The organism is Paenarthrobacter sp. NPDC089675 (assembly GCF_044749185.1).
Classification (GTDB): Bacteria; Actinomycetota; Actinomycetes; order Actinomycetales; family Micrococcaceae; genus Arthrobacter.
Genome location: NZ_JBIVHM010000003.1, coordinates 455899 through 513569, shown reverse-complemented (window position 1 = coordinate 513569; position 57671 = coordinate 455899). Strand labels below are relative to the sequence as shown.

46 protein-coding genes and 1 tRNA gene are annotated in these 57671 nt (G+C 65.1%); 24 read left to right on the top strand and 23 right to left on the bottom strand.

What is annotated here, in order from left to right; all coding sequences use genetic code 11:
* Positions 1-253 precede the first annotated feature (253 nt).
* From nirB to ACIPY2_RS09960, 3 genes are read left to right on the top strand one after another with little or no spacing between them, the layout of a single operon-like run.
* Complete coding sequence (nirB, locus tag ACIPY2_RS09970) at positions 254-2881, top strand: nitrite reductase large subunit NirB (protein WP_400266203.1); 2628 nt, start codon at positions 254-256, stop codon at positions 2879-2881.
* An 8-nt stretch (positions 2882-2889) separates the two neighbouring features.
* Positions 2890-3924: a uroporphyrinogen-III C-methyltransferase gene (gene cobA / locus ACIPY2_RS09965; protein WP_400266202.1), complete on the top strand. Its 1035-nt coding sequence runs from the start codon at positions 2890-2892 to the stop codon at positions 3922-3924.
* Positions 3925-3934: 10 nt separating this feature from the next.
* Positions 3935-5086 carry a uroporphyrinogen-III synthase gene (locus ACIPY2_RS09960; RefSeq protein WP_400266201.1) on the top strand — a complete coding sequence of 384 codons (1152 nt, stop codon included), beginning with the start codon at positions 3935-3937 and terminating at the stop codon, positions 5084-5086.
* A gap of 9 nt (positions 5087-5095) precedes the next feature.
* On the opposite strand, the gene ACIPY2_RS09955 is transcribed toward ACIPY2_RS09960, so the two are convergent.
* Complete coding sequence (locus ACIPY2_RS09955; protein ID WP_400266200.1) at positions 5096-6394, bottom strand: Y-family DNA polymerase; 1299 nt, start codon at positions 6392-6394, stop codon at positions 5096-5098.
* Between the two features lie 178 nt (positions 6395-6572).
* On the opposite strand from ACIPY2_RS09955, the gene ACIPY2_RS09950 reads away from it, so the two are divergent.
* From ACIPY2_RS09950 to ACIPY2_RS09930, 5 genes are read left to right on the top strand one after another with little or no spacing between them, the layout of a single operon-like run.
* Positions 6573-6923, top strand: a complete 351-nt coding sequence (locus tag ACIPY2_RS09950) for a metalloregulator ArsR/SmtB family transcription factor (RefSeq protein WP_400266232.1) — start codon at positions 6573-6575, stop codon at positions 6921-6923.
* On the top strand, positions 6920-7624 hold the full coding sequence (locus ACIPY2_RS09945) for an aquaporin (RefSeq protein ID WP_400266199.1): 705 nt from the start codon (positions 6920-6922) through the stop codon (positions 7622-7624). Before ACIPY2_RS09950 ends, ACIPY2_RS09945 begins: the two co-directional genes overlap by 4 nt.
* Complete coding sequence (locus ACIPY2_RS09940) at positions 7621-8037, top strand: arsenate reductase ArsC (RefSeq protein WP_400266198.1); 417 nt, start codon at positions 7621-7623, stop codon at positions 8035-8037. The genes ACIPY2_RS09945 and ACIPY2_RS09940 overlap by 4 nt, the downstream gene beginning before the upstream one ends.
* Positions 8034-9398 (top strand): FAD-dependent oxidoreductase, encoded by a 1365-nt coding sequence (locus ACIPY2_RS09935; RefSeq protein WP_400266197.1) that lies wholly within the window; start codon positions 8034-8036, stop codon positions 9396-9398. Before ACIPY2_RS09940 ends, ACIPY2_RS09935 begins: the two co-directional genes overlap by 4 nt.
* Positions 9395-9916, top strand: coding sequence for a GNAT family N-acetyltransferase (locus tag ACIPY2_RS09930; RefSeq protein WP_400266196.1), 522 nt, complete (start codon positions 9395-9397; stop codon positions 9914-9916). The genes ACIPY2_RS09935 and ACIPY2_RS09930 overlap by 4 nt, the downstream gene beginning before the upstream one ends.
* Positions 9917-9993: 77 nt before the next feature.
* Here the strand turns inward: ACIPY2_RS09930 and ACIPY2_RS09925 are convergent, their stop codons facing one another.
* From ACIPY2_RS09925 to ACIPY2_RS09895, 7 genes are all read right to left on the bottom strand, one after another.
* Positions 9994-10671 carry a response regulator gene (locus ACIPY2_RS09925; protein WP_400266195.1) on the bottom strand — a complete coding sequence of 226 codons (678 nt, stop codon included), beginning with the start codon at positions 10669-10671 and terminating at the stop codon, positions 9994-9996.
* Complete coding sequence (locus ACIPY2_RS09920; RefSeq protein WP_400266194.1) at positions 10668-13319, bottom strand: DUF4118 domain-containing protein; 2652 nt, start codon at positions 13317-13319, stop codon at positions 10668-10670. The genes ACIPY2_RS09925 and ACIPY2_RS09920 overlap by 4 nt, the downstream gene beginning before the upstream one ends.
* A 31-nt stretch (positions 13320-13350) precedes the next feature.
* Positions 13351-13962, bottom strand: a complete 612-nt coding sequence (locus tag ACIPY2_RS09915; RefSeq protein WP_400266193.1) for a potassium-transporting ATPase subunit C — start codon at positions 13960-13962, stop codon at positions 13351-13353.
* 9 nt (positions 13963-13971) lie between these two features.
* The gene (gene kdpB, locus ACIPY2_RS09910) at positions 13972-16098 is read right to left on the bottom strand and encodes a potassium-transporting ATPase subunit KdpB (protein WP_400266192.1); all 2127 of its coding nucleotides are present in this window, start codon (positions 16096-16098) and stop codon (positions 13972-13974) included.
* Positions 16095-17762, bottom strand: a complete 1668-nt coding sequence (gene kdpA / locus ACIPY2_RS09905; protein ID WP_400266191.1) for a potassium-transporting ATPase subunit KdpA — start codon at positions 17760-17762, stop codon at positions 16095-16097. Before kdpA ends, kdpB begins: the two co-directional genes overlap by 4 nt.
* 6 nt (positions 17763-17768) lie before the next feature.
* Positions 17769-17867, bottom strand: a complete 99-nt coding sequence (locus ACIPY2_RS09900) for a potassium-transporting ATPase subunit F (RefSeq protein WP_400266190.1) — start codon at positions 17865-17867, stop codon at positions 17769-17771.
* 312 nt (positions 17868-18179) lie between these two features.
* Complete coding sequence (locus ACIPY2_RS09895) at positions 18180-19628, bottom strand: sugar porter family MFS transporter (RefSeq protein WP_400266189.1); 1449 nt, start codon at positions 19626-19628, stop codon at positions 18180-18182.
* Positions 19629-19766: 138 nt separating this feature from the next.
* Between ACIPY2_RS09895 and ACIPY2_RS09890 the strand changes: the two genes are divergently transcribed.
* On the top strand, positions 19767-20783 hold the full coding sequence (locus ACIPY2_RS09890; protein WP_400266188.1) for a LacI family DNA-binding transcriptional regulator: 1017 nt from the start codon (positions 19767-19769) through the stop codon (positions 20781-20783).
* A gap of 6 nt (positions 20784-20789) precedes the next feature.
* On the opposite strand, the gene ACIPY2_RS09885 is transcribed toward ACIPY2_RS09890, so the two are convergent.
* From ACIPY2_RS09885 to ACIPY2_RS09875, 3 genes are all read right to left on the bottom strand, one after another.
* Positions 20790-21221 (bottom strand): LexA family protein, encoded by a 432-nt coding sequence (locus ACIPY2_RS09885; RefSeq protein WP_400266187.1) that lies wholly within the window; start codon positions 21219-21221, stop codon positions 20790-20792.
* A gap of 186 nt (positions 21222-21407) precedes the next feature.
* Complete coding sequence (locus ACIPY2_RS09880) at positions 21408-22001, bottom strand: dihydrofolate reductase family protein (RefSeq protein WP_400266186.1); 594 nt, start codon at positions 21999-22001, stop codon at positions 21408-21410.
* Positions 22002-22049: 48 nt separating this feature from the next.
* Complete coding sequence (locus ACIPY2_RS09875) at positions 22050-22820, bottom strand: SDR family oxidoreductase (protein WP_400266185.1); 771 nt, start codon at positions 22818-22820, stop codon at positions 22050-22052.
* A 25-nt stretch (positions 22821-22845) separates the two neighbouring features.
* Here ACIPY2_RS09875 and ACIPY2_RS09870 point away from each other — a divergent pair, with 25 nt between their 5' ends.
* From ACIPY2_RS09870 to ACIPY2_RS09820, 11 genes are all read left to right on the top strand, one after another.
* Complete coding sequence (locus ACIPY2_RS09870) at positions 22846-23358, top strand: hypothetical protein (RefSeq protein WP_400266184.1); 513 nt, start codon at positions 22846-22848, stop codon at positions 23356-23358.
* 127 nt (positions 23359-23485) lie between these two features.
* Positions 23486-26149: a GMC oxidoreductase gene (locus ACIPY2_RS09865; protein WP_400266183.1), complete on the top strand. Its 2664-nt coding sequence runs from the start codon at positions 23486-23488 to the stop codon at positions 26147-26149.
* Between the two features lie 6 nt (positions 26150-26155).
* Positions 26156-28171 (top strand): hypothetical protein, encoded by a 2016-nt coding sequence (locus tag ACIPY2_RS09860; RefSeq protein WP_400266182.1) that lies wholly within the window; start codon positions 26156-26158, stop codon positions 28169-28171.
* Positions 28168-29205 (top strand): alpha/beta fold hydrolase, encoded by a 1038-nt coding sequence (locus ACIPY2_RS09855; protein ID WP_400266181.1) that lies wholly within the window; start codon positions 28168-28170, stop codon positions 29203-29205. Before ACIPY2_RS09860 ends, ACIPY2_RS09855 begins: the two co-directional genes overlap by 4 nt.
* Positions 29202-30167: an acetoacetate decarboxylase family protein gene (locus tag ACIPY2_RS09850; protein WP_400266180.1), complete on the top strand. Its 966-nt coding sequence runs from the start codon at positions 29202-29204 to the stop codon at positions 30165-30167. The genes ACIPY2_RS09855 and ACIPY2_RS09850 overlap by 4 nt, the downstream gene beginning before the upstream one ends.
* Complete coding sequence (locus tag ACIPY2_RS09845; protein ID WP_400266179.1) at positions 30164-30646, top strand: hypothetical protein; 483 nt, start codon at positions 30164-30166, stop codon at positions 30644-30646. Before ACIPY2_RS09850 ends, ACIPY2_RS09845 begins: the two co-directional genes overlap by 4 nt.
* Entirely contained in the window at positions 30643-31092 is a 450-nt protein-coding gene (locus ACIPY2_RS09840) for a hypothetical protein (protein WP_400266178.1), read from the top strand. Before ACIPY2_RS09845 ends, ACIPY2_RS09840 begins: the two co-directional genes overlap by 4 nt.
* Positions 31089-32435 carry a patatin-like phospholipase family protein gene (locus tag ACIPY2_RS09835; protein ID WP_400266177.1) on the top strand — a complete coding sequence of 449 codons (1347 nt, stop codon included), beginning with the start codon at positions 31089-31091 and terminating at the stop codon, positions 32433-32435. The genes ACIPY2_RS09840 and ACIPY2_RS09835 overlap by 4 nt, the downstream gene beginning before the upstream one ends.
* A 149-nt stretch (positions 32436-32584) precedes the next feature.
* Positions 32585-33463, top strand: coding sequence for an FAD-dependent oxidoreductase (locus ACIPY2_RS09830; RefSeq protein WP_400266176.1), 879 nt, complete (start codon positions 32585-32587; stop codon positions 33461-33463).
* Positions 33464-33567: 104 nt separating this feature from the next.
* Positions 33568-34248: a deoxyribose-phosphate aldolase gene (gene deoC / locus ACIPY2_RS09825; protein WP_400266175.1), complete on the top strand. Its 681-nt coding sequence runs from the start codon at positions 33568-33570 to the stop codon at positions 34246-34248.
* A gap of 51 nt (positions 34249-34299) precedes the next feature.
* Positions 34300-34521 carry a hypothetical protein gene (locus tag ACIPY2_RS09820; protein ID WP_400266174.1) on the top strand — a complete coding sequence of 74 codons (222 nt, stop codon included), beginning with the start codon at positions 34300-34302 and terminating at the stop codon, positions 34519-34521.
* 58 nt (positions 34522-34579) lie between these two features.
* Here ACIPY2_RS09820 and ACIPY2_RS09815 read toward each other — a convergent pair whose 3' ends face one another.
* Positions 34580-35374, bottom strand: coding sequence for a metal-dependent hydrolase (locus ACIPY2_RS09815; protein WP_400266173.1), 795 nt, complete (start codon positions 35372-35374; stop codon positions 34580-34582).
* Between the two features lie 4 nt (positions 35375-35378).
* Positions 35379-39002 (bottom strand): transcription-repair coupling factor, encoded by a 3624-nt coding sequence (gene mfd / locus ACIPY2_RS09810; protein ID WP_400266172.1) that lies wholly within the window; start codon positions 39000-39002, stop codon positions 35379-35381.
* 111 nt (positions 39003-39113) lie between these two features.
* Here mfd and ACIPY2_RS09805 point away from each other — a divergent pair, with 111 nt between their 5' ends.
* The 4 genes from ACIPY2_RS09805 (at position 39114) to nhaA (ending at position 42866) form a co-directional block, all read left to right on the top strand.
* The gene (locus ACIPY2_RS09805) at positions 39114-40649 is read left to right on the top strand and encodes an SDR family oxidoreductase (protein ID WP_400266231.1); all 1536 of its coding nucleotides are present in this window, start codon (positions 39114-39116) and stop codon (positions 40647-40649) included.
* A gap of 50 nt (positions 40650-40699) precedes the next feature.
* A complete protein-coding gene (locus ACIPY2_RS09800) occupies positions 40700-41197 on the top strand; it encodes a DUF2505 domain-containing protein (RefSeq protein WP_400266171.1) in 498 nt (165 codons plus the stop codon).
* Between the two features lies 1 nt (position 41198).
* Positions 41199-41420, top strand: a complete 222-nt coding sequence (locus ACIPY2_RS09795) for an SCO4848 family membrane protein (protein ID WP_400266170.1) — start codon at positions 41199-41201, stop codon at positions 41418-41420.
* A gap of 147 nt (positions 41421-41567) precedes the next feature.
* On the top strand, positions 41568-42866 hold the full coding sequence (gene nhaA, locus ACIPY2_RS09790) for a Na+/H+ antiporter NhaA (RefSeq protein WP_400266169.1): 1299 nt from the start codon (positions 41568-41570) through the stop codon (positions 42864-42866).
* A 19-nt stretch (positions 42867-42885) separates the two neighbouring features.
* Here nhaA and sufU read toward each other — a convergent pair whose 3' ends face one another.
* From sufU to ACIPY2_RS09740, 10 genes are all read right to left on the bottom strand, one after another.
* Positions 42886-43338: a Fe-S cluster assembly sulfur transfer protein SufU gene (gene sufU, locus ACIPY2_RS09785; protein WP_400266168.1), complete on the bottom strand. Its 453-nt coding sequence runs from the start codon at positions 43336-43338 to the stop codon at positions 42886-42888.
* Between the two features lie 44 nt (positions 43339-43382).
* Positions 43383-44708 carry a cysteine desulfurase gene (locus tag ACIPY2_RS09780; RefSeq protein ID WP_400266167.1) on the bottom strand — a complete coding sequence of 442 codons (1326 nt, stop codon included), beginning with the start codon at positions 44706-44708 and terminating at the stop codon, positions 43383-43385.
* A gap of 79 nt (positions 44709-44787) precedes the next feature.
* Complete coding sequence (locus ACIPY2_RS09775) at positions 44788-47271, bottom strand: ATP-binding protein (RefSeq protein WP_400266166.1); 2484 nt, start codon at positions 47269-47271, stop codon at positions 44788-44790.
* A 485-nt stretch (positions 47272-47756) separates the two neighbouring features.
* Positions 47757-50417, bottom strand: a complete 2661-nt coding sequence (locus tag ACIPY2_RS09770) for an AAA family ATPase (RefSeq protein WP_400266165.1) — start codon at positions 50415-50417, stop codon at positions 47757-47759.
* A 41-nt stretch (positions 50418-50458) separates the two neighbouring features.
* Positions 50459-53203: a LuxR C-terminal-related transcriptional regulator gene (locus ACIPY2_RS09765; protein WP_400266164.1), complete on the bottom strand. Its 2745-nt coding sequence runs from the start codon at positions 53201-53203 to the stop codon at positions 50459-50461.
* A gap of 125 nt (positions 53204-53328) precedes the next feature.
* On the bottom strand, positions 53329-53913 hold the full coding sequence (pth, locus tag ACIPY2_RS09760) for an aminoacyl-tRNA hydrolase (protein ID WP_400266163.1): 585 nt from the start codon (positions 53911-53913) through the stop codon (positions 53329-53331).
* A 157-nt stretch (positions 53914-54070) separates the two neighbouring features.
* Positions 54071-54661 carry a 50S ribosomal protein L25/general stress protein Ctc gene (locus ACIPY2_RS09755; protein WP_400266162.1) on the bottom strand — a complete coding sequence of 197 codons (591 nt, stop codon included), beginning with the start codon at positions 54659-54661 and terminating at the stop codon, positions 54071-54073.
* A 306-nt stretch (positions 54662-54967) separates the two neighbouring features.
* Entirely contained in the window at positions 54968-55948 is a 981-nt protein-coding gene (locus ACIPY2_RS09750; RefSeq protein ID WP_400266161.1) for a ribose-phosphate diphosphokinase, read from the bottom strand.
* Positions 55945-57450, bottom strand: a complete 1506-nt coding sequence (gene glmU, locus ACIPY2_RS09745; protein WP_400266160.1) for a bifunctional UDP-N-acetylglucosamine diphosphorylase/glucosamine-1-phosphate N-acetyltransferase GlmU — start codon at positions 57448-57450, stop codon at positions 55945-55947. The genes ACIPY2_RS09750 and glmU overlap by 4 nt, the downstream gene beginning before the upstream one ends.
* A 122-nt stretch (positions 57451-57572) precedes the next feature.
* Positions 57573-57644 (bottom strand) — tRNA-Gln (locus ACIPY2_RS09740).
* Positions 57645-57671 lie beyond the last annotated feature (27 nt).

The window sequence follows — 57671 nt, the reverse complement described above, 5'->3', positions numbered from 1 at the left end:
GGCAATTTCCACCGTCACTCCCCCGGACCAGGCCACTCCCGCGGCCACCACTCCAAGCTAGGGCGCGGGTGTTTCATCAGCGATCCGACTTTGTGTCCGGCTGGTAAAAGAGACCTCACACACCGCGAAATGCTTTCGTGATGCAGAAGTTAAGGCCACGAAACAAACGGGAAACTGAAGCGAAACTGCGCCTTCCTAGGCTGATTCCACAAGTTGCGGAGATCCGTCTGCGACATTTGCGAAAGGCCCACCAGTGACCGGACATACTTCAAGCACCCAGAGCCCGCGCCGCATTGTTGTGGTCGGAGGCGGCCCGGCCGCCCACCGTTTCACCGATGCCATGTACAACCGCGGGCTCGAAGGCTGGCAGGTAACCGTCCTCACCGAGGAAGCCCACCTCCCCTACGACCGTGTGGCCCTGAGCAAGGCCCTAACGGAAACGGGCGTTGACCTCACCTTGGGTGAGGCGTCCATGTGGGAGCACGAGGCACTGGAGCTGAAGACCGGTGAGCGTGCAGTCGCGATCGACGCCGCAGCAAGGACTGTCCTCACCGCCGCAGGCAATAAATACGAATACGACGAACTGGTGGTCGCTTCCGGTTCGGACGCCGCGCGCCTTCCTATTCCCGGTGCCGAACACACGCACGTGTACCGCACCCTTGAGGATGTATGGGCCATCAATAGGGCAATCGCCGAGCTCACCCTGAAGCTGGGCCGCAAGGTCAACGCCGTCACCATTGGCGGGGGCCTGCTGGGGCTCGAGTCCGCAGCCGGCACCGAACAACTCGGTGCCAAGCCCGTGGTCATCAACGGCTCGCCCTGGCTCATGAACACGCAGTTGGACGAGGGCGCAGGACAGGCCTTGGGCCGCTTGATCGAGGCGAAGGGCTTCGAAGTCCACGGCGGCGTGTTCCCGTCCGAGGTTGTAACGGACGACGACGGCCAGGTCACCGGAGTCTTGATGGCGGACGGCCGGACCATCCCCGCAGACCTGGTGATCGTGGCGATCGGAGTGCGGCCCCGGGACGAGCTTTTCCGGGCAGCCGAAGGAGAAGAGCCGCTCTTCAGCCTGGGCCAGCGCGGCGGTGTGGTGATCAACGACTACTGTGCCACCGAGGTGGAGAACATCTGGGCCATTGGCGAGGTGGCGAACTTCGGCGGCATGTGCCTGGGCCTCGTGGCCCCGGCAAACACCATGGCGGAGATCGTGGCCGACCGACTGCACGGCGGCGAGGCAACGTTCCCCGGTTTCGATACCGCCACCAAGCTCAAGCTCTCCGGCGTCGACGTTGCCAGCTTCGGTGACGCCTTTGCCAGGACCGAGCACTCCCTGGAAATCGTCTACGCGGATCCTGCACGGGGCGTCTACCAGAAGATCGTTACCACCGATGATGCCAAGACCCTCTTGGGTGGCATCTTCGTAGGAGACGCCTCCCCTTATATGAGCCTTCGCCCGCTCCTGGGCCGTGAACTTCCGGCCGAACCGGGTGCCTATTTGACCGCTGCCGGTGGTGGGGAGGCGCCCGAAACCGAACTTCCGGACGACGCCATCCTGTGCTCCTGCAACAACGTGGCTGCCGGTTCCATCCGCGACGCCATCAATGGTTGCGGCACGTGTGAAGGCAACGCTCCCGTGCAGGAACTGGGCGGGCTCAAGGGCTGCACGCGCGCAGGAACCCAGTGCGGCTCCTGTGTTCCCATGCTGAAGAAGCTCCTGGAAGGCGAGCTCAAGAAGTCCGGTATCGAGGTATCAAAGGCACTGTGCGAGCACATCAGCCTGTCCCGGCAAGAACTGTTCGACGCCATCCGTGTCCTGGAACTGACCTCCTTCGAAGACATCATGGCCAAGTACGGCACGGGTGCCGGTTGCGATATCTGCAAGCCGACCATCGCCTCGATCCTGGCCAGCCAGCACTCCGCCTACGTGCTCGATGCCGGCCGTGGCACCCTGCAGGACACCAACGACCGCGCCTTGGCGAACATGCAGAAGGACGGCACCTACTCGGTGGTTCCCCGCATCGCCGGTGGAGAGATCACGCCCAAGGGCCTTGGCGTCATCGCCGCCGTCGCCGAGAAGTACGGCCTCTACACGAAGATCACCGGCGGGCAGCGCATCGACATGTTCGGGGCACGCCTTGAGCAGTTGCCGGATATCTGGAAGGAACTCGTGGACGCCGGATTCGAATCCGGCCAGGCGTACGGCAAGAGCCTGCGCACCGTGAAGTCCTGCGTTGGTTCCACGTGGTGCCGTTTCGGTGTTCAGGACTCCGTGCAGATGGCGATCGCCCTGGAGCTGCGCTACCGCGGCCTCCGCAGCCCGCACAAGCTGAAGATGGGCGTTTCCGGTTGCGCCCGTGAATGCGCGGAGGCCCGCGGCAAGGATGTTGGCGTGATCGCCACGGCCGATGGCTGGAACCTTTACGTCGGCGGCAATGGTGGTGCCACTCCGGCCCACGCCCAGCTGCTGGCCAAGGACCTGGATGACGAGACGCTCATCAAGTACATCGACCGCTACCTCATGTACTACATCCGCACAGCCGACCGCCTGCAGCGTACTGCACGCTGGCAGGAAGAGCTCGACGGCGGGCTGAAGCACGTGGAGGAAGTGGTGGTCAACGACTCCCTGGGCATCGCCGAGGAGCTCGAAGCCGCCATGGCCAAGCACATCGACACGTACGAGGACGAGTGGGCTGAGACCCTGAAGGACCCGGAGCGCCTGCGCCGTTTCCGTTCCTTCGTCAACGCTCCCGACCAGAAAGACGACTCCATCTCCTTCGTACCTGAGCGCGGGCAGATCCGCCCCGCCACGAACGAGGAAAAGGGCGGCGTGCTGATCGCGTCCACCATTCCGGTCCGCAGCGCCGTCACCGCAGATAACTAGGGGGAACCATGCAGCTCACCATCGACCTCACCGGCCGGGACGTCCTGGTCACCGGATCCGAGCGGCTGGCCCGCCAGGCGGTCCGCCGCTACCAGGCTGCCGGCGCCGTGGTGCACAGGCTCAGCACGCCATCGGACATCGCCGTCGACGGTCCACTCACCGTGCGCCCTTTCCTGGTGGCAGTAGTGGACGACGGCGGTACCGGCTGGCTGCCGCTGCTGGAACGCTGCCGCGAAGCCAGGATCCCCGTGGCCCACGAACCCGCTCCGGGCCTGGAAGGGCACGTGACGTTGGTGGGCGGTGGTCCGGGTGCACTGGACCTGCTGACGGTTGGAGCGGTGGATGCCTTGCGGGATGCCGACGTGGTGTTCTACGACAGGCTGGCCCCTTACCAGGAGCTGGCAGCGCTGACCTCCGCCGACCTGGTGGACGTGGGCAAGCAGCCCGGCCACCACAAGGTGACGCAGCGTGACATCGAAAAGCTCATGGTGGAAGCCGCGCTTCGCGGAAAAAACGTTGTCCGGCTCAAGGGCGGCGATCCGTACGTCTTCGGCCGCGGCGGCGAGGAAGTGGCAGCTTGTGTTGCCGCCGGCCTACCCGTCCGTGTGATCTCCGGTGTCACGAGTGCCATCTCCGTCCCGGCCGCTGCCGGAATTCCGGTCACGCACAGGGAAGTAAGCCACATGTTCACCGTGGTTTCGGGCCACGCGCCGCTCACCGAGAAGGAGCACACCCACCTGGCTGGCCTCGGCGGAACCATCGTGGTCCTGATGGGCATTGGGACGCTCCCCCAGCTTGCCGCCGGCCTGCGCCGCGCAGGCATGAAACAGGACATGCCCATGGCTGTGGTGGAGCGCGGGTACCGCCCCGGCCAACGCACCACGATCGCGGACTTGGGTACCATCGAAACCGCAGCCACCGGGTGCAGCAACCCGGCCGTGCTGGTCATCGGCGAGGTGGTCCGGGTGGCTGAAGCCAACCGTAACCATGCCGAAGCATCCGCCGAACTGAGCCGCCTCGCGGCTTCGCTCCTTGAAGCCTGAGGGTAAATCCATGACTGTTGCACACGACCTTGACGCCGCTACCCCCCTGCCCGACGCCGCTGACGCCGCAGAATTGCCACTGGACGGCTTTCGCATCGGTGTTACCTCACACCGCCGCTCCCGCGACCTCATCGAGGCGTTGGAACGCCGCGGCGCGAGCGTGCTCCACGCCCCCGCCCTGAAGATCGCTCCCGTCCAGGAAGACCTGATCCTCATCGAGGACACCAAGAGCATCATCGAGGCCAAGCCGGATATCTGCATCGCCACCACGGCCTACGGCATGCGCCGCTGGTGCGAAGCCGCGGACTCCTTCGGGATCGGCGAGCAGCTCCTGGACGCCCTGTCTGCGTGCCGCATGTTCGTTCGGGGACCCAAGGCCCGCGGTGCCGTGCGCGCGGCGGGGCTTGCCGACGTCGGAATCAGCAGTGACGAAACCACCGCCACGCTGGTGGACATGCTCCTGGCAGAGGGTGTTCGCGGGAAGACCGTGGCGGTGCAGCTTCACGGCTACACGGATGTGCGCCAGCTTGAGCGGCTCCGGATGTCCGGGGCAACGGTACTGACCGTCACTCCTTACCGGTGGGTGAAACCCGACGGCGAGGACAAGCTGCCGCGCCTGATCGAAGCCGTGGTCAGCGGGAACCTGGACGTCCTGACGTTCACCAGTGCCCCGGCCGTGGATGCCATGTGGAGCACTGCGCACGAGATGGGCCTGTACCGCCAGCTCATCGAGGCCCTCAAGGGCCCCGTCACGGTCGCCGCCGTTGGGCCTGTCACCGCCCAGCCATTGGTCGACGCCGGGCTGACGCCACTCATCCCGGACAGGTACCGCATGGGTGCCCTGATCCGTCTGGTCACCGAGCATCTGTCGCTAAACCATGTGCGCCGCCTGGAGACCAAGAGCGCCACCATCGAGCTGCGCGGGCGTTGCCTGCGGATCAACGGCGAAGTGGTGGAACTGGCACCGGCTCCGTTGCTGTTGCTCCGCGCGCTGCTTGGAGCAGGGGGCGCAGTGCTGTCCCGCGAAGCGCTGTCCGACCTGCTGGACCTCCGGGGTTCCGTCCACGCCCTGGACATGACGGTCAGCCGGCTGCGGTCCTCGCTGCCCGACGGCAAGCTCGTGGAGACCGTGGTTAAGCGCGGGTACCGGCTGCGGGCGTAGTTGACTCCGCTAGGCCGCCTTCACCAAGGGCAACTCATCCCAGTGGGTGGTGTAGCGAGGACTCAGCATGCCGCGTTTCATGGACCAGTCCGGACCGCCCCGGATGCCGGCGTGGCCCAGGCCGATGGACCCCCGGCCGTAGCGTTTGCTGACCTGTTCAAGCAGTGAGCCGATGCCGCGTTCCTCGTGCCGGTTCTCGAAGATTTCCAACGGCTTCTGGTTGCCGGTGGGCCGCAGGTCCGTGACCATGATCCCCGCCTTGGCGTACTTGATCCCTTCCTGGAACTTGGCCAGCAAAGCGTGCGCGGCTTTCGTCAGCAGCACCGGGTCCGACGTCGGCATCGGCAGCCTGACGTTGACGGTGGGAAATGACTTGTCGTTGGGGTTGTAGACAGACGTGGCTGCGAACGCCGTCAGCAGTTTGGCCTGGAGATCGTGCTTGGCCAGCCGGGCACTGGCCATCTGACCGTAGACGCTGAGCACCTGCCGCAACTGCGCCGCCGTCGTAATCGGCGTCGAGAACGAGCGCGAAAAGATCAACTGGTCCCGGCCGATCCGTTCCTCCTCCATGGGAATACAGGGCGTACCCTGCAGTTCCAGCACGGTGCGCATCATCACTATGGAGAACTTGTCGCGGAGCTTCACCGGATCAGCCCTGACCAGATCGAGGATCGAAAAGATACCCATGGCGTTCAGGCGCCTGGTGAGCCGGGTGGCCACTCCCCAGATCTCAATGACCGACAGCCGTGCCATGAGCGCCTCACGTTGATCCGCCGGCACGGAATCCCAGCGGCAGACGCCATTGAACGCGGGATTGTGCTTGGCCCACTTATTGGCGAGCTTGGCGAGGGTCTTGGTGGGCGCAATCCCCACACAGACCGGCACGCCTACGTTTTTTCGGCACGCGTCCTTGATGGTCCTGCCGAGTCGCTCAAGCTCCTCCGGGCCACCCTTGACCCCCAGGAACGCTTCATCGATCGAGTAGACCTCCAGCCACGCGGAGTAGCGCCGGAGCAACTCCATGACCCGCGAACTGATATCGCCATAGAGTTCGTAGTTGCTGGACAGCGCGATGAGTCCCCACTCCTTGGCCCGCGGAGCAAGTTTGAACCACGGATCTCCCACGCCGATTCCAAGCTTCTTGGCCTCCGGCGACCTGGTCACGGCGCAGCCATCGTTGTTGGAGAGCACGATCAGGGGCTTGCCTTCGAGGGCCGGGTTGAAGGCACGCTCCGCCGATGCGTAGAAGCAGTTGATGTCCACGTGGGCGATCTCCTGCATGCGGCGCATCAAGGCTGGTTTGGACATCCCACCCTCCTCGGCTGATAGCAGCTGAACACCGTGATGGATGTTTTCGACACGGCATTATTCGAACATATATTCGAATACTTTCACTGTACTGCGGGGGCCTGACAAAGAAGCCTGCATCGGCCAAATCCCACCGCTTGCCTAGGACATCGATGAGTGTGAATATTTACATGTGTCTATATCCTTGGAGCTAACCCCGGTCCAGGCCGTTGCCTGCTGCTCGCCGTTGGCGCGCGAGCCGTTGTCGGAGAAAGAAGCCGACGGTGTTGCACCGTTATTGAAGGCGTTGGCAGACCCGGTAAGGCTGCGATTGATGTCCCTCGTTGCCTCCCACGAGGGCGGCGAGGCTTGCGTTTGCGACCTCAACGATGCCTTCGAGTTGTCGCAGCCGACCATCAGTCACCATCTGAAGGTGCTGCACGAAGCCGGTTTGCTGGACCGGGAAAAGCGCGGGGTCTGGGTCTACTACAAGGCCCGCACCGAAGCCCTGCAGAACCTGGCAGCACTGATCGGCGGGCAGCCCGCGTGAAGAATGACCTGGCCAAGCGCGCCGCTGCTGAGTCCATCGGCACCTGCCTGCTGGTGATGGCCGTGGTTGGGTCGGGCGTCATGGCTTCCCGGCTGTCACCGAACGACGTCGGACTGCAGCTTTTGCAGAACAGCCTCGCCACCGGCGCCGCCCTCGTCGCACTGATCCTGGCGCTCCAGCCGGTTTCGGCATCGTTCAATCCCGTGGTGACGTTCGCCGAACGTGCCCTGGGGATGATCGACACCCGGACTGCGGCCGTGCTGGCCTCGGCACAGGTCCTTGGTGGTTTGGCTGGGACGGTCGCGGCGAACCTGATGTTCGGCCTCGACGCGGCCTCCGTCTCGACGCACGAACGTTCCGGACCGGGGCTCTGGCTGGGCGAGGTCATCGCCACCGCCGGGTTGCTGGTCATTGTCTTCGGAACCGTTCGTTCAGGCAGGGCAGACCGGGTGGCCTTCGCCGTCGGCGGATACATCACAGCCGCATACTGGTTCACCTCATCCACCAACTTCGCCAACCCTGCCGTCACGATCGCCCGGACCATCACTGATACTTTCGCCGGAATCGCACCCGCCTCTGCCCCGGGATTCATCCTGTCCCAGCTCGCTGGCGGCATTCTTGGGTTTGCCCTGATCCGATTCCTCTACCCCGTTCCCAGTGCGTCCGCGGATGCCGCGGCTGACCGAAAGGTGCTCACATGAGCAACAAGCCCTCCGTCCTGTTCGTCTGCGTCCACAATGCCGGCCGCTCCCAGATGGCCGCCGCCTACCTCACCGCCCTGACCCAAGGTGCCATCGAGGTCCGCTCCGCCGGATCCCAACCCGCAGAGAAGGTCAACCCCGCCGCGGTCGAGGCCATGGCCGAGGTGGGCATTGACATGTCCGCCGAGATCCCGAAGGTCCTCACTACCGAGACCGTGAAGGAATCCGACGTCGTCATCACCATGGGCTGCGGCGATGAGTGTCCCTACTTCCCCGGCAAACGCTACGAGGACTGGGTCTTGGAAGACCCCGCCGGGAAGGGCGTTGAATCCGTCCGGCCTATCAGGGATGAGATCAAGGGCCGGGTTGAGGCACTCATTGCCTCCCTCACGCCGGCAGGAACCCAACAATGACCGATCACGATTCCCTGCCCATCGCAGTGATCGGCGCCGGACCGGTTGGATTGGCTGCGGCCGCACACTTGCTCGAACGCGGACTCGAACCCCTCGTGATCGAGGCTGGCCACACCGTCGGTTCCGCCATGAAAAGCTGGGGCCACGTCCGGTTGTTCTCCACCTGGAAATACAACCTCGACACTGCAGCCGTGCGCCTGCTTGAACCCACCGGATGGGAAGCACCCCGCCCGACCGCGCTGCCCTACGGCCACGAGATCGTCACCCGATATCTGGAACCGTTGGCCGCAACCCAGGAACTCAGGAAGAAGATTCGAACCGGATCCCAAGTCGTTGCCGTCACCCGGCAAGGGATGGACAAAGGCCGCAGCCAAGGCCGCGACGAGGCTCCGTTCCTCCTCCGCATCCAACATGACAACGGAGAAATGAACGAGCTTCTGGCGCGGGCCGTCATCGACGCCTCCGGAACCTGGAACACCCCCGCACCCCTGGGCTCCGATGGGCTCCCAGTCCCCGGAGAAGCCGAAGCCCGCGCTGCCGGGACTGTCACCGGGGCCTTGCCCGACGTCACCCAGGGTGGTTTCGCCGGCCACAAGACCCTCGTCATCGGTTCCGGGCACTCAGCCGCGAACATGGTCCTGGACCTCGCCCGCCTCGCACGAACCAGCCCTGGCACCGACGTCGTCTGGGCCATCCGCGCAGGCACCCCCACAAAGGCTTACGGCGGCGGCAACGCCGACGAACTCCCCGCACGGGGCCAGCTCGGCACCCGCTTGCGCACCGCCGTCGACTCCGGGGCCGTCCAGCTCCTGACAAGTTTCCACACCCACCACCTCGAGACCCGCGACACCGGTGTGACCGTCCACGCAACCGACGGCCGGACGGTCGAGGTCGACCGGATCATCCCGGCCACCGGCTTCCGCCCGGACCTGCGAGTCCTTTCCGAACTGCGGCTGGACCTGGACCCGGCAGTTGACGCCCCCAAAGCACTGGGACCGTTGATCGATCCGGACTTCCACAGCTGCGGAACCGTCCCGCCCCACGGCGCGCGGATCCTCGCCCACCCCGAGAAAGACTTCTACCTTGCAGGCATGAAGTCCTACGGCCGGGCACCGACCTTTCTCATGGCCACCGGCTACGAACAAGTCCGCTCCATCGCAGCCGCGCTCGACGGAGACACCGCTGCCGCGGACGCGCTGGAACTGGAACTGCCCGAAACCGGGGTCTGCTCAACCAGTCTCCCTGCAGATGGGGAAAATACGGCCGATTCGTGCTGCGGACCTGCCGCCCCGGTTCCCGTGACGATCGGCTTTGCCACTGGCCTCCGGCATGGCCGCACCGAGGAGCCAGTCACGCCATGACCTCTGACTCTGGACTGCTCATCCGGCCCATGACCGCCAGTGACTGGCCAGAGGTCGAGGCGATCTGGGCCGCTGGCATAGCCACCGGCCATGCAACGTTCGAGCCGGCCCCGCCAAGCTGGGACGAGTTCAACGCCGGCCGTCGGGCGGACCTGCGCCTCGTCGCCAAACAACACGGCCGGCTCGTGGGATGGGCGGCCGCCTCGCCGGTATCGACCCGGCCGGTCTACCGCGGGGTCGTTGAGCACTCCATCTATCTCTCCCCGGAAGCCCGCGGCCAGGGCTACGCGGGCCAGCTCCTGGACACCTTCATCCGCCACGCCGAGGAAGCTGGCGTGTGGACCATCCAGTCCACCATCTTTCCTGAAAACACCGCCTCGATTGCCCTGCACCAGCGGCACGGTTTCACCATCGTAGGCACCCGTCGACGCATAGGACTCATGGGCTATGGGCCAGCTGCCGGGCAGTGGCGGGACACTGTCCTGCTTGAATACCGCAGCCCACCCGGTTTGGAGTGAGCCGGGCTCGGATCAAATCTCCGGCCACCGGGCGCTGTCCGGCTGTCGAACGCATTCCCGGCACGTTGGATTCGCGCCTACGGCACGAACCGGTATCCCATCCCCGGCTCCGTGATGAGGTGGCGGGGGTTTCCGGGTTCGGCTTCGAGTTTGCGGCGCAGTTGTGCCATATACACCCTCAAGTAGTTCCCTTCTTTGGCGTAGGAAGGGCCCCACACCTCGTTGAGCAGTTGCTGCTGGGTGATGAGTTTGTCCGGGTTCCGGACCAGGATGTCCAGGATGTTCCATTCCGTTGGCGTCATCCTGATGTCCTGGCCGGCTTTGCTGACCCGCTTTTTCGCCAGGTCCACCGTGAACGACTCCGTCTCGACCACAGGAAGTTCCTCCCCTGGCTCGCCCCTGCGGCGCAGGATGGCGCGCAACCGGGCCAGCAACTCATCGAGTCCGAATGGCTTGGTGATGTAGTCGTCGGCTCCGGCATCCAGGGCCACTACCTTGTCGTTGGAGCCATGGCGGGCTGAAAGGACGAGGATGGGGACGCTGCTCCACTGTCGCAGCCTTTCAATGACAGTGGTACCGTCCATGTCCGGCAAGCCCAGGTCCAGAATCACGACGGCGACGGGCCGTTGGCCGGCAAGATGCAGGGCCGCTTCGCCATCGGCAGCCGTGGCCACGGTGTAGCCATGGGCTTTGAGTGTGATGCCAAGGGCACGGAGCAAGTGGGGATCGTCATCCACCACCAAGACGTTGTTCACTGCAGGCCCTCCTTGACCGGCAGCGCCGGAGTGTGGCCGCCGTGGAGCAGTAGCGATTGGGCCTCCATCGGAGCCTCCCCCGTGGGATGGGCAAACAGCGCCCCGGTGGAAAGTGGCAGCCGCAGCACCATGGTCAGCCCGCCCCCGGGGGTTTCTTCGGCAGTGAGCGTTCCACCCATTGCTTCGATGAAACCCTTCGCAACGGCCAGGCCCAGGCCAACACCGGTCGCCGCCGGCACGTCGTCCAGGCGTTGGAAAGGTTGGAACATCTGCAGGACGTTGGCCGTCGGAACCCCTTGCCCATGGTCGATGACGCGCAGCTCACCGGCAGGGCGGCCGTCCAGGACCACGGTGCTCAGTCCTCCGGCGGCACCCACCACCACAATGTCCGTGTTGGGCGCGTACTTGACGGCATTCTCCACGATATTGGCGATGACCCGTTCCAGCATTCCGGCGTCGGCTTCCACCTCGGGCATGTTGGCGGGGAGGTCCACCCGCACTGCTCCGGCGGGGATCCCATGGAGGGACGCGGGTATCACCTCGGACCAGCGCACAGGCTTCAGCAGCGGGGCCACGGAGTCGGAGGATATCCGGGACATGTCCAGCAGGTTTCCCACCAGGACATCGAGACGGTCCGAGCACTCCTCGATGGTGGCCAGCAAGTCCTTTTCCTCGTCCTCCGTGTAGCTGACCCCAGGTTGCCGGAGGCCACCAACGGCGAGCTTGATTCCCGCCAACGGAGTCCGGAGGTCGTGGGAGACAGCCCGGAGGATTGAGGTGCGCATGCTGTTGCTCTCGGCCAGTCGCACCACTTCCCGGCGGCTCGCGGCCAACTGACGGCGTTCCAGCAGCGCCGCCAGATGCACCCCGAAGGCACCGAGCAGGCGCCTGTCGCTCGCGGGCAGGGGCCTTCCGCTAAGGACCAACCGCGTTCCGGCGTCGATTTCTTCGACGTTGTCCACCATGTCGGCAGGAGATGGCGCGGACCCGGATCCGTCCGCCGCGTCCGCGCCCGCGATGAGGTGCCAGCGGGAATTCCCGGATGCTGCGGTTTCCGGGTCAGTGGAAGAGACGTACAGTGCCGCCTTCCGCATTTGGAACACTGCCACAGCCTGCTCCAGCAACCCTTGGACAGGATCCTCAACAGCGGACGCTCCTCGCGTCAACTCCCCCAACGTCTCTGCCTCGGCCCGGGCGCGTGAGGCTTCCTTGGACCGCCGTGCCGAGCGGTCCACCACAAGGGCCACGGCCGTGGAGACACCCGCAAACACCAAGAGCGCCAACAAATTCTGCGGATCGCTGATGGTCAAGGTTCCCAGCGGTGGCACGGAGAAATAGTTCAGCAACAGGCTGCTCCACAATGCACCCAGCAGTGCCGGCCACAACCCGCCCACCAGGGCCACAACCACGGAGCCTGTGAGCTGGATCAGGGCGGCTGTGGCGATGTTGTGCGCAGGGCTGACCGCCAACAACAACTGCACCAGCACGGGAAGCAGCACGGCCAAGGCGAAACCGATACCAACCCGCAGCCGGCCAAGGTCCCCTTCGCGGGAGCGTTCCCGGCCCTGGCCTCCCAGGGGATGCGAGACCATGTGGACATCAATATCGCCCGACTCGCGGACCACCCTGTTGCCCACACCGCCGAACAAGCGCCCTGCCAGCGACTTCCGCCGCGAAACGCCCACCACAATCTGCGTGGCGTTGACGCTGCGGGCAAAATCCAGCAAGGCCTTGGCGGGTTCCTCCCCCGTCACGGTGTGGTAACTGCCTCCCAGGTCCTTGACCAACATACGTTGGGTTTGGAGGTCCTTGGGAGACTCCGAGGCGAGACCATCCGAGGCACGGACGTGGACGGCCAGGAGGTCCCCGCCATTGACCCGTTTGAGGATCCGGGCGGCCCTACGGATCAAGACCTCGCCCTCGGGTCCCCCGGTTAGTCCCACCACGATCCGTTCCCTGGCCGGCCAGCTCGCGTCGATGCTGTTTTCGGCACGGTAACGCGCCAGGCCTTCGTCAACCCGGTCCGCCAGCCACAGCAACGCCAACTCGCGCAACGCCGTGAGGTTGCCCAGGCGGAAGTAGTTGGACAGGGCCGCATCGATTTTGTCCGCCGCATAGATCCGGCCGTCGCCCAGCCGCTGGCGGAGAAGCTCCGGCGAGATGTCCACCAAGTGGATCTGGGAGGCTTTCCGCACCACGTCATCCGGCACGGTTTCAGCCTGCTTCACTTCCGTGATGGCAGTGACCACGTCTCCCAAGGATGCCAGGTGCTGCACATTGACGGTGGACAATACATCAATGCCTGCGTCCAGTAGTTGCTCGACGTCCTGCCACCGCTTCGGGTTCCGGCTTCCAGGGACGTTGGAATGGGCGTATTCGTCCACGACGGCGGTTTGCGGCTTGCGCGCCAGCACGGCGTCGACGTCGAGCTCCTCGAAGGAGGTTCCGCGGTACTCCACGACCTTGGGTGGAACGACCTCCAGGCCTTCGAGCAAAGCGCGCGTTTCCATCCGGCCGTGGTCCATGGCGAACGCCACGGCCACGTCCTCGCCCCGGCTTTTCAGCCGGTGGGCCTCTTCGAGCATGGCGTAGGTCTTCCCGACCCCCGGGGCGGCCCCCAGGAAAATGCGCAGCGTACCCCTTGCCATGAAGTCATTCTTTCACTGGTTGAGCCACCATTTACTTGCTTCCGGCTGCCGCAGCCACGTCAAGGTTCAACAAGGTGACGTTGACGCTAGGCTGGCCCAGGAAGGCCGGCACTCCGGAACCCGTGCGTCCTTCCACCAGGGACCGCACTGCGTCCTCGGGCAACCCATGGGCCCGGGCCACCCGGGGGACCTGCAGCATGGCGTAATCCACGGAGATCTGCGGATCAAGGCCCGAGCCGGAGGTTGTCACGGCATCGGCCGGCACCTGCCCCGGCGCCACCCCTTCGGCCGCGGCCACAGCGTTCCGGTTGGCATTGGCTCCGTCCTGAAGTTTTGCCTCGTTCGGGCCAAGGTTGCTGGCGGAGGAACCCGCGGGATCCCAGTTGGCAGCCGAGGGCCTCGCATGGAACCAGGCAGGGTCCTGCACGCCGTCCGCGGTGGCTGCCACTTGCGCCAGCAGCGCCGAAGCAGCGGGCCGCCCTCCGGCGTCGTAAATAAGCGAACCGTTCGCTCGGGAGGAGGCCACCAACTGGCCTGCCCCGAACACGGCGAGCGGATAGGCCCCGCCGAGCACAACGGTGGCCAACACCAGGAACCGCAGGGCTGTTGCTGCTTGCCGGACATAACCGGTCAACGTATTCATGGGTTGCTCCTAAGCAATGCCGGGAATCAGGGCGATGAGCATATCGATGAGTTTGATGCCGATGAACGGCGCCACCAGGCCACCGAGTCCGTAGACCAGCAGGTTCCTGGAGAGTGCCTGGCTGGCCGAAACGGCCCGGTACTTTACGCCGCGCAGCGCGAGTGGGACCAGGGCGATGATGATGAGCGCGTTGAAAATAACCGCGGACAGAATGGCCGAGGACGGTGTTGCCAACCCCATGATGTTGAGCAGGCCCAGGCCCGGGAACGCTGCAGTGAAGAGGGCCGGGACAATTGCGAAGTACTTCGCAACGTCGTTGGCCACCGAGAACGTAGTCAGTGCTCCGCGGGTGATGAGCAATTGTTTGCCTATGCCCACGATGTTGATGAGCTTGGTGGGATCGGAGTCCAGGTCCACCATGTTTGCCGCCTCCTTGGCGGCAGGCGTGCCCGAGTTCATGGCAACACCCACGTCGGCTGCGGCGAGCGCCGGGGCATCGTTGGTTCCGTCGCCGGTCATGGCCACCAGCCGTCCCTGTTCCTGTTCGCGGCGGATGACCTCGAGCTTGTCTTCAGGGGTGGCTTCGGAAACAAAGTCATCCACCCCGGCTTCGGCCGCGATCGCAGCTGCGGTGACCGGGTTGTCACCTGTAATCATGACGGTCCGGATGCCCATCTTCCGAAGTTCGGCGAAGCGGGCCGCCATACCCGGTTTGACCACGTCCGCAAGGTGAACGGTTCCGAGGACCCGGGCTCCGCCGTCGTGATTCCGCTCGGCGACCAGCAGCGGGGTGCCGCCGCTGGCAGAGATCCGGCGCACGGCGTCGTCCACGTCAGGTGGCACGGATCCGCCTGCGTCACTGACAAACGCCCCAACTGCCGCGGCGGCTCCTTTGCGGAGCATCCGTCCGCCGATGTCCAGGCCACTCATCCGTGTTCCGGCGCTGAACGGGACCACCGCGAAGTCGCCCTCCCTGGCCTGCAACTCTTCGAGATCCGGCCCGCTGCCGCCGCGTTCATGGGCCAGGTCAACAATGGACCGACCCTCGGGTGTCTCGTCGGCCAGGCTGGACAGGCGCGCCGCCTGGATCAAGTCGGCCTGCGCAACGCTCGACGCCGGGTGGAACTCCACGGCACGGCGGTTGCCAAACGTGATGGTCCCGGTCTTGTCGAGCAGCAGGGCGGTGATATCGCCGGCTGTCTCGACGGCGCGTCCCGAGGTCGCCAGGACGTTGTGCTGGACGAGTCTGTCCATGCCGGCGATACCGATGGCAGGGACCAACGCGCCAATGGTGGTGGGGATCAGGCACACCAGCAGGGCTGTCAGGACAATGGGCGACGGCGTTGTCCCGGCCAGCGAGGCGAAGGGTGCAAGGCTCATGGTCACAATGAGGAAGACCACGGTCAGGGAGACCAGGAGCACGTGGAGTGCCACCTCGTTGGGTGTCTTCTGTCGGACGGCACCCTCCACCAGTTTGATCATGCGGTCAATAAAGGTTTCGCCGGGGTCGGCGGAAATCCGGACCACGATCCGGTCGGACAGGACGCGGGTTCCGCCGGTCACCGACGAACGGTCGCCGCCGGACTCCCGGATTACCGGCGCCGATTCGCCCGTGATGGTGGATTCGTCCACGCTCGCCAGGCCTTCGATGATCTCCCCGTCCGACGGGATGACGTCGCCGGCCTCGCACACAACCGTGTCGTTGAGCCGGAGTTCGGTTCCTGGAACTTCCCTGATGGTGCCGTTCGCTGAGCGGAGTTTGGCCATGACGCCTTTCCGGCTGGCACGCAGGCTGTCCGCCTGGGCCTTTCCGCGTCCCTCGGCGATGGCCTCCGACAAGGTTCCGAACAGCACGGTCAGCCACAACCACAGCGTGACGGCGATACTGAAGACCGCCGGCCGGACCACGCAGATCAGCGTGCACAGCGCAGCACCGACCCACACCGTGAACATGACCGGTGAATGCAGCATTTGGCGCGGCGAGAGTTTCCGGAACGCCACGGGAAGTGCCGCACGGACCGCCGCGAAAGTCAGCCTGGCGGGCGCTTTGGTGTGGTGTTTGTGTTCGCCGGGTGTTCCCAGCGGGTTGCCGTCAGCCAGTGTTGCCGTGGCGGCTTCCGTCAATGGCTTGGTCATGCGACGAGTCCTTCTGCGAGTGGGCCCAGGGCCAGGGCCGGGAAGTAGCTGAGCGCGGTGAGGATGATTGTTACTGCCGTCAGAAGGGACCCGAAGAGCGGGCCGTGCGTTTGTACGGTTCCTGCCGAGGCCGGCACGTGTTGTTGCCGTGCCAGGGATCCCGCCAGCGCCAGGACCAGGGCAATGGGAACGAATCGCCCGAGCAGCATTGCCACGCCAAGCATGGTGGAGAGGTAGGGTCCGGAGCTGGTGATGCCACCGAAGGCGGAGCCGTTGTTGTTGGCGCCCGAGGTGAATGCGTACAGCACTTCGCTGAATTGGTGGGGGCCGGAGGCCGGGGCGTTGGCCATGATTCCGGGCAAAAGGACGGTTATTCCGGCCAGGACCAGAACCAACGTGGGCGTGACCAGGATGTAGAGGGCCGCGAGCTTCATTTCGCGCGGGCCGATCTTCTTGCCCAGGAACTCCGGCGTCCGGCCCACCATCAGTCCGGCGATGAAGACGGCGATGATGGCCAGCATGAGCATGCCGTACAGTCCCGAGCCGGTGCCGCCGGGGGCCACCTCGCCGAGCATCATGTTGACCATGGCCACGCCTCCGGCCAGAGGTGGCAGCGAATCGTGCGCGGCATTGACTGCGCCCGTTGACGTCAGGGTGGTGGAGGCGGCGAACAGGGCACTCGACGCCGGTCCAAGACGCTGCTCGAAACCCTCGCCCAGGCCGCCGGCTGCCGCCGTCGCCGTGCCCTGCCCGGAAGCAACCGCAGCGCCCATGAGAAGCGTGGAACCCAGCCACAATGCGCCCATGACGCCCGCAACAGTGAAGCCTTGGCGCCGGTCACCCACCATGCGCCCGTACGTGTAGGGCAGGGCCGAAGGAATCAGCAGGATCAGGAAGACCTGGAAGAGGCTGGTGAAGGCATTGGGATTTTCGAACGGGTGGGCGGAGTTCGCGTTGAAGTAGCCGCCGCCGTTGGTACCCAGGACCTTGATCGCCTCCTGTGAAGCTACGGGACCACCGGGGATTGTTTGGCTGACACCCATGGCCGCGTTGCTGACATCCGTGGACCAGAAATTCTGCACTACGCCGCCAACCACAAGCACCATGGCTCCGAGGGTGGCCAAGGGCAGGAGAAGCCGGAAAGTGGTTCGGGACAGATCCACCCAGAAGTTGCCGAGTTTGTCCGTGCGAGTACGTGTGATGCCACGAATGAGTGCGGCAACCACAACAATGCCCACGGCGGCGGACAAGAAGTTTTGTACTGCCAGGAGGCACATCTGAACGAACATTCCCACCGTGGACTCGGGAACGTAGGTCTGCCAGTTGGTGTTCGTCACGAAGGAAATCGCGGTGTTCATGGCCACCCACGGATCCACGGGTGTTGCGGGCCCCGTTCCGGGGATGAGGCCCTGGAGCCGCTGCAGCAGGAAGACCAGCAGGATGGACACGGCCGAGAACACCAGGACGCTGCGCAAATACACAGACCATCTTTGTTCGGCGGTGCGGTCTACTCCGGCAAGGCGATAGAAGATTCTTTCTGCCCGGGATGACGTGGTTCCGGTGAGCACCCGTTCAATGTAGATGCCCAGGGGTTTGTGCAGCAGGACCAGGACCACCAGCAGCACGGCAATCTGGGTCAGGAACGACAGGGTATTGAAGGCCAACCCGGATCACCACTTTTCCGGATTGACCAGGACGGCTACGAGGTAGCCCAGGAGCGCCAGTCCTGCCACGAGCAGGCCGACCCAGATCACAGCATCGATGGTCACCGGCCACTCACCGGCCCATCTTTGTCGATCATCCTGCCCAATAAATGGGCAACCCACATCACGATTCCCATGGACACCACGAGAATCCCCACAACAGCCAGGTCGGCCACTGGAACGTCCTTTCATCAGGGTCCCGTTTGCGGGACAGATGAAAGTCAACTCCTCCTGAACAAGCCGGAAGCCGTTCCTAACGGTTCCTTAACGCGGCGGGGGCAGATCTTGACGCGTTCTTAACGCTCAGCACCCAACCAAGTCGCAGCTCATGTCGTTTTGACGGCTGGGAACGACCTGCGACTCAGTTGGGCGGCGTGGCTACTTCTTGTGCACCAGGTAGATCGCCCCGGTGGTGACGTCCTCTTCGAGGGCTTCGAGAGTCCGGCCACGGGTTTCGGGGACCTGCGTGTAGATGAAGACCAGTGCCAGGATTCCCACCACCCCGAAGAGGAAGAACGTTCCCGTGATTCCCACTCCGGCCACGAGCGTCGGGAAGAACAGGCCCAGCAGCGCGTTGGCGATCCAGAGGCAGAACACGGAGAGACCGATGGCGAAGCCGCGGACGTGGAGCGGGAAGATCTCGGACAGCATGACCCAGACGGCGATGTTGAGGAAGGTTTGCATGGAGCCAACGAAGGCCACCACCAGGAACAGGATCACGAACGGCCGTGCCTCGTTGCCCACTGGCAGGAGGATGGATGCGATGCCGATGAGGAAGTGGCACACCGTGGTCAGGGTAAACCCGAGCAACAAGGTGGTACGGCGGTTGATGCGCTGCATCAGCGTCAAGGCGATGACACCACCGACGACGGCGATCACGCCGGGAGCGATGTTGGCAATGAGGGCTGCGCTGGAATCGAAGCCGGCCTCCACGAGTACCGACTGCCCGTAATACATGATCGAGTTGATGCCGGTCAGTTGCTGCGCCACACCCAGGCCGATGCCCACGAGGATGATGCGGAGGATCCACTTGTCCTTCAGCGCTGCCCACGAGGTCGCCTTGGAGGCCTTCTCCTCATCTGCGAGGTGCTTGACGTCCGCCATTTCGGCTTCCGCGCGCTCTTCGGAACGGATGGTCTTGAGCACCGCGAGCGCCTCGGCGGCACGGCCCTTGGAAATGAGCCACCGCGGAGACTCGGGCATCCGCAGCATGCCGAAGAACAAGGCGATGGCCGGCAGCGCGGCGACGGCAAGCATAATGCGCCACACTCCTCCGAACTCACCCCAGACGTTGCCGATGATGGCGTTGACCACGAAGGCGGCAAGCTGGCCGATGACGATCATGAGTTCATTGCGCCCCGCGAGTGAGCCGCGGATTTCGTAGGGTGCCAGCTCGGCGAGGAAAACGGGCACCACGGTGGAAGCTCCTCCGACAGCCAGGCCGAGAATGACGCGGCCGAGCACCATGACTTCGAAGCTCGGGGCGAAGACGCAGGCAATGGTCCCCGCGAAGAAGAGCGTGGCCAGCAGGATGATAGTCTTCCGGCGACCCCAGCCATCGGAGAGCCTGCCACCGCCCACGGCGCCGGCAGCGGCACCGAACAGCAGGGAGCTGGTGACAATTCCTTCCGTCAGCGGAGTCAGGGAGAGATCGACCGTCATTGGTCGGAGTGCCCCATTGATCACACCGGTGTCGTAACCAAAGAGGAGGCCGCCGAACGTGGCGACCAGGGCTACCAGGCCCAACCGTTTGCGGTGCGGGCCGTTGGTCAGCGGAGGCAGTGCCGCATTATGGGCACTCTCCCGCTGCGTTTGCGTAGCAGACATCAGGACTCCTTTGTCAGTGTGTTGCGGGTCATACCACCCCGCGCTGACACAAGACTAACGCGCGAAAGGCTTAAATGTAAGGTCAAACTTACAAATGACTGGAAATGTCCGCTTTCATCTTCATGGCAGGATGAACCCATGGCCCTGGACAACACCCCGCGGCGCGCGGCAACGCAAAGTGACGTTGCACGCGAAGTTGGCGTGTCACGCACACTTGTCTCCTTTGCTTTCAGAGGCGAACCTGGCGTCAGCGGGGAAACCAGGCAGGCCATTTTCGACGCCGCGAAGCGCCTGGGCTACCGGCCCAACGCCGTAGCCGCCGACCTGGCACGCAAGCACCGTTCCGCCGTCGGGCTTTACCTCATGGACATCCGCAACGAAATCTATGCCGATATCCTCAGCGGCGTGAGGACTGCGCTGCTGCAGGGGCGCAGCAGGCTGATTCTCAGCGTCTCACGTTCCATCGATGGCGAGGACCGCGACGCCTTGGAGTCGTTGATTGAAGCGCGGGTGGGCATCGTCATTGCGGCCACCCTCCTCGACTCCGATGAAAAGGTCCACGAGGTTGCCGCCGCTGTACCGCTGGTCAGCGTGACGCGACCAGTGGAAGGCGTCGACAGCGTCTATTCAGACGACGCATTGGGAGCACGCGTGGCCACTGAGCACCTGCTCAGCCTTGGGCACACGAGGATTGCCCATCTGGCGGGCCCCGCATATGACGGTCACGTCGTCCGCCGTCGAGCCTATGAGGCGACCATGCACGACGCCGGACTTGCCCACCGGACGCTGTGCGCGGAGGACTTCACGCAGGAATCCGGCCAGCGGGCCGCAGGACTGCTCCTGGATCAAACCGAACGGCCCACCGCCATCTTCGCCCACAATGACCAACTGGCCCTCGGTGCGCGCGAAGCCGCCTATGCCCGCGGCCTCTCCATCCCGGAGGATCTGTCACTGGTGGGGTACGACAACACCCGTACCGCCGGCCTTCATGGAATCGAGCTCACATCCGTCGACCTGCGCGCCGTTGAACTCGGCCGGGTAGCAGGCGAAGTTGCCCTGCACCGCCTGTCCAACCCCGACGCTCCCGCAGCCGACCGCCGCCTGACACCGAAACTGGTGGTTCGACATTCCACGGCGCCCCCAGCGTTGGACTGACTTAGCCTAGATGTGATGGAGGCACGTGGTGGCCACGCCCCAGATGGTCAATTCGGACAACGCCGGCACCCTAATGTCCGGAAATTTTGGATTATCGGCCTCGAGGACCACCCCTCCGGGCGTGATGCGCAGCCGCTTGATGGTCAGCTCGCCGTCCAGTACAGCTACGACGACGGATCCGTCCTTCGGCTCCAGCGCCCGGTTGACGATCAACTCGTCGCCGTCGCTGATGCCGGCACCCTCCATGGATTGACCGGTCACACGCACTACGAAGGTGCTGGTGACGTCCTTGATGAGGTGTTCATTGAGGTCGATCCGGCCGTCAAAGTAGTCCTGCGCCGGAGAGGGGTAACCTGCCGCCACCGCAACGGGGGCCAGCAGGACCGACAAAAGAGAGAAGCCCGCATCTAGCACACGGGGGCCAACTATCACGCCCACAACACACCTTTATTCGAATATATGTTCGATACCTGAGTGTACAACGGGCCGCGGACATTGTGTGCTTCGCCGAGGTCGCGGGAAGACTGCATCCACGTTGGGAACGTTTCAGCGAACCAGCAGCTTTCCCGCGAAATCCGACGTCGCCGTCGACTGGATCGAGGAAACTGCGAACCAGGAAACGCCCTAACCCACCTTGTAGCGAAGGTGGGAAACCAAACTGGTGCCCCGGACTTCCAGTGGCTCGAGCTTCAACTCGCCCACGCCGTCCAGCAGGCGCTCCCCCGCCCCGAGGATCACCGGGGCAACATGCAGCCGCAGCTCGTCGATGAGCCCTGCGGACAGGAACTGCCGCGCCGTCGAGGCACCCCCGGCGATGGCCACGTTCTTGTCACCGGCGGCCTCGCGGGCACGCTCCAGCACTGACTCGATGGGCTCGTTGACGAAGTGGAACGTGGTGCCCCCTTCCATCACCAACGGTTCATGGGCGTGGGTAGTGAGCACGAAAACGGGCGCGTGGTACGGCGGCTCCTCACCCCACCAGCCCCGCCAATCCTCGGGCCAAGCCCCGTCACCAGGGCCGGCGAACATGTTCCGGCCCATGATGTACGCGCCCGCTTCGAGGATCCCGGCCACCTCGGCGGCATTGATGTCCCGTTCCTTGAACTGCCAGCCGTGCAGCCTTTCACCGCCGGTCCCCAGCGGTTGTTCCATGCTCTGGTTGGGACCGGCCACAAAGCCGTCGAGGGACACGGTCAGATCACAGGTAACTTGGCTCATGCGCCCATCCTGCCACCGGGCCCGCTCCCCGTCACGCAGCGTGGCGGTTCACGAAACGTTGAATCCGCCATTGCTGTGCAGGAGTTGCCCGTTGATCCACGAGCCCGCATCGGAGAACAGGAACCTCACCAGATCGGCGGTGTCGCTCGGAGTTCCCAAACGCCCCGCAGGTGTCGCCCCGGTGGCCCAGCCCCGAACGCCGTCGTCCATCCACCCGGTATCGATGGGACCCGGATTGATCACGTTCGCCCGCACTCCCCTGCCGGCCAGTTCGACGGCGGCTGCCGTCACGATCCTGTCGAGCGCGCCTTTGCTGGCGCCGTACGGGAGATTATGCACGGTATGGTCGCTCGTCAGCGCCACGATCCGGCCGCCAATGACGCCCGCGGAAACCTCCGGCAGCGGTTCGGCGAACGCCTTGATCAGCAGCCACGTGGCCCTGGCATTCACGGCGAAATGCCGGTCCCAACTTTCCAGCGAGGTGGTGAGGATGCTGCTGTCCACCGACTCGCAATGCGACATGACGAGTCCCGTGACCGGCCCAATACCCTGCCCGGCCGAGATCAGGGCCGCAGGCACGTCCGGATCGCTGAGGTCGCCAGGGACAAGCTCGACGGCGACACCCAGCCCACGGCATTCAGCGGCTATTGCTGTTACGTCGTCGGGAGACGAATCGAGGCCGAGCCGGTCGTCGTAGGGCTTCCAGTGGTTGATGACGAGGTTCCAGCCGTCACGGGCCAGGCCGAGGGCCAGTGCGGCCCCGATGGAGCGGCGCCGCCCTACGCCGGTGACCACGGCAACCTTTGAGGGATGATCCATGCCTTGACCCTATGCGCTTGCAACCGTGAGTCCTACGCTGATCCTGTCCAACCACGAAGAGAGGGCCGCCATGGCACGCGAACCGGAACCCACACTTGAGCAACTGAACGTGCTGGTTGGTGTCTGGGACACCTCGATCCCCAGCGCCGGGACCCAGGGACGGACCACGTTCGAATGGTTGGAAGGGGGCGGATTCCTCATCCAGCGTTCCACTGTGCAGCTGCCGGAGTACCCCAACGCAGTCAGCGTCATCGGAGCCACCGGTTCGGACGGCGCCTTCCAGCAGCACTACTTCGACTCGCGCGGCGTCGCCCGGATCTACGACATGACCCTCAAGGACAACGTCTGGACTCTCTACCGGGACGGTCCGGACTGGCCACAGCGCTTCGTGGGGCGGCTCAGCGAGGACGGGAACACCATCAACGCCCGCCTGGAACGCGGCACGTATCCGGGCGGACCGCTGGAGCACGACTTCGACATGGTCTACACCCGGGTTACTCCACCTCATGGACAGATTCCCGGACCGGTGGGAACATAAGGGCCATAATCCGCGGAGGCATCGCCCGGCCACGTTCGGGTAACTCCAGGTCAGCTCTCGTTTGAGGGGAACGGCCATGGTTCGGCTGGGGAACGCGAACACTGGGAATCCGGGTCCAGAGCCCGTTGTGGCTGGGGCACGCCGCAGCAGCACCTTGGAGAAGGTGGATGCCGTGGTGGTCGGTTCAGGTTTTGGTGGTTCGGTCGCAGCCCTGCGACTGGCCGAAGCCGGGCAGTCCGTAGTCCTCATGGAACGCGGCAAGCCTTACCCGCCGGGCAGTTTCGCCCGCTCGCCGTCGGAAATGGGCCGTAATTTCTGGGATCCGGACCGTGGCCTGTACGGCCTCTTCGACGCGTGGACGTTCCGTGGGACAGAAGGCCTGGTGTCCAGTGGTTTGGGTGGCGGTTCGCTCATCTATGCCAACGTCCTGCTCCGCAAGGATGAGAAGTGGTTCGTCAACGAGTCCCCCATCCCGGGCGGCGGGTACGAGAACTGGCCCTTCACCCGCGAGGACCTGGACCCGTATTACAAGGCCGCCGAGGAGATGCTGCAGCCGGTCCCCTATCCGTACAAGGACACGGCCAAGACGATGGCGATGGAAAACACTGCCGCCACGTTGGGACTCTCCATCAGCAGGCCACCGATCGCCGTAACCTTTGCGGGCGCGCCAGGCGCCGAACCCCGCACCAACCATCCCCTGCCCTTGCCGGAGTACGGCAGCATCCATGGGCCAAACACCGTCCGGACCACGTGCACACTGTGCGGGGAGTGCGATATCGGCTGCAACGCCGGCGCCAAGAACACGCTTGACCACAACTACATCTCGGCAGCGGCGGCAAAGGGTGCCGACATCCGTACCTTCCACGACGTGCGCGGCATCAGGCCGTTGGGCGGCGGCGGTTACGAGGTCCGGTACGTGGTGCACGATCCCGAAAACCGGGGCGGCCTCCTCACCGAACAGATCATCCACTGCCGGCGGCTCGTTCTGGGCGCCGGGACATTCGGCACCAACTTCCTCCTGCTCCGCAACCGCGGTTCCCTCCCCGCCCTCAGCGACGCCCTGGGAACCCGATTCAGCGGCAACGGTGATCTCCTGACCTTCATCATGGACGCCAAGACACCGGCCACCAACGGATCCCGCCCCGGCGTACGGACCCTCACCGGCAGCCGCGGCCCGGTCATCACTACGGCGATCCGGGTACCGGACGCCAATGACGACGACGGCGACGGCCGCGGTTACTACGTGGAGGACGCAGGGTATCCGGCGTTCATCAACTGGCTCATGGAAACCGCGCAACTCAAGACCGCGGCGCTGCGCACGGCACGTGTCGCCGGCCAACTGCTGAAGGACAGGCTCTTCGACGCCGGCCGCTCCAACATCTCAGCGGATCTAGCCGCGGCACTCGGTGACGGTCGTTTGTCGGCCAGTTCGGTGCCGCTGCTGGGCATGGGCCGGGACGTTCCCGACGGCGTCATGACCCTTCACGATGGAAGGCTGGCCGTTGCCTGGACCATGGCCACGTCCAAGGAGTACTTCGGGCGGGTCCGCGCCACAATGGAGTCGATCGCCAAGGACCTTGACGGCAACTTCGTGGACAACCCCTTGTGGTGGGCCAAGCGCGTCATTACGGTCCACCCGATCGGCGGTGCTCCTGCGGGGCGGCATCCCGGCGAGGCTGTGTGTGATTCCTATGGCGAAGTGTTCGGCTACCCGGGCATGTACGTGGTGGACGGGGCCGCCATGCCGGGTCCTGTGGGAGCCAACCCTTCGTTGACCATCGCGGCCTTTGCGGAACGGGCGTGCGCGCGGATCCTTGACGGAGGGCCGGAAGCCGAACGGTCCCGTGTTGCAGCGCATCGCGGGATCACCCCTTCGGACGCGGCCACCGGGGACGGCAACCACCAGGCAGGCGGCGGGGCCCCCGCGAAGGCGGCCGTTCCGCCCGCGGCGGCAGGCGCCGTCGTCGACGTAGCGGGCGCACCGCGCGCACTGGCACCGGACGCTACCAAGGGCAACGGGGCGCGTAAGGAGCAGCCTGCGAGCGCTGCTGAAACCGGCGCCGACGCCCCTCATGCCCGCAGTCGCGGGCTGACGCCTCCCGCAACGAGTTCCCCGCCCGCTACCTCCGTCCGGTTCACCGAACAGATGCACGGTTGGTTCAGCCCTGGAGTCACCGATCCTGAGAAGGGCCGGATGTTGGGCCGCGATCGAAGCCGCAAGATCATGTTCGAGCTGACGATCACCGCAGAAGACATCGATGCGTTCGTCGCGGACCCGAGCCACCCCGCCAAAGCGGAGGGCTACGTCCTGGCTGACTATTTCGGTGGGCGCATGCCCGTGGAGAAGGGGTGGTTCAACCTCTTCGTTGAAGACGAATCAGCCGATGGGCGTCCGGCCCGCAGGATGCTCTACCGGTTGTGGCTCCGGGATCCCGGCGGAACGCCCTTCACGTTCACCGGATACAAGCTCATCCATAACGAGGCGGGCTTCGATCTCTGGCCCGACACCACCGTCCTTTACGCGACGATCCTTCGCGGGCATGTGCCGCCGGACGCGGAGGCCGGGCACCCCGATGAAGGGGTTGCCGGCGCAGGTGTGCTCTACATCCGTCCCCTCGACTTCGCCAAGCAACTGACCACGTTCCGGGCGGAAGGTCCGGCTCCTGTGGCCGGGTTGGCGGCCTTCATGAAGTTGTTCGCGGGCGAGCTGTGGCAGGTCTACGGGCGTGGCGTAAGGCGTGTGCCGTTCCCGCTCAGATCATCCCGGGCTTCGAAGCGTCCGGGGCGCTGAGATGCGATGAAAAGCCGGGAGCTCGCCAAGCACAGGGGCCTGTTGGGGTTCACCCCCCAGCCCGCGGTCCGTTGGCTCGCTCCCATGTCCTTGGCCCGTACAGCGCTCAAGGTCATGGCGGCCACGGTGTTCGCGGACTTCGGCGACAAACGGGAGCTCGAGGGAGGATTCCCCTTGGACCCCCTGCGGCTGGACAAACTCCCGGTGCCGGGCCAGCCTGCCCAGCCCCCGGTGACCAGCCGCGGCCTGCCCGGCCCGGGTGAACTTCGGCCCGATTCGGAGGATCGCGCCGCTCCCGCCAAAGAACTCTGGTTGGACTTCACCGCGGACCTCGGAGACGGCTTCGACGCCACTTACACCGTGGCATCGCTGCTCGCCCAGGACGCCTTGGCCGTCAATGGAAAGAGCCTTCCCCGGGGCAGGGTCCTGGTACTGGGCGGCGACGAGGTCTACCCTGTTGCTTCCCCCGCAGCGTACGAGAATAGGATGGTGGGGCCGTATCGGACGGCCTTTCCAGAGCGAAATCCTGCGTTGCGTGGCCCGCAGAACGCGCTAAGCCCAGCGAATTCAACGCAGAGCGGGCCACACAACGAAGTTCCCATCATGCTCGCACTCCCCGGCAACCACGACTGGTACGACGGCCTCACCTCTTTCATCCGCACCTTCACCCGCCAACGCAACATCGGCGCGTGGCGGACCATGCAAAACCGCAGCTACTTCGCCATCCGGCTCACGGGCGAGTCACCGGGTCCGGGCCGCGAAGGCATGCCGGGATGGTGGCTGCTCGGGCTGGACAGCCAGCTGGGCCAGTACATCGACGAGCCGCAGCTGGACTACTTCTACCGCAACGTCACCCTCCAACTGTTACCAGGAGACGCCATCATCCTCTGTGTTGCCTCCCCCGTTTGGGTGGACGCCGACGCGGCGCGCGCCGGAGACCGACCCAACGAGTTCCGGCAAGCCAACTTCTTTGAACAGGACTACCTCCGCCGCCGGTTCAACCCGGAAACCGGCTTCTTCGAGTCCACGGGTGCCAGCGTCCGCTTGTGGCTCAGCGGAGACCTCCACCATTACTCGCGTTACGAGGACGGCCCGGCGGGCGGGGACACAGCGAAAACACAGATGATCACTTGCGGCCTCGGCGGCGCCTACTTGTCCGACGCCCACTGGCTGCCGGAGGAACTCCTGCTCCCGGCACCCGAGGAACCAGGGGAAGCGTCGAGTGTTGCCCTCTTGGGCACGGCACCCGCAACGGGCCGGCGTTTCACCCGAACGTCCACGATCTACCCGGACCAGTCCGACTCCCGCCTCCTTGGGCCACGGCTGGCCAACCCCTTTTCCCCTTACTGGCTTCCCGTCCGCAATCAAGGCTTTGGAATGTCCATGGGCATTGTCCATGTGGTGGCCGCACTGACGGTGTGGACGGTCTTCAGTGCGTTCCGTGGAGAATCCTTCGTGGACAGCCTGCACGGGCTCACTCACGGAAACATGCTGCTGCTCATCACACTGCTGGTGCTCGCCGTGCCGTTGCTCCTCGCTTTCACAGCATTCACGGCGCGGATGCTGCGAATGTCGAAAGCCGGAATCGTCATCTTCGTCCGGGGAACGCTCTACCAACTGTCCGCGCTCGCGGTGAGCGCCGCCGTCGTGATTCTGATTCCGTGGCCGCGCGAATGGCCGGACGCGGTGGTGGTCGTGCTGGCACTGGCGATCATTCACGCGGGTGGGTGGGCGCTGGGCAGCGAGGCATTCGCGCTCTACATCCTGGCGACACCCAGCGGCGAAGTCTCCACCTGGAAAATGTCCGGGCAGTCGATCGAGGACCACAAAGGCTTCCTCCGCCTCCATCTGGGACCGGACGATGCCCTGACGGTCTACCCGCTGGTGGTGGACAGGATCTGCCGCGACTGGCGGCTATCGGATGCGAACGACGGCGCGCGGCTGGTTCCGGAGTCGGGCCTGCCTGCCGTGCGGCTGCTTGAAGAACCCATCACGATCGCACGGAAGGGAAGCACGCCATGATCATTACCCGTGCCGAGCACCGGACCGAGGTCATCCCGTTCCGTGCCCGGGACAACACACCCCTGAGCCTGGTCCATGTGACCTCGCCGGTTGAGGCAACCAAGGGACCCGTCCTGCTGGTTCACGGCTCCGGCGTTCGTGCCGAACTGTTCCGGCCACCGATCCGGACCACCATCGTCGATGTTCTGCTGGAGGACGGCTGGGATGTGTGGATGCTCAACTGGCGGGCCTCCATCGACCTTGATCCTTTGTCCTGGACGCTTGCCGACGCCGCCGTCTACGACCATCCCGCCGCCGTCGAGCACGTTTTGAAGACAACCGGCGCCGAGACAGTGAAGGCCGTCATCCATTGCCAGGGATCCACGTCCTTCACGATGTCCGCCGTCGCGGGGCTCTTGCCGCAAGTGGACACGATCGTCTCCAATGCCGTCTCCCTGCATCCTGTGGTTCCGGCGTTTTCCCGGCTGAAGATCGACTACCTCACGCCCGTGGTCAAGATGTTCACTCCCTACCTCTCTCCGGCCTGGGGCTACAAGTCGCAGGGATACTTCACGCGGGCAATCCGCGGCCTGGTCAAAGCCACGCACCACGAGTGTGACAACACCGTCTGCAAAATGGTCAGTTTCACGTACGGCAGTGGCCGCCCCGCACTGTGGGCCCACGAGAACCTGGACGAAGCCACGCACGAATGGCTCAGCGGCGAGTTCGCCGAAGTACCGGTGACATTCTTCGAGGAGATGGGCCGCAGCATCAAGGCAGGGCACATGGTAGCCGCTGGTCATCATCCCGAGCTGCCGGACAACTACGTGGCCGAAGCCCCGCAGACCGATGCCCGGTTCGCCTTCATCGCAGGCATGGACAACCTGTGCTTCCTGCCCGAAAGCCAGCAACGCACTCATGCGTTCTTCCAGAAGCACCGGCCGGGCAAGGACTCCCTCCATCTCATTCCCGGCTACGGCCACCTGGACGTCTTCTTCGGGGAACACGCCTGGCAGGACACCTTCCCGGTCATCATGCAGGAGCTGAACTCATGAAAACCCTCACCGAACTGGCCACTCCACTGCTCAAGCTCATGCCATCCCCCGTACCGCGGAGGCAGGAACGGCTCCGGGGAGAATACGCCCAGGCCGACGGCATCAAGTACGTCATGCCGGTGAACTCCGACGATTCGCCGGTGTTGATGGCCGCTTTTCCGATCAACAAACGCGCTGCCGCCGCCGTGCTTCCGGGCACGGAACTCCGGCCGTTCAGCCTGGGCGGCAAAGGACTCCTGGTAGTCACGGTGGTCAACTACAAATCCACGGACATCGGTAAATACATCGAATACTCACTGGCCATCGCCATCACCCACGGAAGCAGGCCCGCTCCGCCCATCCTTCCGCTGATTTTCCAGAAGACCTTCAAGCTCGGCCAGTTCGTGGTGGATCTTCCCGTCAGTACCGAAATCTCCGTCAAGGGTGGAAAAGGAATTTGGGGCATGCCCAAGCACCAAGCCAACCTGGACTTCGTGGTCACGGACACCAGTGTCTCGGCCCAGTACGACAAGGACGGCAAACTGGGTTGCTACATCGAAATCGAACGGCCTGAACCCATGGGACTGCCGCTCAAACTCGCTGCATCGAACTACTGCGCCTTCCGCAACATGCTCTGGAAATCGGACATCTACTTCGAAGCCACGGGCGACATCGCACTCGGGCCACAGGCCAAGGCGCGCCTCATCCTGGGTGACGCTCCCGGCGTCGAACCCCTCAAAAAGCTGCAGGTTGAAAGCAAGCCGGTCTTCACCGCCTGGCTGCCCGAGGCACACGGAGTCCTGGATGACCATTACGAGGCATGGTTCCTGACCGCCCCTACGGAGGCGGAGGCCGCGGACATCCGCGGCGGAGACATGCTGGACAGCGTCGCCAGCCTCGGTCAGGGGCAGGAATGGCTGGCGCCCCCGGACCGGACCAGGGTCACCGGTGCTGCCGCACCGTCCGCCGGTGGCAGGCCATGAACTGGCTCTTCCTCATCAACGCGCTTTACTTCCTGTTCGGCGCCACGATGTACGTCGGCACAATGTGGGTCTTGAAGTTCTTCCTCTATCCCACGTGGCGTTCCCTCGCCCGGGACAACGTGGACATGCACTTCGGCATCCCCACCCGCGCGGCAACCAAATTCTTCACCGTGGTGGTGCCGATCATGTTCATCTCCGGCGGCATCCTCATCTGGTCCGAATGGGGCACCCTCCGCGTCATCCTGGCGATCATTTGCCTGGTCGGTATCATCACGCTGACGGTGGTGGGGCAAGGCATCATCATCCCGATCAACATCCGTATCCGCGGCGGCGACTTCAAAGACGACGCCGAACTCCGCTCTCTCCTGCAACGCTGGATGCTCCTGAACGACATCCGCTTCTACGTATCCACCCTCACGTGGGCGGCCATCGTGTGGTTGCTGGTGGACCGGGGCCGGCTCCTGGAGTCGTTCTCGTGAGCGCCCACACGGGTTCGCGGAAACCACATCCCCCGGGAACTGTGGCCTGGGCATTGGCAGACCCCCTCCGTGCGGTCCTGGCCGCGATCGCCGTCATTACCGTGGTGACGGGCGTGGTGGAAGTTCCCTTCGGCGGTCCGCTTCTCCAGTTGCTTGGCGCGGATTCCACCCCCGAGACCCGACAACTTTTCGGCACTGTTGGCATGTTCATGGTGGTGGTCGGCGGACTGCTCCTCCACACCCTGCTCAACACCGTTCCCTCCCCCGAAGTCGTCCTCTGGTCCGGTGTACAGAAGGCGGGTGCTTTCGGCGCCGTCGGAATCGGAGTCCTGAACGGGGTGTTCTCTCCGATTGCGCTGCTGGTCGCGTTCTTTGACCTCGCGACGGCGGTACTCCTGTTTGTGTACTGGCGGCGGTTGGGTACCCGGACGCCCATACCGCAATGAAGCGTTCCCTGGTCCTGGCCGGCGGCGGCATGCGGGTGGCATGGCAGGCCGGCGTGATGCGCGCCTTGGCGGAGGAGGGCCTGGATTTCCAGCATGTCGATGCCTCCTCAGGCGGGATCATGACGGCCGGAATGCTGCTGTCAGGAGTGTCCCCGAAAGAAATGTGCCAACGCTGGTCGGGTGTGGACGTCAAGGACTTCGGCTCGGCCCTCCCGTTCGGCGACTACCTCAAGGGACCTTGGTCGCTGCCCGCCATCGGTGACGCTGACGGCATCCTGGACAAAGTCTTTCCCGCATTGGGGATCGACGACGCCGCCATCCGTGGGCGCGCGGCGGAACCGGGCGCCGTCGAGGGTTCCTTCAACGTGGTGGAGTTCGTCGAGAAACGGTGCCACGCCATCGACGCCAAGGATATCGACGCCGAACTGATGGCAGCCGGCATGTCGCTGCCCATCTTCCTGACGCCGTTGCGGCGCGACGGAAAGATTTGGACCGATGCTGTGTGGATGCGTGATGCGAACGTGGCCGAAGCCCTCCGCCGCGGAGCACAAGAAATCTGGCTGGTCTGGTGCATCGGGAACTCTCCCTACTGGGGTGACGGCCCCCTGGAGCAATACGTCCACATGATCGAAATGAGCGCCATGGGCGCGCTGCTTGCTGATTTCGAGGCCGCTGCGGCGGTTGGACGCGAGTTTGTGCTCCATGTGATTCGCCCTGCCCATCCCTTGCCCCTTGACCCCGAGTTCTACCTGGGGCGGGTGGACGCCGACACCCTGATTGCCATGGGTTACCGCGATGCGAGGGCCTACCTGGATGTCATGACCCCGGCGGGCCTGGCGAAGGACTCCAACTGCACGGCCATGAGCGAGCCTGCACCCGGGGTACGTTTCAACGACACCCTGCGCGGGGAGATCGACGGGAGCCCCATCACCTTCAGGGCCACCGTGGTGCTTCCCACGGAAACATCGAATGGTCCTGCTCCGTTCACCGGCTACGTGGACCATCCGCGATTCGGTGGCCGGGCCTTTGTGGCCGATGGGCATGTGGAAGCGTCGGGAGCGGACCTCACCTATAGGGGCCGCGTGAAGCTCGACGGCGGGTGGCAGGATCTCGCGGTCGCCCGCACCTTGCAAGACGACCCCGGCCCGGATGCGTGGATGGACTCCCGCCGTGCGCAGTTCACCATCGGTAATTCCACCGCCGAGCTGACAATGAGCCTGGCGGACGCCGCCGGCCTCCTGGCCTCGATTGAACCGGTTGGCGCCCACGGCTTGGTTGACCGTGCTGCCGCGGTGGCGGGGTTCGCCGCGAACGGACTGCGGGAATTGCTTCGGCGCTACTGAACCCGAATGTGACCTACGTTATTACCGGCCGGTAAACGTCGCGCTACAAAACGTCCGAATATGGCAACAGCCGGGAAACACCCTTGAAAAACCGGTTGCCTAGGCTGATCCCACAAGCACCAAACAGGTCATCAGCGAAAGGGACCATCATGTCCTCACCCTCCCTCCACATCGTCATTGCAGGCGCAGGTCCGGCCGCCCAGGCTTTGGTGCGGAGGCTTGCAGGCAAGACGGGTCCCCGGCCCCAGGGACAGCCGGCCTTTGCGGGCACCATCACGGTGCTCAGCAACCGTGACGAATGCCCCGAGTCGCTGCTGGAACTCGCCGAACTACCCCAGGTTTCGGTCCGTTTCGGCCAGGCTGCCAGCTACATCGACCCCGCAGCCAAGGTTGTCACCACTGTGGACGGCATGGACTTTCCCTACGATCAATTGGTCATCGCCACTGGTTCGGCTCCCGCGCTGCCGCCGGTCACCGGCGCCTACTGCGGATTGAACTACTCCACGATCGACGACGCCGACGCGATCGGCGAGGCAGTGAAGGACATCAGCCGGGTGGTGGGCCGGCGACCCCTGGGCATCCTCGTTGGAACCGGGCCGGCCGCCGGCCAGGCCGAGGCTGTCCTGCGCGCACGGGGTGTCCGTCCCGTCCGCACAACACTGCGGCCGGCCGCCGTCGTTCCTTCACAAGCCGGGTCCCCGCTACCGGCAACGGGCATCCTGTTCGAGGACGGCAGCAGCATGAACGGCGACCTTGTTGTCCTGGCTGAAGAGCGCACCGCCCGCACGGATCTGGCCGCAAGCGCGGGCCTGGAACTGGCTCACGACGGCGGCATCGCCGTGGGGCGCGACCTCGCCACTTCCGTGCCGGGTATCTGGGCGATCGGTGACGCAGCGTCCTGTGACGGGCTGCGCCTGGGACTGCTGCTCTCGGCGGAAGCCTCGGCGATGCTGTGCGCCTCCGGGCTGCTTTCCGGTGCCCGCATCAGTGTGTTCGGCGGGGTGGATGGGGCCCGGGCGGCCGCCTGAACGGTTCCCCTGGCACCCGTGGCGGGTGTGGCAAGATGGTCCTTTGACGGGCAGTGACAACCCTGCGGCCACCGGGCCGGCCACGCCCGGCACGGAAGGATCCCATGAGCATCGAAGCCGGCATCGCGAGCTACATCGACCACACCCTGTTGAAGCCGGAGGCCAGCGAAGCTGACGTCCTCAAAGTGTGCGCAGAGGCCGCCGAGTACAAATTCAAGTCCGTCTGCGTCAACCCGATTTGGGTCAAGACCGTCAAGAATGCCCTCAAAGGTTCGGGTGTACTGACCTGCGCGGTGGTCGGTTTCCCGCTCGGTGCAACGCCGAGCGACGTCAAGTCCTTCGAGGCACGCGGAGCGGTGCTGGATGGTGCTGACGAGATCGACATGGTGATCAACATCGCCGCTGCCCGCGCCAACGATCGCGGCGCGCTGGTGGAGGACATCACCGCCGTCGCGGAAACCGTCCACGCGGGTGAGGCGGTCCTGAAGGTCATCATTGAAACGGCCCTGCTGACGGACGAACAGAAAGTCATTGCCTGCGAAGCAGCTGTTGAAGCCGGAGCGGACTTCGTGAAGACGTCCACGGGCTTCAACGGCGGCGGCGCCACAGTGGAGGACGTTGCCTTGATGCGCAAGGCCGTGGGCCCCGACCTTGGGGTCAAGGCCTCGGGCGGAGTGCGGTCCCTCGCCGATGCACAGGCTATGATTGCTGCTGGTGCAACACGTATCGGAGCGAGCTCCGGAATTGCCATCGTCAAGGGTGAACAGGGTTCATCCGATTACTGAGGCTTCCGCGCTGCCACGGATTTGAGCCCTGCGGGGCCGAGGAGGAATGAATTGTCCAAGAACACTGCCCCGATTGAAAACGAGAACAACCTGGGTACGAGCATCGTGCTGTTCGTTGTGATGATCGTCCTGTTCCTCGGAGCCATCTACTCCCTGTCCTTCCTGACGCTGGACAACCCGTGGCCGATGGCCGTTTGCCTGGGCCTCTTCGCCCTGGCGTTCTGGATTCCGCAGACCATCCTCGGCCGCTCCGATTCGGCCGGCGAGAACTAAGTCTTAGCAAACACGAAAGGGCCACCTGCGGGTGGCCCTTTCGTGATTTAACGCGTGTTTACAGCGCCAGCGCGGCCAGCACCGCAGGCCAGTGCTGCTGCGCGAGTGCCCACGCAGCGGTTCCCATACCCACCATCGCGTAGCCGCTCACCGGGATCAGCACCAGCCATTCACGCCGTGAACCTGCGCGGCCAAGCAGCGGCAGCGAGAAAGCGCCGTTGGGCCGCCAGACACCGCTGATGGCCGATTTACGCAGGAACTTGGGCGGCTTGATGACGATCGGCCACAGCAGCGGCACGCCGCCCACGGTGATCATGTCGCCCACGATGTGGACTGCGACGCCGGTCAGCATGGACAGCGGCAACCAGCCCCACTGCGCGGGCGCGAACCACGTCACGAGCCCGGCCATCACCAGCGCGAAAAGCCAGTTGGTGATCCAGCCGGACTTGGGAAACAGGTTGAGTGCTTTGGCCGCGAGGTTGATCATGAACATGCACAGCAGCCCGGCGCCGACGGACAGCTTTCCTACGGGCGTGACCATCTGGAACTGCGCGGCCATCGCAGCCAGGACCACGAACGCCGAGGCTCCCAGCAGCGAATGCGTCCCCTGCCGGTGCCCACCGCTGGCCTTCTCGATCCCCACTGCGATGGCGTTGGAGAGCGGCGGCAGCGAGTTGGCGATGGTGCTGTGCCGGTGGTCCCAGTCGCACACGAGTGCCGTTCCCGCCGTCGCCATGGCGCCGATCAGGATGCCGGTGGAGTCAAGCGGGTACCAACCCAACGCGTAGGGGCCGGTCGAGGCAATAGCTATCCACGCCGCGGCTCCCGACGCGGCGTGGTGTCCTCCCATCATTCGCTTAGCCGGCCTTCACTGGTACGTCGGTGAAGATCGCTTCGATCACGTTGTTGGCCCACTGGAGGATCTCGGCGTCCTGCAGGTCCCGGCCTCCGATTCGGGCGGTCTTCGGCTTCGGGATCAGCACCGCGTCCAAGGCAGGCTTGACCTGCGAACCCGGGTACATGCGGTTCAGGCGCATGGTCTTGGATTCGGGCAGTTGCGCCGGCGAGAAGCGGATGAAGTTGCCTTGGAGGGCGACGTCGGACAGGCCTGCTTCCCGGGCGCCCACCCGGAAGCGGGCCACGGCAATCAGGTTCTGCACGGGCAGCGGCGGCTCGCCGTACCGGTCCACGAGTTCGGCAAGGACCTCGTCAATGGCTTCATTGGTCACAGCCGCGGCCAACTTGCGGTATGCCTCAAGGCGGAGCCGTTCACCGGGCACGTAGTCATGCGGCAAGTGCGCGTTGACGGGTAGCTCGATCTTCATCTCGGCGGCCTTCTCCTCGGCCTCGCCTCGATACTCGGCCACAGCTTCGCCCACCAGCCGGATGTAGAGGTCGAAGCCCACGCCCTGGATGTGGCCGGACTGTTCGCCTCCGAGCAGGTTACCCGCACCACGGATCTCGAGGTCCTTCATGGCCAACTGCATGCCGGCACCGAGCTCGTTGTGCGCGGCAACGGCCTTGAGCCGCTCCAACGCCACCTCGCCCAGCGGCTTTTCCGAGGGGTACAGGAAGTACGCGTAGGCCCGTTCGCGTCCACGGCCCACGCGTCCACGGAGCTGGTGGAGCTGCGAGAGGCCGTACTTGTCCGCGCCGTCCACAATCAGGGTGTTGGCATTTGAGATGTCCAGGCCGGTCTCGATGATGGTGGTGCACACCAGGACGTCGAAGCGCTTTTCCCAGAAGTCCACGATGATCTTCTCCAAGCGGCTCTCGGACATTTGCCCGTGCGCAACTTCCACGCGGGCCTCAGGAACCAGTTCCCGGATCTGCGCCGCAACGCGCTCAATGGACGAGACACGGTTGTGAACGAAGAACACCTGGCCTTCGCGCATCAGTTCGCGGCGGATTGCTGCCGAGGTCTGCTTGTCCGTGTAGGGGCCGACGTACGTGAGCACCGGGTGGCGTTCTTCCGGCGGTGTGGCCAGGGTGGAGGTTTCCCGGATACCCGTCAGCGACATTTCCAGGGTTCGCGGGATCGGGGTGGCACTCATGGCCAGCACGTCCACGTTGGTGCGCATCTTCTTGAGCGCTTCCTTGTGCTCCACGCCGAACCGCTGCTCTTCATCGACGATCACCAAGCCGAGGTCCTTGAACTCGAAGTCCTTGGACAACAACCGGTGCGTTCCGATGACGACGTCCACGGAGCCGTTCTTGACACCTTCCGCGGTTTCCTTGGCCTCTTTCGAGGTCTGGAACCGGGACAGCGGCTTGACCCGCAAGGGGAAGCCTGAGAAGCGCTCGGTGAACGTCTCGTAGTGCTGCTGGGCCAGCAAAGTGGTGGGCACCAGCACCGCCACCTGCTTCCCGTCCTGGACCGCCTTGAACGCGGCACGCACGGCGATCTCGGTCTTGCCGTAGCCAACGTCGCCGGAGACCAAACGGTCCATGGGGATCTCCCGCTCCATGTCCGCCTTGACCTCGTTGATGGTGGTCAGCTGGTCCGGGGTCTCCACGTACGGGAAGGCCTCCTCAAGCTCGCGCTGCCACGGGGTATCCGGGGCGAAGGCGTGCCCGCGGGAAGCCATGCGGGCCGAGTACAGGCGGATGAGTTCGCCCGCGATTTCCTTGACGGCCTTGCGGGCCTTGGACTTGGTGCTGGCCCAGTCGGCACCACCCATCTTGCTCAAGGCCGGAGTGTCGCCGCCCACGTACCGGGTCACTTGGTCCAACTGGTCCGTAGGTACGAACAGGCGGTCCCCCGGAGCACCACGCTTTGACGGCGCATACTCCAGGACCAGGTACTCACGCAGTCCCGAATCCGAGGCCGACGTTCCGGCCACCTTGCGTTGGATCAACTCCACGAACTTCCCGATGCCGTGCTGTTCATGGACCACGAAGTCCCCGGCGTGCAGTTGCAGCGGGTCAACGGCATTGCGCCGCTTGGACGGCATGCGCCGCATGTCCTTGGTGGAACTGGCCGAAGCGCGCCCCAGCAGGTCGGCTTCGGTGAGGAGGCCCAGTTTGAGCCCGTCCAGCACAAAACCGCGTCCGACGGCGGCACAGGTCACCTCGATGAGGCCGGGCTGCGGCTCCTTGTCCAGGGAGTCGACGCGGCTGCAAGGGATGTCGGCATCGTGGAACAACTCGGCCAAACGCTGCGCCGGCCCGGGCCCATCCGTCACCACCACGACGCGCCACTGGTCGCGGACGCGCGAGCCGATGAAGTCGAGCATTTCAGCGACGTCGCCCTGGTAGCCGCGGGGCTCGCGGGCGTGCAGGTTCAGGACATCGATATCCAGGACCAATTCCTCATCGGAGGCGAGCGAGGTGATGGACCACCAGGAGACACCGTGTTCCAGTGCGGCGGAGCGGGTGTCCGTGAGGGAACGGAAACTGGCCGCATGCAGGTCCGTGGACGCCCGAGACAGCAGATCGAGCGGCGCGGCACCGCCGTCGGACGCTGTTGACCAAGCCGCTTCCAGGAACTCTTCGTTGGTAGCCGCGAGGTCGTGCGCGCGGGTGCGGACCTTTTCCGGTTCGATCACCACGGTGATGGAACCGGCCGGGAGCTGGTCCACGAACGGAACCATGGCATCCACCAGGACCGGAGCGAGGGATTCCATGCCTTCAACGGCTATGCCGCCGGCGATCTTCTCCAGCATGTCAGCCGCTGCGGGCATGTCCGCTTTCAGCTTTGCCGCGCGGGACATGACGGAAGGGGTGATCAGGATTTCGCGGCAAGGCGGGGCATGCAGTTCCGTGGGGTGGTGGATGCCGGGGGCGGACAGCGAGCGCTGGTCGGCCACGGCGAACCAGCGCATCTGGTCTATTTCGTCGCCGAAGAACTCCACGCGGATCGGGTGGTCCTCGGTGGGCGGAAAGACGTCCAGGATGCCGCCGCGCACGGCGAATTCACCGCGGTGCGTGACCATGTCCACGCGGGCATAGGCAGCGTCGGAAAGGGCACGGACCACTTCGGTGAAGGAGCGTTCCTGGCCTACTTTCAAGGTGACCGGGACGAGGTCGCCCAAGCCGGCCACGATGGGCTGGACCACGGCGCGGACCGGGGCAACCACCACGCGCAACGGGGCCGCCGTCGAACTTTCGGGGTGGGCCAGCCGGCGCAGCACCGAGAGCCGGCGCCCCACTGTGTCCGAGCGCGGCGAAAGCCGCTCGTGCGGGAGGGTCTCCCAGCTCGGGAAGGTGGCCACGGACTCGGCAGGAAGGTAGGAAGCGAGCGCGGCGGTCAGGTCCTCGGCCTCGCGCCCTGTGGCTGTGACGGCGAGGACCACCGGTGCTGCGGAATCCTCCGCGGCCAAGGCATCGGCCATCTCGGCGAGCAGAACCGAACGCATGCCGTTGGGCGCGCTGATCCGGTAATCCGCGTTGCGGGACTCGAACGGCCGCCCGGCCTCGGTACGGACACGCGCAAAAGTCTTGTCTTCCGCGAGTGCGCGGCGCAGGCCGTTGAGGCTCATGGCTGAAACTCCTAGGGTGGGTCCAAGGGCAGGCAACACAAATGCCCGGAAATTCAAAAGAATGCCGGGTTGATTCCAGCCTACCCCTCCCTCCAGCCCCAGGAGTTCCCCTTGCAGCCTTACGATCCCCAGCAGTCCCGGACAGTCCTGGTCACGGGTGCCACCGGCTATATTGGCGGGCGCCTGGTCCCGCGGCTCCTCGAAGCGGGACACCGGGTCAAAGTGCTGGTCCGTTCACGCCAAAAAATCAAGGACGTTCCCTGGCACGAGCAAGTGGAAATCATCCAGGACTCGCTGGACAACGGGGACAGCGCCGCGAAGGCGTTCGAGGGCGTGGACGTGCTGTACTACCTGGTGCACTCCATGGCTTCGGGCAGCGGCTTCGAAGCCAAGGAAGAGGCCATGGCCCGCCTCGTTGCCTCGGCGGCGGCCAAGGCGGGTGTGGACAGGGTCGTGTACCTCGGCGGCCTCCATCCGGACAACGCGCTGCTCTCCACGCACATGCGGTCCCGGGAAAAGGTGGGCCGGATATTCCTTGAGTCGGGTGTGGACTCCGTGGTGTTCCAGGCCGGCGTGGTGATCGGTTCGGGCTCGGCCTCGTTCGAAATGATCCGGCATCTGGCCGACACCCTGCCCGTCATGCCAGCCCCGAGCTGGGTCAACAACCGGATCGAGGCGATCGCCGTCCGGGATGTGCTGCACTACCTCGTGGCCGCGGCAACGCTTCCGGACAAGCTCAACCGCTCGTTCGATATCGGCTCGCGGGATGTCTTGAAGTACAAGGACATGATGAACGAGTACGCCCTGGAGCGCGGCCTTCCCAGACGCCTTGTCATCGCCTTGCCCGTCCCGGCTCCAAAGCTCGCCGGGCTGTGGGTTGCCCTGGTCACTCCCATTCCGCTGTCCATGTCCTTCCCCTTGGTTCAGTCGCTGCAGCACGACGCCGTGTCGCGGGAGCACGACGTCGACCATTACATCCCCCAGCCCGACGGCGGCCTGACGCCGTACCGCCGCGCCGTCGCCTTGGCGCTGGGCAAGGAGCGCGACGGCCAAGTGGAGACTACGTGGGCCAACGCAGGCGTCGATGCCGATCCCCTGCCGAGCGATCCCGACTGGGCAGGCTACAAGGTCTACACGGACACCCGGACCTTCCACAGTCCTGCCCGGCCCGAACACGTGTGGACCATCATTGAGGGGATCGGCGGCAAGAACGGCTGGTATTCGCTGCCCTTGGCCTGGCGGGTGCGAGGCTGGCTGGACAAGCTGCAGGGCGGCGCGGGCCTCCTCCGCGGACGCCGCCATCCCAAGACCCTGGGCAGCGGCGAAGTAGTGGATTGGTGGCGGGTCGAGGCCATTGAACGCGGCCACTTGCTGCGCCTGCGGGCGGAGATGCGGGCGCCGGGCCGCGCCTGGCTCGAGTTGGCGGTGGAGCCCGACGGCAGCGGGAGCCTGTACAGGCAGCGTGCCGTTTTCTTCCCGCGTGGATTGGCCGGAAGGCTGTACTGGCTGGGCGTGTACCCCTTCCATGGCTTCATTTTTCCGTCGATGGCACGGAACATCTCGGCGGCGGCCACGGCGTTGCAGGAAGCCGGTTCCGAGGAGGCGGCCGTGCAGCCGGGTTGGGGAGTGCCCGGAGACACCCCGTAGGATGTTGGGAGCTAAAAGAGCTTCAACACCACCACATCCACGGAGGACCCATGGCCCTGAGTGCATCCACCACCCTGCCGCACAGCGTTGACCGCGTAGCTGCCGTCTTCGTCGACGAAGACTTCCTGCGCCACACGAGTGAACTGGTGGGCGGCTCCCTGGAATCGTTCACGATCGACGGTGACCCCGCCGGTGCCTTCAGCACCACCACTGTCCGCACGCTGCCTACGACGCGCCTGCCGGACATCGCCCGCAAGTTCGTTGGCGAGAGCCTGACGGTCACCCAGACCGAGCAGTGGGAAGCCCCCGCGGCTGACGGTTCGCGTTCCAGCAAGATCGCCTTGAAGGTAGCCGGTGCTCCGCTCGATGTCGCGGCAGTCCAGCGCCTGGTGGCCGAGGGTGGCAGCACCCGCATCGAGCTCGAAGGGAACGTCACCTCCTCTGTTCCGTTCCTCGGCGGCAAGATCGCCGACGCCGCTGAGCCGATGGTCGGCAAGGCCCTGAACATCCAGTCCCAGCAGGCCCAGGCCTGGCTCGAAAGCCACTAGCGTGGAGCTTCCTGCCATCCTGGCGGTCGTCCTGATCGTTGCCGGCGTGTGGTCCCTGGTAGTTTGGCCGCAGTTCCTCAAGCGCGTCATGAAGGACCCCCGTGCCCGTGACGCCGCGGGTACGGCCACCAAGTTCCTCACTGTGCACGTGGTCCTGGTGACCATCTCCATGGTGCTGGGACTGGCGACGGCGATAATCGGCGTCGCAGGCCTCCTCGCGTAAGTTCCACCCAACTGGGGGACAGTAAACGCACTAATGAGCCCTCATTGGAGCATTGACTGTCCCCCAGTTGGGTAAGATTGAAGCTGGTGTGCCGGGAAGTCTGGTCGGCGGAGTCATTGTGATACCCCGAACCAGCCAAGGAGCCCCGTGGCCAACCCGCCATCCACCAGCAAAATTTTCACCCGGTCCAGCTATCCTGAGTACCGCCGCATCCTGGCCATCCTGCGCACGGAAACTGTTGGCGGAGCCCTGCTGCTGGGAGCCACCGTTATTGCCCTGGTGTGGGCCAACTCCCCCGCAGCAGACGGCTACTTCGCATTGCGCGACCTCAAGCTCGGTTACGAACCCTGGCACCTTGAGCTCAGCCTGGGCCACTGGGCTTCCGACGGACTCCTGGCGGTCTTCTTCTTCCTCGCGGGCCTCGAACTCAAACGCGAGTTCGTCGCCGGGGAACTCCGCAAGCCCTCCAAAGCAGCGGTCCCGGTTGCCGCCGCTTTCGGCGGCGTGCTTGTCCCCGCTTTGATCTACGTCCTCTTCAACCTCGGTTCCGCCCAGGAAACCCTCAAGGGCTGGGCCATCCCCACAGCCACGGACATCGCCTTCGCCCTGGCGGTGCTCGCCGTCATCAACACGCATCTTCCCGCCGCACTCCGGACCTTCCTCCTGACGCTCGCCGTGGTGGACGATCTCATCGCGATCGGCATCATTGCCTTCTTCTACTCCACCGGACTCCAGCCACTCCTGCTGCTCGCGGCATTGGTTCCGCTGGGCCTCTTCACGCTCCTCGTCCAGAAGCGCGTCCGGAGTTGGTACCTGCTGCTCCCCCTGGCCCTGGCCACGTGGGCTTTGGTCCATGCCTCGGGCATCCACGCCACCGTGGCGGGAGTGCTCCTGGGCTTTGCCGTGCCGGTCTTTGCCAGCGGCAGGAAAGGCGAACCCGCCGAGGGGCTCGCGGAACACTTCGAGCACCGGCTCCGGCCCTTCTCGGCCGGATTCGCGGTACCCGTCTTTGCGTTCTTCTCCGCGGGGGTTGTCCTGGGCGGCGTCGACGGCATGGCGGCGGCACTCAGCGATCCCGTTGCCTTGGGCGTTATGGCAGCGCTGGTGGCGGGCAAGGCAGCGGGCGTCTTCGGGACCACGTTCCTGGTCACCAGGACAACGCGCGCCAGCCTGGACTCCAGCATCGCGTGGATCGACCTCTTCGGCCTGGCGCTCCTGGCCGGGATCGGGTTCACCGTCTCACTGCTCATCGGCGAACTCAGCTTCGGCGCGGGCTCGGCCCACAACGACCACGCCAAGGTGGCCATCCTCGCCGGTTCCCTGACCTCGGCGGTGCTTGCCGCCGTCGTGCTGAGGGCCCGCAACCGGCGGTACCGGCAGGTGGCGGCTGAAGAAGAACGGGACGACGACGGCGACGGCGTACCTGACGTCTTCGCCCGCGGCTAGCCGACGGCTTAGCCCGGGGTCAGGCCGTGGCTTGGTTGAGGGCGTCCTCGGCGGCGACCCAGGAAATCATGGCGCACTTGACCCGTGCGGCATAGCGGGCCACGCCCTCGAAAGCTGCAGCATCCCCAAGGATCTCGGGATCGGCCGCGACCTTCCCGCGGGAACGCAGGACTTCCCTGAAGTTGTCGATCACCGAATGCAGTTCCGCCACGGACATGCCCTCCGCCATCTCGCTCAAGACAGATGCCGAGGCCATGGAGATGGAACATCCGGCGCCGTCCCAGCTCACCTGCTTCACGGTTCCATCGGTGACGGCCAGGCGCAGGGTCACTTCATCTCCACACACCGGGTTGAGTTGGTGGGACTGGCCGGTGGCTGCACCCGCAGGCGCAGCCGTATCCGCCAGGCCGCTGCCGTGGCGCTGCTTGGAATGGTCCAGGATGATCTGCTGGTACAACTGGTCGAGACTCATGGTGATGCTTGCCTGTTCGTGGAAGTTTGGTGGGCGTTGCCGTGTCAGGCCTGGAAGTAGGCCCGCACTCCGGAGACGGCGTCGAGGAAGGCGTCGACATCGTCCGTGGTGTTGTACAGGTAGGTGCTCGCACGGGTGGTGGCGGTGAGGCCGAGGCGGCGATGGAGCGGCTGGGCGCAGTGGTGGCCCACGCGTACGGCGATTCCGCGATCGTCAAGGAACTGCCCGACGTCGTGTGCGTGCACCCCGGCGACGTCGAACGCCGCCAGGCCAATACGTTCCGAGCCTGCTGCTGGACCAACCACCCGGATGCCGTCAATGCTTTCCAGGCCCTTCACCAGCCGCTGGCCGAGCGTGGCCTCCCATGCGTGGATGCGGTCGATCCCGGTCTCGGACAGGTAGTTCACGGCAGTGGCCAACGCGACCGCCTGTGAAATCCGCTGCGTGCCCGCCTCAAAGCGTTGCGGGGCCGGCAGGTACTCGGCGCGCTCCATGGTGACCGTGGTGATCATGGAACCGCCGGTCAGGAAGGGCGGGAGGACATCCAGGAGTTCCTGCTTCCCATACAGCACGCCAACGCCGGTGGGAGCGAGCATCTTGTGGCCCGAGAACACCGCGAAATCAACGTCCAGCGCCTTTACGTCGATGGGCATGTGGGGCACGGACTGGCAGGCATCGAGCACAACCAGCGCACCCACACGGCGGGCCAGGGCTACGAGTTCCCGGACCGGGTTGATGGTGCCCAGGACGTTCGACGCATGCGTGAACGCCAGCAGGCGGGTCCGCTCCCCCACGATCTCCGCGGCAGCGTCCAGCCGCAGCGAACCGTCGTCGGTTATGGGGATGTACTTCAGGGTGGCTCCGGTCCGGAACGCGAGTTCCTGCCACGGAATGAGGTTGGCGTGGTGCTCCATTTCGGTGACCACGATCTCGTCCCCGGGGCCGATGGCCAGTTCCTTCAAGGCCGCGGTACCCCTGCCCTGCGCGGCCCACAGGGCGGCGTTGGACAAGGCGTAGCTGACCAGGTTGAGACCCTCCGTGGCGTTCGAGGTCCACACGGTTTCCTCGTACTGCGCTCCCACGAAATCGGCGACCGTCTGGCGGGCATCTTCGAAGGCTTCCGTGGCCTCCACTGCAAGATGGTGCGCTCCACGGTGAACGGCTGCGTTGCGCTGCTCGTAGAATTCCTGTTCCGCCTCGATCACGCTCAGCGGATTCTGGGACGTGGCACCGGAATCAAGATAGATGAGCGGCTTGCCGTTGACCTGTTGGGCCAGTACGGGGAAGTCGTTCCGGATCCGCAAGACCTCGGCGTTGTCCATGGCTTGCACGGACTGCTGCAGCGAGGCGGGAGTTGATACGACGGTCAAGGGGCGCTCCTTGGAAAGCCTTCAGGGACATTCAATTATCCCACGCTGCAGGCCAGGCGTAGATGTGGCATCCGGCACGTCAGCGCCCCGCGGCTCCCGGCAACCAGCCAAGGGGCGGCACAACCCCGCTCTCGAAGGCCTTCCGCAGCCTCTCCATCATGACCGAAGCGCGCCGGCTGGCTGCGCTGCGCGTCCTGGCCTCATAACCGTTGGCGGCCCGGGCGTAGCAAACCGCTGCATGGGCAAACTGACGGTTCACGGAAAGGCTCCGGCCCGCCGACTCGAGCGTCTTGGGATCATGGTCCAGGAGGGCCAGCGCAAACGTCCGCAAGGACTCTCCCGCGGGACCCTCGACCATCTCACCCAGCTCCGCCAAGCGTCGTTGGAGTACAAGATCCTCGACGGCGGTCCCGCTGGCGTTGAGGGTCAGGAGGGAGACGGCCTCGGCTTCGAGGAAAAGATTGTCCGCGGCGTGAAATTCCTCCGCGAGGGCGAAGACGTGGCCATCTTCCTCGCCTAAGTCCTGCGCGGCCAGGTCCTGCGCGGCCGCGACGAAGAGGGCACTAAGCTCTGCCAGCAACCCGGACTCCGGTCCGCTGTTCCGAACGGCTGAGCGGCTTTGGGCAATCCTGGCTCCGGCCTCGGCGGCGTTGCCTGCCATCGCCTCACAATAGGCCAACATCGCCGCTGCGAGCGCCAAAACCGGCGGAAGCCCGGCGTCGTGCAGGCCCGCCAATGCAGGCCCAAGAGTCAGGCGCGCAGCCTGCGGAAGTCCCTGGCTCAACTCGACGTACCCGCGAGCCACTTCCAGGCAGGACGCAAGATGAGGAGGTAGGGCGTAGTCCCCGGGACAATTCAGGAGGGCTTCCAGTTGTCCCCAAGCCAGGTTCGCTCGCAGGCACACCACGTGCCGCAGCAGTACCGCGGGCCTGAACATCTCCAGCGCAGGGTCCGCACTGACGGCGGCGATCGCGGACGAAGTCTCTTCCAAGGCCCGCGGCGCGGCTCCTGCCAACAGAAGGCGCTCGGCGGACCGGACATGCCGCGTGATCCTGGCCGCCGGCTCTCTCGCCGAGCGCAGCAATCCGGGTCCCGGCCCCTGCACTGCAACGTCCTCCGGAACAACGCCTATCAGGCTCAAGGCCATGAGCCGGTGGGCGGCCTCTGCCCGCACGTCCGGCTGCGCCGCGGCAACGGTCAACTCCCGAAGCTCGGGAGCAGCCTCTTTCAATTGCCCTTCCGCGATGAGCGCCCTCGCCCTGAGCAGTTTCGCCTCGTGCAGGTGCCCGGCGTCTTTAACCGCCGCAGCCGCACGCAGGGCCAGGTCAGCCGTGGATGGCCGGTCGGCCGCGGCAGCCGCGGACAGGATCAATTCATCGGAAAGCGTCACTTCATTTGAAAGGGGCAAACCGCTGTCGAGGGTCCACGTCATCCACCGGAGCATCGCCGGCGCCGATTCCCGGGTCAGCGCGGGCCCGTCAATGCCGAGCCTCAAGGCTGTGCTGCGGGAGCCCGGGACCGCCAAGCGGGTCGCCTCGCCGCGCAGCCAGGAACTCGTCCGAACCGTGGGAGGGCTGCCGGGCAGGAGCCTGATGTGGTGGGCGGCAAGGAGCTGTTCGACGGCACGTTGGCCAAAACGGCGCTCCACGATGTCCAAGGCCAAGGGCTCGGACAAGGCGATGAGCTCGAGGGCTTCCCGGACATCGTCCGGGTGGTGGGCGTGCTCGGCCCCCACATGCTCAACCACTGCGGGCCAGTCGCAGCGGGCCCGCACATCGAACGTCCAGAAGCCGTCGCGCTCCACCAACAGTCCCGCGCGCCTGGCATCCTCCACGGCCAGGCAAAGGAGGCCTGCATTGAACCCGCTCATCACGGCAAGGAGGCTGCTGACCCGCCGCTGGACTTTCCCCTGCAACAGCTCTTCGCACAGGATGTGTGCCTCGTGGAGGGTGAAGGGCGGCAGAAGGTACTGCTCCAGGAAGCCGTCCTCCCACAACTGGTAAAGGTCCTGCGGCAATGGCTTCCTGCTGTCCGCTGTTGCCACAAGGGTGGCGCCAAAGCCGGGAATCAGCTGCAGCAGGACGGCAAGGGAGGCGGGGTCGACGTAATGGATGTCATCCACGAGCAGCACCAGCGGGGGCCGGCGGACCGCCGTCGCATGCCGCTTGGGTCGGCGGCGTCCGGAGGGCGGCGTGTAGAGGTAGTCTGCCGGGCCAAGGGTTCGGGTGAGCGCCCGCAAAACCTGCAGGCCGGGCATCCCGGGCAGGCCGCGATGTTCGCTGTCCGCTTCCGGGTCCGTACCCAGGGCGCCGAACCGGGTGTCTTCGAGTTCGGGCCTCCCCGCGAACATCCGGACGTCCATTGAGTCGGGTAGTCCCGCCTGGATGGAGAGCAGCAAATGGCTCTTTCCGGACCCCCTGTCCCCTACCACCACCAGACCATTGGTGGACGGCGAGGGTACGGCCTTCAGGATGAGCTCCAGGAGATGCTTCCGGTCCGGGAACGCCGGTGGCCTCAGCCCGACTGTGACGGTGTCTTCGTCCAGCCAGGGGTCCGGCAGCATGCGCACTCCAATTGCAGCAGTCCCTTGGTCCGGGAGGGGTGGGTTTCCCGCGAGGTGCGGATCCCTGGCCTAGAAGCCGGCGACGGCTGGGGGGAGAGTCTCGGTCTCAGAAGACTCTGTCGCCGCCGGCTTCGTCCAGGGCCGGACCGCCATGCGGCGGCCGGAGCATCGGCTCAACGAGACCACCGATGCGGGTGTTGCTGGTTGGAATTCCGGCGATGCTTGGGGCTAACCGTCCTTCCAAGAAACAGTTAACCGTCTGGCGGAAAGCTGAACACCAGTAGTTGGTACTCGATTACCCACAGCGTTTTTTGGTGCCGGTACTCCCTTGTACTCAGTCTCCGGCGAGGGCACTACTTGGGGCGGAAACGACCAGGGCAGGCGTTACTCCATTGAATGGCCAAATCCCGTGCCGGGCTGCTGCCAAGTGGTGTTTTTGCTGCTCGAACGGTACTCAGGAGGGCCGCAGTCAGGAAGCCTCCGCGTCAACTGCGGACAGCCGCTCCCAGATCTTCCCGGCGACGGATTCCCAGCTTTGCGTAGCTCCGATACAGGTGCCCCTCCACCGTGCGCACGGACACCATGAGCTTCTCCGCGATCTGCCTGTCCGTCAGGCCCGAGACCGCCAAGGCCACAATGTCCTGCTCCCTGCGGGTAAGCGGTACGGATCGATCGGTTTCCGTGTGCGGATCATGGACCAGGGCGTCACCAAGGTTCGCCTCGCTGACATCGCGGAGTACTGCGGCCTGCCGGGCTTCGGGGCGCTTGCCCTCGGCATCGAAGGCATTGGCTGCCCGGTCGAAAGCCACGGCCGCGGGGCCGGGCATGCCTGCGGCGGCCAGGAGGTTGCCTGCGTTGACGAAGCCGTCCCCTGCACCGCCCACTTGGGCGCTGGCCAGGGACTCCCAGCCGTGGGCCCACGAACCGCCCATCGCGGAGGCAGTCTCCTGGATGGCCAGTGCTGCCTCCGCATCACCGAGTTCGGCGCGGAGCACCAGGTTTTGCAGCAGGACGCCGGGCAGGCGATGCAGTGCCGCGGTTTCCGGGAGAAGACGCAACGTCTCCAGCGATGATCCTTTGTCCAGGTGTTCCTTGCCGGCCAAGGTGAACAGCTCGGCCAGTGCCTCAACGTAGGCGCCGCCGGGCGCTGCCCCACCCAGCTCCGTCTCCAATCGACGCGCAAGCGCGGTGTTGTTGGCCCTGGCAGCTGCGTAGAACGCCAAGGCTGTGCCAAGGCCACGGAGCCGTTGCGGGTCCTTCACCTTGAGCGCCTCCACGGCCGGCGTAAGGACCAGGCCGGCTTGTTCAAGCCGGCCCTGTCGCAAGAGGGACAACCCCTTGAGGGTTTGGATATCTCCGCCGAAGGTTATGAGTCCCATGGCCGAACTGGCAGCGTAGCGGTTCAAGGCGTTCTCCGCTGCGGCCCACTCCCCCGATTCCACGGCGGCCAGGGCGAAGCGGACCAGGATGAAATCGCTGAAGTAGAGGAGGTCGTCCTTGTGTTCGTCGAGCAGCACCATTGCGTCCCGGCCTTTGTCCACCGCTTGGACTGGTTGGCCCTCCACCATCAGGAGCTCGCACCTCATGGCCAGGAGGAAAAGCTGGTTCATGACGTAGTCGGGTTGGTCCGCCGCCAGCCCGGCTTCGAAAGAGTCCAGCCCCTCCCTGAGCTCGGCATAACGCCCGTCGTGCGCCAACGCCGCAAGTTCCAGGGCCACTGCGTGGCGCCGGATCTGCTGGACCATCACGCCGTCGTCGGCCCGACGTTCGGCAAGCGCATCAGCGGCGGCACGGGCGTCGGCAACGATGTCTTCCGAGCTGTCACCTACGGCGGAGCGCGCCGCTGCCCAGAGAAGCCCGGCCCCCAACGGCCCGGAGGGATCCGCGTCCAGGAACCCGGCTTCCTCCTCGAGCAACCGGACCGTGCTGTGATAGTCGCCGTCGTTGTAGTTGACCATGGCCATCACCGCCCTTGCCCTGGGCCGCAACGCCTCCGAGCGCACTTCCGAGGCTGCGGCCATCGCCAGCGGATTCTGCAGCAGCTTGGCCGCCAGGAACGCTGCTTCCAGCAGCTGTTCATCGTCGACGTCGGCGCCACAGTCCAGTGCCCAGCTCACCATCCGGAGCAGGCCCTCAGCCGTGGCGGGAGCAGTGAGCAGGTGTTGGACCATCCGCTGCCTGATCTGCAGGCTCCGGGCGGGCGAAACGATCTGGCGCAGGGCTTCGCCATACATCGGGTGCCACATCTTCAGGGGGCTTCCGGCTCCGTTGGTTGAGAGAACCAGGCGACTGTCCATCAAAGCCCGGACGGTGTCCCTGCCAACCATGGAGTCTAGGACGGCGGCAGGGACGGGTTCGGACAAGGCAATGACAAACATCGCCTCCCGTTCGGCTTCGCTGGTCCTCAGCACCTTGTTGCGGACCACCTCGGCCAGTCCCTCGCCCCGCCCCGTCAACGCACGGGTAAGGAACCACACGCCGTTCCGGCGGACCAGGTTCCCCTCGGCCTTGGCATCCTCCAGCAGCGAACGGAGCAACAACGGGTTGCCCTCGGAGACCGTGTGGAAGACATCCGCCGTGCTGGCCATGACCGTGCCACCCAGGGTTTTCTCCACGAGCTCAGTAACGGTCTCTTTGTCCAGTGGGTGCAGCTCCAGGCGCTCGGCCAGGCCGTCATACCAGAGCTGCAGCAGGGCCGCGGGAAGCCCGGGCCGGGGCCTGCCCGTGGCCACGAGCCTGGCCCATCCCGCCGTCACGAGCTCGGCCAGGATCTGGGTGCTTCCCTCGTCGAGGTCGTGGGCGTCATCCACCACCAGCAGGAGTCTGGCGCCGGCGTTCCCGCGGCGCTTCTCGAATTGTGACCAGAATTCCCGCAGGATCGCTACCGGAGACGTCGCTTGTTCCACCGGGAGGTCCAGCAAGTATGGCGCCAGCACGCCGAAGGGGACCGCGGACAGGGCCGGACTTCCGTGGACGCGCATCACCACCATCTCACCGGCGAGCCGGGCAGCGATCTCCGCGGCCATGGCGGTCTTCCCGATTCCGGGATCCGCGAGCAGGAGGACGGCCCCTGCCCCTTCCTGCCTCAATATTTCCGTGGCCAGCTCCAATTCGGCTTCACGGCCAACCAGGTGTTCAGCCTGCATGGGCGGCGCTCACCGAAAGGAGGGACGCGGGGACCGGCAGCTCAGAGGAGACCATTGAGCTCGCCCCGCGACGATACGCCAAGCTTGGTAAATACTTGGTAGAGGTGACCTTCCACTGTCCGCACAGACACCCCAATATCCATTGCGATTTCACGGTTGCTGACACCCTTTCCAGCAAGTTTGGCAATTTGCCGTTCACGCTCGGTCAATACCGGCGCGTCACTGCGAGGTTGGATCGGCAGGGCCGATACCGATTGTTCGAGTCGTTCGAGCCGGAGCTGTGCCGTCCTGGCGGTGGTGGTCTCACCGGAGTCGCGGGCAAAATCCAAAGCCATGGCAACGCATCGGGCCTCAACCACCAACAGGTCGAGGGCAGCAGCGGCATCAGCTGCGGCAAGGAGGGACCGGGAGCTGCGGTTCAAGGACCCCCGGGCGAGGTCACCGGAGATCTTCGCCAGCGGGCCCTGCCGGTTGCCGGCGATCTCCTCCAGCAAACGGTATTCGGCATCGGTGCCCTCCACCGTGGCGCCGAAAAGGCAGATGCCCGCCGTCGTGAACCGCTGCTTGGCCACATCCTGGTGGACCCTCGCCAGAAGCCGCTGCTTGACCTCCGGGTCTCCCATCCACCGCCCGGCCATTTCTGCGCAAAAGCCGGCGACGGACTCGGAGAAGTAGGTTCCCGTTCCACGGCATGTCCGGAAAAGGTCCAGGTAGCGTCCGGCCTCGAGTGAGTTTCCCAGCTGGGCGTAAGCGAAGGCGGTAGCTGCGTAAGCCACCTTGACGAGGTTCATTGCCGGCCGGAGTTCCAGCTGGGCGGCGGCCGAGCGAAGCGGCTCAATGGCGCTCGACGGCTTGCCCGCGTAGGCGTAGGCCATGCCAATGCCCAGCTCCGTAATGGCGCCCCTGTACTGAAGCCGGGAAGGCTTGGAAGGAGCCCGGCGCATAAGTTCGATGCACTTCCGCCACTGGCCGGACAACAACAGCACCGGGAAGACGTGGCGGGCGAACGCTTCTTCCAATGGCCCCGGGCTGCCGACCTCCCGCAAGTGCTTGGACATGACGCGGGCCAGTTGCTGTGCCTCAAGTTCGCGGCCCAGCATGCACCGTGCCTCCACCAGGAAGAAGCCGGACATCAGCCAGTGCTCCGGGTCGACGTCCCTGTCCTTATCCAGCTCGGCTTCCAGCGCGTCGATGATGTCCGCATACTCGCCCATGTAGATTTGGTACTCGTAATTGCAGAGAGTGAGGCGGTTCCGCGCACGTAGGAGATCCGCCTCCGGTTGCTTGCCAACCGCTTCCAAAGCGTCCAGCGTCTGGCTGGCCTCGGCAATGACCCCGGGCACCATCCCTGAACGACCATCGATCCAGGTCATCGCCTGGCACTTTGCCGCAGTGATCCCGGCAAACTCCACAGGCCCCTGGGAAGCGAGGCGGGCTTCGGACACCTCGTCCAAGGCCTGGGCTGCGTGCAGCGGGAGATCCAGCATGAGGTAGGCCGCGGCCTTGAGGCGCTGGCCGGCAACCCACTCGTGGTCCTTAGGGTCAAGGGAGAGAGTGCACTGGATGGCGAAGTTGGGATCGTAGTCGTCAAGGGCGGCGCCGGCCGCGGCCAGTGCATGCGCGGGAGAGGGAGCCGGTTCGTCTTCGCAGGCGTGCATCCAGGCGGCGTAGCTCAACAGGTCCTGGGGAGCCAGCCGGCTCAGTTCCGGTTCCTTTGGCCCAAACAGCATGAGCCGCAACTCCCGGCGCCGCCTGGTGCTTAGCCAGCCCCGGACAACCTCGCCAAGGTAGGGATCGCGGAGGGAGACCCAATGCTCACCGCACCGGTCAACGGCGAGCAGCCCGGATTCCTCCATCTCCACCAACACCTCGGTGCTGAAGATCGCTGCCAGGTCCATGAGGGTAGCGCGCTGTGCGCAGGCAAGGATTTCGACGACGGTCCGGTTGGCCTGCGGTTCGCGCGCCAGCCTGGAACGGACAAAGTCCTCCACTACCGTGGCGCCCTCAAGCTTGATGCGGTCCCTCAGGGTCCAGACGGAGTCGTTGAGCACCAGGTTTCCGGAGTGCCGCTGCTCATCCAACAACGAGTGCAGGAGCATCGGGTTTCCGCCCACGGCGGCGTGCAGGGAGCCAACCAGCGTCGAAGAGACATAGTGGCCCAGGACGGACCCGAGGACCTGCCTGGTCTGTTCCTCCGTCAGGCTGTTCAGGTGGACTTCGCGGAGTTGCTCCTCCAGGACCAACCGGTGGAAATCCTCGGGCAGGTCACTGGCACGCTGGACGGTGGCGATGACTTTGGCGGTCCCTGTTGCCATGAGGTTGAGGAGCACCCCGGTGCTCATGGGGTCCATTCCGCCGGCGTTGTCCACGATGAAGACCGTCTGCCTCCCGGCCGCCTCCGCGCGGATGAGCGAGGTGATCGCATGGAGTATTCCGGTCGGTGAACTGACGGCTTCGGACGGGAGCCGTGCAAGGAGGAAGCCCAGGCACCCGTAAGGGGTCTGCCCGTTGGCAACGGTGTTGCGGAGCTGCAGGCTATGGACTTTGGGGCCGAGTGAGGACACCACGGCCCGCGCCAGCCCCGACTTGCCGATGCCCCGCACTCCGGTCAGCACCACACCGTAGGAGTCCTGGGATTCAAGGTGTTTGTTGGCCCTGGCGAGATCGTGGCTGCGGGCCAGGAGGGACCAGGTCTGCCGGTCGGAAGGACCGCCAACAAGATCGGGAGCCGCAGCCCTTGCTGCGCCTCCCCCGTTCCTGTTGAGCAATTCCGCCGACACCCGCATCCCTCGCTACAGTCCCCAACCGCGTACCCTGCGTACCATGCACACTACCGCCGGGCGCCGACACTTTGTAGGGCTTGGGGTCGCCAGGACCGTAAGGCTTTGATCAGGCTTTCCTCAAGATTTGCTCAAGGTCTGGCGGGGTGGTGTTTCTGTTGGGCGACGAGCAATCCCTGGCTTATCAGGAGCTCGACGGCGTCGGCCGCCTCGTCCAGGAGCAGGGGCAACTCCCTTTTTTCGCTTGTGCCGAAGTCGCGGAGGACGTAATCGGCGGTGTCCATCCGTCCCGGGGGCCTTCCGACTCCAACCCGGACCCGCAGGTAGTCCTTGGTTCCCAAGGCCTTGGAAATATCGCGGAGCCCGTTGTGGCCGCCTTCGCCGCCGCCGATCTTCAACTTGATGGTATTGAAGGGGATGTCGATCTCGTCATGGACGGCAATGACGTGGTCTGCGGCGATGTCGAAGAACTTGGTCAAGGCAGCCACCGGGCCACCGGAGACGTTCATGTAGGTCATCGGTTTGGCGAGGACCACGCGGGGGCCGCCGATTCCCAGACGCCCTTCGACCACCTGGGCGCGCGACTTATGGGCCTTGAACTTTCCGCCCATGCGCGCAGCCAGCTCATCGAGCACCATCTGCCCCACATTGTGGCGATTGCCGCTGTACTCGCTGCCAGGGTTGCCGAGGCCAACAATCAGCCAGGTGTCAGTCATTGTTCCATCCTAGGGAATCTCGTCGGGTCGGCGCGGCCGGCCCGCTCAGCGAAAGGGGCGCCACGCAGGCGAAGGCCGCAGGCAAAGTAAAGTGGCCGGGACCCCGCGGGGACCCGGCCACTTTACGAAAAGGCTGAAGGCCTCAGGCAGTCACTGACTACTCGGCTGCTTCGGCAGCCTCTTCGCCTTCGGTACCCTCTTCAGCCTCGGCAGCAACGGCCTCGGAGATGTTAACCACCAGGGTGTCGGCTTCGGTCAGCAGGCTGACGCCCTTGGGAAGAACGACGTCGGAAGCGTGGACGTGCGCGCCGGCCTCGCGGCCTTCGATGTCAACCTCGAGGGCGGTGGGGAGGTGGGTTGCCTCGGCCTCGACGGAGAGGGTGACGGACTCCTGGTTCGCAACGGCGCCCGGTGCAACTTCGCCAACAACGTGGACGGGCACGTCAACGGAAACCTTCTCGCCCTGGCGGACGGTCAGGAGGTCCATGTGCTCGATGGTCTGCTTGATGGCGTTGCGCTGGATGTCCTTGACGATCGTCAGGTGTGCTTCACCGTTGATGTCCAGGTTCAGCAGGGCGTTGGCAACGCGGACTGCCAGGGTGGTCTCGCGGCCCGGGAGGGTTACGTGGATGGGCTCTGCGCCGTGGCCGTAGATGACGGCCGGGATGCGGCCGGCAACGCGGGCGCGACGGGCGTAGCCCTTGCCGAATTCGGTGCGCAGTTCTGCTGCGAGCTTCTGCTCAGACATGTGTACTCCTTGATTACTGGTGTACCGCCGGGGTGGCGGTTGGATGATCAGCAAGGGCGGAGGTCTGGAGTGACCTTCCACGCCCGCGGGCCCGGGCTTGAACGCCGGCCCGCCTTCGTCGAAGGAGGTTACAGACCCAGTCGATGACGGAGACACGCTGCCTGCAAGCAGGCCGAAGTGCTCTCCCTCGCCAAGGTATCCCCGAAAGTTTACCAGCGGTGCAGCCGGAAACCGAAAACGGACCACCCATCGCCCTCAAGCGGTGGATGGTCCGTTCCTGATCAGGCAGCCCGGACCGGGCTTCGACTAGGCCTTGCCGTCGAACAGGCTGGTGACCGAACCGTCGTCGAACACCTCACGGATGGCGCGCGCAATCAGCGGCGCGATGGACAGCACCGTGAGCTGCGGGAAGCGCTTCTCCGCCGGGATGGGCAGGGTGTTGGTGACAACCACTTCCCGGGCGCCGGAATCGGCCAGGCGCTGGGCGGCGGGGTCGGAGAAGACGGCGTGCGTGCAGGCGATGATGACGTCCTTGGCACCTGCGTTCTTCAACACCTGGACGGCGCCGGAGATGGTTCCGCCGGTGTCGATCATGTCGTCGATCAGCACGCAGGTGCGGCCCTCGACCTGGCCAACCACGGTCTTGGAGACGGCCTGGTTGGGTACCGTCAGGTCGCGGCTCTTGTGCACGAATGCCAGCGGGGCACCGCCGAGGCGCTCGGCCCACTGCTCTGCGACGCGCACGCGTCCCGTGTCCGGGGAAACAACAGTGATGTTGTCGGCCTCCACCTTGGTCCGGATGTAGTCCGCCAACAGCGGGATGGCCATCAGGTGGTCAACCGGGCCGTCGAAGAAGCCCTGGATCTGGGAGGTGTGCAGGTCCACGGACATGATGCGGTCCGCGCCGGCGGTCTTGTACAGGTCTGCCACAAGGCGGGCGGAGATGGGCTCGCGGCCGCGGCCCTTCTTGTCCTGGCGGGAGTACGGGTAGAACGGCGAAACAACCGTGATGCGCTTGGCAGACGCACGCTTGAGGGAGTCGATCATGATCAACTGCTCCATGAGCCAGTTGTTCAAGGGTGCCGGGTGCGCCTGGATCACGAATGCATCGGTGCCACGGACGCTCTCCGCCGAGCGGACATAGATCTCGCCGTTCGCGAAGTCGTAGGCATCCACAGGCAGGAGTTCGGTTTCGAGTTCCTTCGCGATTTCCTGCGCCAGCTCCGGATGTGCCCTTCCGGCGGCGAGAACCAGTTTCTTCTCGCCGTGTGCGGTAATTTCGCTCATGCCTGTTTGCCCTCTTCTGTGGTTGCCGGGGATTGTGAGGATGTGGGGGCGGCTGCGAGCCGCGGTTCCAGGGCCGCCTCGGCGTGCCGTGCGGAAATGGAGCCTTCACGGTTGGCCAGGACCCAGCCCTCGGCATTCCGCTGGGCGGCAAGGCTCAACGCGAGGGCGCCCGCGGGGACGTCCTTGCGGATCACTGCACCAGCGCCGCTGTAGGCACCGTCGCCCACAGTCACGGGGGCAACGAAGACCGTGTTCGAACCCGTGCGCACGCCCGAGCCGATCACCGTGCGGTGCTTCTTCTCGCCGTCGTAATTTGCCGTGATGTTGCCGCAGCCGATGTTGGTGTCTTCGCCGATTTCGGCGTCGCCTGCGTAGCCCAGGTGGGACAGCTTGGAGCCGCGGCCGATCGTCACATTCTTGGTTTCGTAGAAGGCGCCGATCTTGCCCGTCTCGCCCAGGACCGTGCCGGGGCGGAGGTAGGTGAACGGGCCCACGCTGGCGTTGGCACCGATCGTGGAACCGGAGCCGTGCGTGCGGGTCACCTTCGCGCCTTCGCCAACGTTCACGTCGGTGAGGGTGGTATCGGGTCCGACGACGGCGTCCCTCGCCACGGTGGTGGAGCCGTGCAGTTGCGTGTTGGGCAGCAGGCGGACATCCTCGTCGAGGGTCACGGTGGAGTCGATCCACGTGGTGGCCGGATCAACAACGGTCACGCCTGCGCGCATCCAGGACTCGATGATGCGGCGGTTGTGCTCTGCGCCAAGCGCGGAAAGCTGGATGCGGTCGTTGGCGCCCTCAACCTGCCAGCGGTCATCGGTGACGACGGCGGCAACGCGGCCGCCGGCGTCGCGGGCCAGGCCAAGGACGTCTGTCAGGTACATCTCGCCCTGGGCGTTGTCCGTGGTGACGTTTTCGAGTGCCTTGCGGAGGACCGCGGCGTCGAAGGCGTAGATTCCGGAGTTGATTTCGCGGATGAGGCGTTCTTCATCCGTGGCGTCCTTGTGCTCGCGGATACCCAGAACGGTTCCGTCTTCGCCGCGGAGGATGCGGCCGTAGCCCGTGGCGTCGTCCAGGACTGCGGTCAGCACGGTGACGGCGTTGCCCTCGGACTCATGCGTGGAAACCAGTTCGTGCAGCAGTTCTCCGGTGAGCAAGGGAACATCGCCGTAGGTGACAACAACGGTGCCGCTCAGCTCCGCTTCGGCGTCGAGCGCCTTCAGCGCCACTTCGACTGCACGCCCCGTGCCGGGAATTTCGTCCTGGTCCACGATCAGTGCTTCGGGGTCCTGGGTGGAGATGTGCTCGGCAACGCGATCACGTTCGTGGCGGACCACAAGGGCAAGCTTCTGCGGGTTCAGCGAACGGGCAGCGAGGATAGCGTGGCCCACCATGGAACGGCCGCCGATTTCGTGGAGAATCTTGGGAGTCCGGGACTTCATGCGGGTTCCGGCACCTGCAGCCAGGACGATGACTGCTGCGGGACCGGTGGTTTCGGGGCTCACGTACTGGCTCTCCTTGCTCGGTATGTCCCGGATAATCCGGCTTCGGAATGCTGCCATCCAAGCTATGGACCCAGGCACTGCTCAAGCCGTTCCAGGTACAGAGTGGAGCGTATTTCCGACCGTTCCGCCCATAGGATTCGAACCTATACTCCACGGCTCCAAAGGCCGGGGTGCTGCCGTTACACCAGAGCGGACCGTGCATGTTGTCGGCGCCCCGGACG

What these genes read in the sequence shown, in the direction of transcription:
- ACIPY2_RS09895 (WP_400266189.1), bottom strand. Translation starts at nt 19,628, where the DNA reads ATGTCTGCTACGCAAACGCAGCGGGAGAGTGCCCATAATGCGGCACTG.
- ACIPY2_RS09935 (WP_400266197.1), top strand. Translation starts at nt 8,034, where the DNA reads ATGACCGATCACGATTCCCTGCCCATCGCAGTGATCGGCGCCGGACCG.
- pth (WP_400266163.1), bottom strand. Translation starts at nt 53,913, where the DNA reads ATGACTGACACCTGGCTGATTGTTGGCCTCGGCAACCCTGGCAGCGAG.
- ACIPY2_RS09850 (WP_400266180.1), top strand. Translation starts at nt 29,202, where the DNA reads ATGAAAACCCTCACCGAACTGGCCACTCCACTGCTCAAGCTCATGCCA.
- ACIPY2_RS09800 (WP_400266171.1), top strand. Translation starts at nt 40,700, where the DNA reads ATGGCCCTGAGTGCATCCACCACCCTGCCGCACAGCGTTGACCGCGTA.
- kdpB (WP_400266192.1), bottom strand. Translation starts at nt 16,098, where the DNA reads ATGACCAAGCCATTGACGGAAGCCGCCACGGCAACACTGGCTGACGGC.
- cobA (WP_400266202.1), top strand. Translation starts at nt 2,890, where the DNA reads ATGCAGCTCACCATCGACCTCACCGGCCGGGACGTCCTGGTCACCGGA.
- ACIPY2_RS09930 (WP_400266196.1), top strand. Translation starts at nt 9,395, where the DNA reads ATGACCTCTGACTCTGGACTGCTCATCCGGCCCATGACCGCCAGTGAC.
- sufU (WP_400266168.1), bottom strand. Translation starts at nt 43,338, where the DNA reads ATGAGTCTCGACCAGTTGTACCAGCAGATCATCCTGGACCATTCCAAG.
- ACIPY2_RS09955 (WP_400266200.1), bottom strand. Translation starts at nt 6,394, where the DNA reads ATGTCCAAACCAGCCTTGATGCGCCGCATGCAGGAGATCGCCCACGTG.
- mfd (WP_400266172.1), bottom strand. Translation starts at nt 39,002, where the DNA reads ATGAGCCTCAACGGCCTGCGCCGCGCACTCGCGGAAGACAAGACTTTT.
- ACIPY2_RS09855 (WP_400266181.1), top strand. Translation starts at nt 28,168, where the DNA reads ATGATCATTACCCGTGCCGAGCACCGGACCGAGGTCATCCCGTTCCGT.
- ACIPY2_RS09920 (WP_400266194.1), bottom strand. Translation starts at nt 13,319, where the DNA reads ATGGCAAGGGGTACGCTGCGCATTTTCCTGGGGGCCGCCCCGGGGGTC.
- ACIPY2_RS09815 (WP_400266173.1), bottom strand. Translation starts at nt 35,374, where the DNA reads ATGATGGGAGGACACCACGCCGCGTCGGGAGCCGCGGCGTGGATAGCT.
- ACIPY2_RS09750 (WP_400266161.1), bottom strand. Translation starts at nt 55,948, where the DNA reads ATGAGCGAAATTACCGCACACGGCGAGAAGAAACTGGTTCTCGCCGCC.
- ACIPY2_RS09830 (WP_400266176.1), top strand. Translation starts at nt 32,585, where the DNA reads ATGTCCTCACCCTCCCTCCACATCGTCATTGCAGGCGCAGGTCCGGCC.
- ACIPY2_RS09770 (WP_400266165.1), bottom strand. Translation starts at nt 50,417, where the DNA reads ATGCAGGCTGAACACCTGGTTGGCCGTGAAGCCGAATTGGAGCTGGCC.
- ACIPY2_RS09880 (WP_400266186.1), bottom strand. Translation starts at nt 22,001, where the DNA reads ATGAGCCAAGTTACCTGTGATCTGACCGTGTCCCTCGACGGCTTTGTG.
- ACIPY2_RS09845 (WP_400266179.1), top strand. Translation starts at nt 30,164, where the DNA reads ATGAACTGGCTCTTCCTCATCAACGCGCTTTACTTCCTGTTCGGCGCC.
- ACIPY2_RS09940 (WP_400266198.1), top strand. Translation starts at nt 7,621, where the DNA reads ATGAGCAACAAGCCCTCCGTCCTGTTCGTCTGCGTCCACAATGCCGGC.
- ACIPY2_RS09890 (WP_400266188.1), top strand. Translation starts at nt 19,767, where the DNA reads ATGGCCCTGGACAACACCCCGCGGCGCGCGGCAACGCAAAGTGACGTT.
- ACIPY2_RS09835 (WP_400266177.1), top strand. Translation starts at nt 31,089, where the DNA reads ATGAAGCGTTCCCTGGTCCTGGCCGGCGGCGGCATGCGGGTGGCATGG.
- ACIPY2_RS09775 (WP_400266166.1), bottom strand. Translation starts at nt 47,271, where the DNA reads ATGCTGCCGGACCCCTGGCTGGACGAAGACACCGTCACAGTCGGGCTG.
- deoC (WP_400266175.1), top strand. Translation starts at nt 33,568, where the DNA reads ATGAGCATCGAAGCCGGCATCGCGAGCTACATCGACCACACCCTGTTG.
- ACIPY2_RS09915 (WP_400266193.1), bottom strand. Translation starts at nt 13,962, where the DNA reads ATGAATACGTTGACCGGTTATGTCCGGCAAGCAGCAACAGCCCTGCGG.
- ACIPY2_RS09755 (WP_400266162.1), bottom strand. Translation starts at nt 54,661, where the DNA reads ATGTCTGAGCAGAAGCTCGCAGCAGAACTGCGCACCGAATTCGGCAAG.
- ACIPY2_RS09765 (WP_400266164.1), bottom strand. Translation starts at nt 53,203, where the DNA reads ATGCGGGTGTCGGCGGAATTGCTCAACAGGAACGGGGGAGGCGCAGCA.
- ACIPY2_RS09860 (WP_400266182.1), top strand. Translation starts at nt 26,156, where the DNA reads ATGAAAAGCCGGGAGCTCGCCAAGCACAGGGGCCTGTTGGGGTTCACC.
- ACIPY2_RS09875 (WP_400266185.1), bottom strand. Translation starts at nt 22,820, where the DNA reads ATGGATCATCCCTCAAAGGTTGCCGTGGTCACCGGCGTAGGGCGGCGC.
- ACIPY2_RS09960 (WP_400266201.1), top strand. Translation starts at nt 3,935, where the DNA reads ATGACTGTTGCACACGACCTTGACGCCGCTACCCCCCTGCCCGACGCC.